We start from the raw sequence: 56,146 nt of genomic DNA on the forward strand, positions 1-56,146 counted from the left end.
TGCTGGAACGCCCCTAGTCAAGGGTGGCCCGGAGGGCCATCGCCGAAGGCGACGCGGAGCGGAACGCAGTGGAGCGGAGCGCCCTTTACTCGGGGTGTGGAAGCACGACACTGGCAAAGAAGCGGGCGGCCCCCACGGTCACTTCGCGGCGTACGTGAGGAAGCCGGCCCAGGCGGTGCCGGAGAAGGTCACGTGAGGGCCGACGGGGTTCTTGGAGTCGCGGACGGCTATGTGGGGGGTGAGGTCGGCGACCTCGACGCAATCACCGCCGCTGCTTCCGCTGTACGACGACTTACGCCACTGCGCGCGCTTCAGGTCCAGCTTGCTCCCCATAGCATTCCTCCATCACGCGGGCGATCAGGGCCGCCGACTCCCTCGGTGAGAGGGCTTCGGCCTGCAGGCGAGCGTAACCGACCGAACGTTCCCTGATCACCTGCGGATTGGCCGTCATGTGGCCCGAGTCGTAGTTCTCGTTGTAGTACAGGTCGGGGTGGTCGTCGAAGCGCAGGAGGTTGAACGAGCCCATCAACCCAGTGTGCTGTCCAGCTGAGAACGGCAGCACCTGGAGTTCCATCCACGGCTTGCCGAACAGCCCCAACAGGTAGGTGAGTTGCTCCCGCATGGCTTCCCGGCTGCTGATCTCCCGGTGCAGAACCGCCTCGTCCAGCACCACCCACAACACGGGTGGCTGCTCCCGCGCGAGGATGCGTTGTCGTTCGAGCCGTGCCGCCACCATCTCGTCGAGCCGCTCCGTCTGTTCGACGCCGAGCACTGCCCGCGCGTAGACCTCCGTCTGGAGAAGGCCGTAGATCAGTTGGCACTGGTACGTAGAGATGTACGCCGCCTTCGCCTCCACCTCCGCATACGGCTGAAACCAACTGGGCAACTGGCTCCGCAAAACCAGCCCCACCAACCGCGAGAACAACCCACCCGTCCCCAGAGCCGCATCCAACCGCTCGGAAAAGTCCCGTTGCGGGACCTTCGCCGCTGTCTCGATCTGCCCGATAAGTGACCCCGTGCAGAAGACGATCGAACCCAGCTGCGCCAACGTCAGCCCCGCCGCCTCCCGAGCCCGCCGAAGCTCGTACCCGTAGTAGTCCAGCGGCGACGCACTCGGGTCGAGTTCGCGGCTTCGCATGGCAACCACCTCCAGTCACCGAGAGTAGCTAGGCATGCGCAATCGAGTGACGAGTTGTGGAAAAACAAATTCATGCAAGCACGCTTGATTGTTTCTGCTGGCGCTGCCATGCTCCCCCCATGTCCGATCCGACGCCCGTGTTCGACGATCTGCGTGACGAAAGCGAAGAACTCGACCGGCTCGTGGCCGAGTTGAGCCCGGAACAGTGGGCGCTACCGACCCCCGCGCCCAAGTGGACCGTCGCCCACCAGATCGCCCACCTCGCCTGGACCGACCGCTCCGCCCTCCTCGCCGTCACGGACGCCGACGCCTTCCACGGCCTGGTCGAGAAGGCCCTCGCGGCACCCGAGACGTTCGTGGACGAGGGTGCCGAGGCCGGTGCCCAACTCGCGCCCCCGATGCTGCTGTCGACCTGGCGCGAGGGGCGTGCCGCGCTCGACCGGGCCCTGCGTGAGTCCCGGGCCGGCGCCCGCTTCCCGTGGTACGGGCCACCCATGTCCGCCGCCTCCATGGCCACCGGCCGACTCATGGAGACCTGGGCCCACGGCCAGGACGTCGCCGACGCCCTGGGTGTGGTCCGCGCACCCACCGACCGGCTGAAGCATGTGGTCCGCATCGGTGTGCGCGCACGGGACTTCGCCTTCGGGACTCATGGGTTGCCCGCACCCGCCGAGGAATTTCGCGTGGAGATCCTCGGTCCCTCCGGGGATGCATGGGCCTACGGTCCCGAAGACGCCTCCCAGCGTGTCACCGCGCCCGCCCTCGACTTCTGTCTCCTGGTCACCCAGCGTGCCCACCGCGCCGACCTCGCCGTACGTGCCGAAGGGCCGGACGCCGACCGCTGGCTCGACATCGCCCAGGCCTTCGCGGGCCCGCCCGGCAGCGGACGTCCCCCGAAGGGGGACGCGGAGTGACGCTGCGCATAGGCAACGCCTCCGGCTTCTACGGCGACCGGTTCGACGCCATGCGCGAGATGCTCACCGGCGGTGAACTGGACGTCCTCACCGGGGACTACCTCGCCGAGCTGACCATGCTGATTCTGGGCCGGGACCGGCTGAAGGATCGCGCCGCCGGTTACGCCCGTACCTTCCTGCGGCAGCTGGAGGAGTGTCTGGGGCTGGCGCACGAGCGGGGCGTCAAGATCGTGACGAACGCCGGGGGCCTCAACCCGGCCGGGCTCGCCGACGCCGTACGGCAGCTGGCCGATCGGCTCCAGATCCCTGTGCGCGTCGCCCACGTCGAGGGCGACGATCTCACCGCCGCCCACCCGGGCAGCCTCGCCGCCCATGCCTACCTCGGCGGCTTCGGTATCGCCGGCTGTCTGCGCGAGGGCGCCGACATCGTGGTCACCGGGCGGGTGACCGACGCGGCCCTCGTCACCGGGCCCGCCGCCGCCCACTTCGGCTGGCAGCCGGGGGAGTACGACCGGCTGGCGGGCGCCGTCGTCGCGGGGCACGTCCTGGAGTGCGGGACGCAGGCCACCGGCGGTAACTACGCGTTCTTCGGGGACGGCGACGTACGGCGGCCCGGCTTTCCGCTCGCCGAGATCCACGAGGACGGCAGCTGCGTCATCACCAAGCATCCCGGCACCGGCGGGTTCGTGGACGTCGGTACCGTCACCGCGCAGCTGCTGTACGAGACCGGCGGCGCCCGGTACGCCGGGCCCGACGTCACCGCCCGCCTCGACACGATCCGTCTCACCCAGGACGGGGCCGACCGCGTCCGTATCGAGGGGGTGCGCGGGGAGGCCCCGCCGCCCACGCTCAAGGTCGGGCTCAACCGGCTCGGCGGCTTCCGCAACGAGGTCGTCTTCGTCCTCACCGGGCTTGGTGTCGAGGGCAAGGCCGCGCTCGTGCGGGAGCAGATGTCCGACGCCCTTGCCAAGTCGCCGCCCAGTGACGTCCGGTGGGAGCTCGTGCGGACCGACCGGGGGGACGCGGACACCGAGGAGACTGCGAGCGCGCTGTTGCGGCTCGTCGTACGGGATCCCGAACAGGGGGTCGTGGGGCGTGCGCTGAGTGGTGCCGCGATTGAGCTGGCGCTGGCCAGTTACCCCGGGTTCCATGTGGTCGCGCCACCGGGGAAGGGCGCGCCTTATGGGGTCTTTGAGAGTGTGTACGTTCCCCATGGTGACGTCGACCAGGTGGCCGTCCTTGATGATGGGCGGCGCCTCCATGTGGCTGCGCCCCATGACACGGTCGTAATCAGTGACGTACCGTCGCCGTCCCTTCCGGACCCCCTGCCGGCAGGGCCCACACGCCGTGCCCCCCTCGGCTTGATCGCCGGCGCCCGCAGCGGTGACAAGGGTGGGAACGCCAATGTCGGGGTCTGGGTGCGCTCCGACGAGGCCTGGCGATGGCTTGCCCACGAGCTGACCGTTGAGCGGTTCCGGGAGTTGATCCCCGAGAGCCGTGAGCTGACCGTCGTTCGCCATCTCCTGCCCAACCTCCGCGCCCTGAACTTCGGCGTCGAGGGAATCCTCGGCGAGGGCGTCGCCGCCCAGCACCGTTTCGATCCACAGGCCAAGGCCCTCGGCGAATGGCTGCGCTCCCGTCATCTGGACATCCCGGAGGTTCTCCTGTGACCGTCCTCTCCTCCGCCCTGGACAGCAACGGCCAGGACTACCGGGCGAACCGCGAGGCCATGCTCGCCAAGCTCGCCGACCTCGACGCCGAGCACGCCAAGGCGCTCGCGGGCGGCGGCGAGAAGTACGTACAGCGGCACCGGGGGCGCGGCAAGCTGCTCGCGCGCGAGCGGATCGAGCTGCTCCTGGACCCGGACACACCGTTCCTGGAGCTGTCGCCGCTGGCCGCCTGGGGCAGTGACTACGCCGTGGGCGCCTCCCTCGTCACCGGTATCGGGGTGGTCGAGGGTGTCGAGTGTCTGATCACCGCCAACGACCCGACCGTGCGCGGCGGCGCCAGCAACCCCTGGAGCCTGAAGAAGGCCCTGCGTGCCAACGACATCGCGCTCGCCAACCGGCTGCCCTGTATCAGCCTGGTCGAGTCCGGGGGCGCCGACCTGCCCTCCCAGAAGGAGATCTTCATCCCCGGAGGCGCCATCTTCCGGGACCTGACCCGGCTGTCCGCCGCCGGAATCCCCACCGTCGCCGTCGTCTTCGGGAACTCGACCGCCGGTGGCGCCTACGTCCCCGGCATGTCCGACCACGTGATCATGGTCAAGGAGCGCGCGAAGGTGTTCCTGGGCGGGCCGCCGCTGGTGAAGATGGCGACCGGCGAGGAGAGCGACGACGAGTCCCTGGGCGGCGCCGAGATGCACGCGCGCGTGTCCGGGCTCGCGGACTACTTCGCCGTGGACGAGCAGGACGCGCTGCGGCAGGCGCGGCGCGTGGTCGCCCGCCTCAACCACCGCAAGGCGTACGACGATCCGGGCCCGGCGGCCCCGCCGAAGTGCGACCCGGAGGAGCTGCTCGGCATCGTCCCCGGCGATCTGAAGATCCCCTTCGACCCGCGCGAGGTCATCGCCCGTGTCGTCGACGCCTCCGACTTCGACGAGTTCAAGCCGCTGTACGGGACGAGCCTCGCCACCGGCTGGGCGTCCCTGCACGGCTATCCGGTGGGCATCCTCGCCAACGCGCAGGGCGTCCTGTTCAGCGAGGAGTCGCAGAAGGCCGCCCAGTTCATCCAGCTCGCCAACCAGCGCGACATCCCGCTGCTCTTCCTGCACAACACCACCGGCTACATGGTCGGCCGGGAGTATGAGCAGGGCGGCATCATCAAGCACGGCGCGATGATGATCAACGCGGTCTCGAACTCGCGCGTGCCGCACCTGTCCGTGCTCATGGGCGCCTCCTACGGGGCCGGGCACTACGGCATGTGCGGCCGGGCCTACGACCCGCGCTTCCTGTTCGCCTGGCCCAGCGCCAAGTCCGCCGTCATGGGCCCGCAGCAGCTCGCCGGCGTGCTGTCGATCGTGGCCCGGCAATCGGCGGTCGCCAAGGGGCAGCCGTACGACGAGGACGCCGACGCGGCCCTGCGCGCCATGGTGGAGCAGCAGATCGAGTCCGAGTCGCTGCCGATGTTCCTGTCCGGGCGGCTGTACGACGACGGCGTCATCGACCCGCGCGACACCCGCACCGTCCTCGGCCTGTGCCTGTCCGCCATCCACACCGCTCCCTACGAGGGCGCGCGCGGTGGCTTCGGCGTCTTCCGGATGTGAGGCTCATGATTTCGACTCTGCTGGTCGCCAACCGGGGCGAGATCGCCTGCCGGATCTTCCGCACCTGCGGTGAGTTGGGAATCCGGACGGTCGCCGTGCACTCGGACGCCGACGAGAACGCCCTCCACGCGCGCGTGGCCGACACGGCGGTACGGCTGCCGGGTGCGACGCCCGCCGAGACGTATCTGCGCGGCGACCTGATCGTGAAGGCGGCCGTCGCGGCCGGCGCGGACGCCGTGCACCCCGGCTACGGCTTCCTCTCCGAGAACCCCGACTTCGCACGCGCCGTCCTCGACGCGGGCCTGGTCTGGATCGGCCCGTCCCCGGAGGCGATCGAGGCGATGGCGTCCAAGACGCGCGCCAAGGAGCTGATGGGGATCGAGCCGCTGCGCGAGGTCACCGCGGCCGATCTGCCCGTGCTGGTGAAGGCGGCCGCGGGCGGCGGCGGGCGCGGGATGCGGATCGTCCGCGCCCTGGAGGAGCTCGACGGCGCGCTGGAGAGCGCACGTGCCGAGGCCGCGAGCGCCTTCGGGGACGGCGAGGTCTTCGTCGAGCCCTATGTGGAGCGCGGCCGCCACGTCGAGGTGCAGGTCCTCGCCGACACCCACGGCACCGTCTGGACGCTCGGCACCCGCGACTGCTCCCTCCAGCGCCGCCACCAGAAGGTGATCGAGGAGGCCCCGGCACCGGGTTTGAATCCCGAACTCACCACCGAGCTGTACGAGATGGCCGCCCGCGCCGCCCGGGCGGTCGACTACGTGGGCGCCGGCACCGTCGAGTTCCTCGTCGCCGACGGCAGGCCCCACTTCCTGGAGATGAACACCCGCCTCCAGGTCGAACACCCCGTCACGGAAGCCGTGTTCGGCCTCGACCTGGTCGCCGAGCAGATCCGGATCGCCGAAGGCCACGCCCTCGCAGCCGACCCCCCGAGCGCGCGCGGCCACGCCATCGAGGCCCGCCTCTACGCCGAGGACCCGTCGCGCGACTGGGCCCCGCAGACCGGCACCCTGCACCACCTCGCCGTACCGGACGGCGTCCGCCTCGACACCGGCTACACCGACGGCGACGACATCGGCGTCCACTACGACCCGATGCTCGCCAAGACCGTCGCCCACGCCCCCACGCGCGCGGAGGCCCTGCGCAGGCTCTCCGGCGCCCTGGAGCGGGCGCGGATCCACGGCCCCGTCACCAACCGCGAGCTGCTGGTCCGCTCCCTGCGCCACCGGGAGTTCACGGCGGCCCGCATGGACACCGGCTTCTACGACCGCCACCTCGCCGACCTGACCGAGCCGGCCCCCGACCCGTACGCGCCCCTGGCCGCGGCCCTCGCCGACGCCCACGGCCGCTCGCGATTCGGCGGCTGGCGCAACCTGTCCTCCCAGCCGCAGACCAAGCGCTACCTCATGGCGGGCGAGGAGCACGAGGCCCGCTACCGGCACACCAGGGACGGCCTCGCCGCGGACGGCGTCCGGGTCGTGCACGCCGACGCGCGTCTCGTCGTACTCGAAGTGGACGGCGTACGGCGGAAGTTCGACGTGGCCCGGCACGGCGACCGGGTGTACGTCAACGCCACCGCCCTCACCGCCCTGCCCCGCTTCCCCGACCCGACCGAACACCACGCCCCCGGCTCGCTGCTCGCCCCCATGCCCGGCACGGTCGTCCGCATCGCCGACGGCCTGGCCGAGGGAGCCGCCGTACGGGCGGGGGACCCCCTGATCTGGCTGGAGGCGATGAAGATGCAACACCAGATCACCGCACCGGCCTCCGGCACGCTCAGCGCCCTGCACGCCACCCCGGGGCAGCAGGTCGAGGTCGGTGCCCTGCTCGCCGTCGTAGAGGAAGTACAGAAGGAGGTTCAGGACCAGTGAGCGCCACTGTGGAAACCGAGGAACACAAGGCCCTACGATCCGCCGTCGCCGCCCTCGGCAAGCGCTACGGCCGCGAATACCTCGCCCGCGTCGTCGCCGAAGGCGCCCAGCCCACCGAGCTCTGGGCGGAAGCCGCCAAGCTCGGCTATCTCGGCGTGAACCTCCCCGAGGAGTACGGGGGCGGAGGCGGCGGCATCGCCGAGCTCTCCATCGTCCTCGAAGAGCTGGGCGCCGCCGGCTGTCCTCTCCTCATGCTCGTCGTCTCGCCCGCCATCTGCGGCACCGTCATCTCCCGCTTCGGCACCGAGGAGCAGAAGCGCGCCTGGCTCCCCGGACTCGCCGACGGCACCCGGCTCATGGCCTTCGGCATCACCGAGCCCGACGCCGGCTCCAACTCCCACCGCATCACCACGACGGCACGCAGGGACGGCGCCGACTGGCTGCTGACCGGCCGCAAGGTGTTCATCTCCGGCGTCGACCACGCCGACGCCGTCCTGATCGTCGGCCGCACCGAGGACGCCCGCACCGGCAGCCTCAAACCCTGCCTGTTCATCGTCCCGCGCGACGCCGAGGGCTTCCAGCGGCGGCAGATCGACATGGAACTGCACGGCGCGGAGAAGCAGTTCGAGCTGGTCCTCGACGACGTACGGCTGCCCGCCGACGCGCTCGTCGGCGACGAGGACGCGGGGCTGCTCCAGCTCTTCGCCGGGCTCAACCCCGAGCGGATCATGACGGCCGCGTTCGCGATCGGCATGGGGCGCTACGCCCTGTCCAAGGCGATCGAGTACGCCCGCGACCGCACTGTCTGGAAGACCCCGATCGGCGCCCACCAGGCCATCGCCCACCCCCTCGCGCAGGCGCACATCGACCTCGAACTGGCCCGCCTCATGATGCAGAAGGGCGCCCACCTCTACGACGCCGGGGACGACATCGGCGCCGGTGAGGCCGCCAACATGGCCAAGTACGCGGCCGGAGAGGCCTGCGTGAAGGCCGTCGACCAGGCCGTGCACACCCTCGGCGGCAACGGGCTCACGCGCGAATTCGGGCTCGCCTCGTTGATAACGGCGGCGCGCGTGGCTCGTATAGCACCGGTGAGCCGGGAGATGATTCTCAACTACGTTTCCCACCAGTCCCTCGGCCTGCCCAAGTCGTACTAGGCCGTACCGGCGCACCCCGTCGCCCGAGGAGGAACCGTGTTCCGCAGCGAGTACGCAGACGTCCCGGCCGTCGAACTCCCCATCCACGAGGCCGTTCTGGGCCGGGCCGCCGAGTTCGGCGACCATCCCGCCCTGATCGACGGCGCCGACGGCACCACCCTCACGTACGGACAACTGGACCGGTTCCACCGGCGCATCGCCGCCGCGCTCGCCGACGCGGGTGTCCGCAAGGGCGACGTCCTCGCCCTGCACAGCCCGAACACCGTCGCCTTCCCGACCGCCTTCTACGCCGCCACGCGCGCGGGTGCCACCGTCACCACCGTGCACCCGCTCGCCACGCCCGAGGAGTTCGCCAAGCAGCTGCGGGACTCGGCCGCCCGCTGGATCGTCACCGTTTCGCCGCTGCTGGAGTCGGCCCGCCGTGCCGCCGAACTCGCGGGTGGGATAGGGGAAATATTCGTCTGCGACAACGCGCCCGGACACCGTTCCCTGCTCGACCTGATCGCCTCCGACGCGCCCGAACCGGACGTCTTCACCGACCCGGCCGAGGACATCGCCGTACTGCCCTACTCCTCGGGCACCACCGGCGTCCCCAAGGGCGTGATGCTCACCCACCGGCAGATCGCCACCAACCTCGCCCAGCTCGAACCCGCCATCACGGCCGGACCCGGCGAACGCATCCTCGCCGTCCTGCCCTTCTTCCACATCTACGGCCTCACCGCGCTCATGAACGCGCCCCTGCGCAACGGCGCCACCGTCGTCGTGCTGCCCCGCTTCGACCTGGAGACGTTCCTCGCGGCCATCGAGAACCACCGCATCACCGGCCTGTACGTCGCCCCGCCGATCGTCCTCGCCCTCGCCAAGCACCCGGCCGTCGCCCGCTACGACCTGTCCTCCCTGCGGTACATCATCAGCGCCGCCGCACCCCTGGACGCCCAGCTCGCCGCCGCCTGCTCCGAGCGCCTGGGCCTGCCGCCGGTCGGCCAGGCCTACGGCATGACGGAACTCTCGCCGGGCACGCACGTCGTTCCGCTCGACGCCATGCACCAGGCACCTCCCGGCACGGTCGGCAAGCTCATCGCGGGCACCGAGATGCGCGTCGTCTCCCTCGACGACCCCGGCAAGGACGTGGGCAACGGCGAGCCGGGCGAGATCCTCATCCGCGGCCCCCAGGTCATGAAGGGCTACCTGGGCCGCCCCGAGGCCACCGCCGCCATGATCGACGCCGACGGCTGGCTGCACACCGGTGACGTCGGCCATGTGGACGCCGACGGCTGGCTGTTCGTCGTCGACCGGGTGAAGGAGCTCATCAAGTACAAGGGCTTCCAGGTGGCACCCGCCGAGCTGGAGGCGCTGCTCCTCACGCATCCCGGCATCGCCGACGCCGCCGTCATCGGCGTCTACAACGAGGACCACAACGAAGTCCCGCACGCCCACGTCGTGCGCCAGCCCACCGCCGGCGACCTCACCGAGGACGAGGTCATGGCGTACGTCGCCGAACGCGTCGCCCCCTACAAGCGCGTCCGGCAGGTCACCTTCATCGACGGCGTGCCCAGGGCCGCCTCCGGCAAGATCCTCCGCCGGGAACTGCGGGCACTGCGGGATCTGCGGGAACCGCGCGAACTCAGGGAGCCGAAGTGACACTGATCGGACGCACGCGCGCGCGTGGCATCGAAACCCTCAGCCTGGACTCGGCCGACACCCGCAACGCCCTGTCGGCCGCGCTCGTCGGCGAGCTCGCGGACGCGCTGACCGAGTGCGCCAAGGACGGTGACGTACGGGCCGTGGTCCTCACCCACTCCGGCAACACGTTCTGCGCCGGAGCGGACCTGCGCAATCCGCCGCACCCCGACGCCCTGGTCGGCGTGCTGCGGCAGATCGTCGAGCTGCGCAAGCCCGTCGTGGCCCGGGTGACCGGACATGTCCGCGCGGGCGGGCTCGGGCTGCTCGCCGCGTGCGACATCGCGGCCGCGTCCGCCGCGTCCAGCTTCGCGTTCACCGAGGTGCGGATCGGGGTCGCGCCGGCCGTCATCTCCCTCCCGGTGATCCCGCGCGCCGACCCGCGTGCCCTCGCCCGCTACTACCTGACCGGGGAACGGTTCGACGCGGCCGAGGCGGCCCGGATCGGCCTCGTCACGGCGGCCGGGGACGACGTCGACGCCGTGCTGGAACCCATCCTCGACGGGCTGCGCCGATCGTCCCCGCAGGGCCTGGCCGAGACGAAACAGCTGCTCACGGCTAGGGTGCTGGAAGCCTTCGACCGGGACGCGGCGGATCTCACCGCGCTCTCGGCCCGGCTGTTCTCCTCCGCGCAGGCGCGTGAGGGGATGACGGCCTTCCTGGAACGACGGGACCCCTCGTGGGTGATGTGAGCGCAAGATGAGTGTGAGCGCGAGATGAGTGTGAGTACGGCCGAACGCGACCGCCTGCCCAAGCAGGACCGCAGCCGGGCCACCCGGCAGCGGCTCCTGGAGGCCGCTGTGGCCTGCCTGGCCGAACACGGCTGGGCGGGCTCCACGGTCTCCGTCGTCGCGGAACGCGCCGGAGTCTCCCGCGGCGCCGCCCAGCACCACTTCCGTACCCGTGAGGACCTGTTCACCGCGGCCGTCGAGTACGTCGCCGAGGAACGCTCCACGGCCCTGCGCGCCCTGTTCCCCGAAGGCGCCGCCGACCGCCGCGCCGTCGTCTCCGCGCTCGTCGGCCTCTACACCGGCCCCCTCTTCCGCGCCGCCCTCCACCTGTGGGTCGCCGCCTCCAACGAGGACCAGCTGCGCCCCCGCGTCACGGAGCTGGAGGCCCGCGTCGGCCGGGAGACCCACCGCATAGCGGTCGAGCTTCTGGGCGCCGACGAGTCCCGCCCCGGCGTCCGCGAAACCGTCCAGGGCCTCCTGGACATGGCCCGCGGCCTGGGCCTCGCCAACCTCCTCACGGACGACACGGGCCGCCGCGAGCGGGTGGTGGCCCAGTGGACGGCGCTGCTGGAGAGCGCGCTGGGCTGAGGGGTGGGTCCCAGGAGGCGCCGATGGAGGTCGGGGCTGACGGCGGGTCTCGGGGGCGACGGCGCGCCCGAGTAGCTGATGGCGGGGTCTGGGGGCTGGCTGCGGGGCCCGAGGGATTTCGCCGTGCCCAAGGGGTACGGCCGGAGCGGGCGCCGCCGAGGTTCGAGAGGGATTGCGACGGCGTCCGAGGGGCTTGGGACGCGGGCCGAGGCGTTTGACGCCGGGTCAGGGGCAGGGGCCGGAGGAGTGCCGACGGGCTGAGGGCTGGGCCCAGGGGTTCGCTGACGGGTGTCGGGCTGACTGCGGGCCCGGGGTTTCCACCGGGCCAAAGGGGTACGGCCGACGCGTGCCGACGGGGCTGACGCCGGGATGCGGGCGCCGGCGGGGGGCGGGGGGTGTCCGCGGGCCCCACCGGGATTGTTGGTGGGGCGCGTTACCCTTGGCGCATGCCTCCGATGCTTGTTCGACGCCGTCACGTGGACTACGTGCGCGTCACGAGCATGGGCTGTCGGCTTTCGGCCTGAATCAGCCCCTTTATTCTCCCCTTTCTTACGGCATCCTGGGCGCCGCCCTACCCTCGGCGGCCTGCCCGTGGCCCACACACCCTGTGGACGCATTCATGACGACGCACACCGCGACGAACCCGTCGTACGATCAACTTCCGATCATCGACCTGTCTGCCGCCGACCGCGGCCCCCAGGCCCGCGCCCTCCTCCACGCCCAGCTGCACAGTGCCGCGCACGACGTCGGCTTCTTCCAGCTCGTCGGGCACGGAGTCACCCGCGCCGAGACCGACGCGCTGGTCAGCGCCATGCGTGCCTTCTTCGCGCTTCCCGCGGCCGACCGGCTCGCCCTCGACAACGTGAACTCGCCCCACTTCCGCGGCTACACCCGCACCGGCGACGAACGCACCCAGGGCGCCCGCGACTGGCGCGACCAGCTCGACATAGGCGCCGAACGCCCCGCCCACGTCCCCGCACCTGGCGAACCCGCCTACTGGTGGCTGCAGGGCCCCAACCAGTGGCCCGCCGCCCTCCCCGAACTGCGCACCGCCGCACTCGCCTGGATCGACCGGCTCAGCGGCGTCGCCGGCCGACTCCTGCACGAGCTGCTCGCCGCCATCGGCGCCCCCGCCGACTTCTACGACCCGGTCTTCGGCGAGAGCGCCCACCCGCACCTCAAGCTCGTGCGCTACCCCGGCAGCGCGGGCGACGGCACCGACCAGGGCGTCGGCGCCCACAAGGATTACGGCTTCCTGACGCTGCTGCTCCAGGACACGGTCGGCGGACTGCAGGTCCAGCGCGAGGACGGGCTCTTCCACGACGTGCCGCCGCTGGAGGGCGCCTTCGTGGTCAACCTGGGCGAGCTGCTGGAGGTGGCGACGAACGGCTATCTGATCGCCACCAACCACCGCGTCGTCAGCCCGCCCGGCGCCACCGAGCGCTTCTCCGTCCCGTTCTTCTACAACCCGCGGCTCGATGCCCGGGTGGAGCCGCTGCCCTTCCCGCACGCGAGCACCGCCCCGGGCATCACCGACGACCCCGCCAACCCGCTCTTCGCCGAGTACGGCTACAACGAGCTCAAGGGCAAGCTCAGAGCCCACCCGCTGGTGGCGGAACGGCACCATGCGGACCTGCTCAGCCCGGTGTGAAAAGCGACTCTGAAACGCGACTACTGAAACGCGACTAGTGGGCGATGTCCGCGTAGCCCTCGACCTCCTGTGGGCTGCGCGGCCCCGGCCCCACATACCGCGCGGACGGGCGGACCAGCCGTCCCGTCCGCTTCTGCTCAAGGATGTGCGCCGACCAGCCCGCCGTACGGGCGCATGTGAACATCGACGTGAACATGTGCGCCGGAACCTCCGCGAAGTCCAGCATGATCGCCGCCCAGAACTCCACGTTCGTCGCCAGAACCCGGTCCGGACGGCGGTTGTGCAGTTCCTCCAGCGCCGCCTTCTCCAGCGCCTCGGCGATCTCGAAGCGCGGGGCGCCCAGCTCACGGGCCGTACGGCGCAGCACACGCGCGCGCGGGTCCTCGGCCCGGTACACCCGGTGCCCGAAGCCCATCAGCCGCTCGCCCTGGTCCAGGGCCCGCTTGACGTACGCCTCCGCGTCACCCGTCCGCTCGATCTCCTCGATCATCCCGAGGACCCGGGACGGGGCACCGCCGTGCAGCGGCCCGGACATGGCGCCCACGGCGCCGGACAGCGCGGCCGCCACATCGGCGCCGGTCGAGGCGATGACCCGGGCGGTGAAGGTGGAGGCGTTCATGCCGTGCTCGGCGGCCGACGTCCAGTAGGCGTCGACGGCCGCGACGTGCTTGGGGTCGGGCTCGCCCCGCCAGCGGATCATGAACCGCTCGACGACCGAGTGGGCCTTGTCGATCTCCCGCTGCGGCACCATCGGCAGGCCCTGCCCACGGGCGGACTGGGCGACGTACGAGAGCGCCATCACCGCGGCGCGGGCGAGGTCGTCGCGGGCCTGCTCCTCGTCGATGTCGAGCAGCGGTTTCAGGCCCCACACCGGGGCGAGCATGGCGAGCGCCGACTGTACGTCCACCCGGATGTCACCCGAGTGGACGGGAATGGGGAACGGCTCGGCGGGCGGCAGGCCCGGATTGAAGGCTCCGTCCACCAGCAGCCCCCATACGTTGCCGAACGAGACATGACCGACGAGGTCCTCGATGTCGACCCCCCGGTAGCGCAGGGCGCCACCCTCCTTGTCCGGTTCGGCGATCTCCGTCTCGAACGCGACGACTCCTTCGAGCCCGGGTACGAAGTCGGACATCAGGCGGCTCCTAGATGGTGTGTGCGGCGCGGCGGAAGAATGCCTGGAAGCGGGTGCCGCAGCGGCTCCACGGTCACTCTCGGGACTCGCGGTCCGAAACGGTCACCCCGGTGATGCCCCGAACGGTTGGTGGTCACCCAACCGGAACGGCATCTGAACGATATCTCCGAGTGCCACCTTTGGGGAGCCCAAGCGGCACTCAGTGCCACGCGAAGTCGTACGTGCATACGGCAAGATGACCGCGTGACCGACCATGAACCCATCCTCGACCCGGCCGCCATGCGCAAGCACTACCGGGTCGAAGGCTTCGAGGAGAGCGATCTCGCCGCTCACCCCATGGACCAGTTCACCCTCTGGTTCGAACAGGCCGCACGGGCTGCCGCGGGCGGCACGATCTACGAGCCCAACGCCATGGTCGTCTCCACGGCGGACGCCGAGGGCCGCCCCAGCTCACGCACGGTGCTGATGAAGCAGTACGACACGCAGGGCTTCGTCTTCTACACGAACTACGACTCCCGCAAGGCGCGGGACCTCGCCGCGAACCCGCACGTCTGCCTGCTCTTCCCCTGGCATCCCATCGCCCGCCAGGTCATCGTCACCGGCACCGCCCGCCGCACCGGGCGGGACGAGACGGCCGCGTACTTCCGCACCCGCCCCCACGGCTCCCAGCTGGGCGCCTGGGCCAGCGCCCAGTCCTCGGTGATCTCCTCCCGGGCCGAACTCGACGCCTCCTACGCCGAACTCTCCGCCCGCTACCCCGAGGGCGAACAGGTCCCGGTGCCCCCGCACTGGGGCGGCTTCCGCGTCGCGCCCCGGACGATGGAGTTCTGGCAGGGCCGGAACAACCGCCTCCACGACCGCCTGCGTTACGTCGCCGAGCCGGACGGCACCTGGAGGTTCGAACGCCTGAGTCCCTGAAGCGCAAGCAGTCCCGAAACGCAGACGACCCGCGAGCTCGGGTCCTTCGCCTCTCGGGCGAAGAAGCCGGCCGGACGTACCGGCGAGCTCGCGGGTCGGGTGACTGCTGGGATTGGGCCGGCTGCACGCGTCTTTCACGTGCTGGTCCGGCACCGCACTGAGTGTGGTGGCGAGCCGCTAGCCCGCAGTCACCTCACGCGTCCGGTTTTCATACATCTGCCGAACCACCTCCCTTCTCGTGTGCATCACACACTAGGAACCGTTCGGCCACCGATCAACCATTTTTTCGCTGCCACGACCGCCCTCGCGGGCGGCGCCCGCCTCGTAGTCTGCTCGGGTGACTGATCTTCGGATAGAGGCCGTGGCCGGCGAGGCCATGCTGGAGCAGTGGCGGCACGTCCACAACGTGATCGTGCCGCCCGCCGCGATGGACCTGGACGAGGTCCGTGAGCGGGCGGGGCGTTACCGGCTGGAGAACGCGTACGTGGGGGACGCGCTCGTCGGCTGTTCCACCCTGCGGCCGCCGCAGGGGGAGGACGCGGTGGCGACGGTCATCGCCCGCGTGCTGCCCGAGTACCGACGGCGCGGATACGGGGCCGCGCTGTACGAGAACGGTCTCGCCCACGCGCGCGTGCTCGGTGCCCGGGCCGTCGAGACCTGTGTCCTCGCGGTCAACGAGGACGGGCTGCAGTTCGCCGCGAAGCACGGGTTCACCGAGGTCGAGCGGTATGTGCTGGACGGCGAGAGCGACCTGTGGGTGGATCTCAGGCTCGCGGCCGACGGGGTCTAGAACTGGTCTAGAACTCGGTTCGGGGCAGGTTCGGGACGCGGCGGTCTGTTACAACGATTCCTTCAATCTTGCGGGAACCAAGTGTGTGCTGCGTCACGTTCGAGTTGAATGAAAGGGAGTGAGCGAAACTTTCGCGCCGTACGTGCGGACGCAGCCTGCAGGGGGTCCAGGTGAGTGCTTCCCGGCGTAGTGGGACCACCGATGAGCTGGGGCCCGACGAGCCCGAGCCCACCGGCGGCGGACCCGTGGCCGACGACGGCCCGGACGGCTCGGGCGGCTCCGATCTGCTGGCCGCCCTGCTGGACGGGATGGACGCGGCCCTGTGCGCCTTCGACGCGGACGGGGTGGTGACGCACTGGAACCGTGAGGCGGAGCGCATCCTCGGCTGGACCGCGGCCGAGGCGGTGGGCAGGCACGGGTTCGCCGGCTGGGCGGTGCGCGAGGCGGACGCCGAGGAGGTCGAGGAGCGGCTGCTGTCCGTGATGCACGCCCCCGGTCGGCAGGTGCATGAGTTCGCGCTGGTCACGAAGGACGGGGGCCGGGTCCTCGTACGGACGCAGTCCGCCGCCGTACGCGGTCCGGACGGGAAGCCCGCCGGTGTGTACTGCGCCTTCAGCGAGGTGCACGCGCAGATCGACCTGGAGCGGTCCATCGCGCTCAGCGAGGCGCTGTTCGAGGACGCGTCGTGGGGTGTCGTACTGGTCGACGCGGATCTGCGGCCCGCCGTGGTGAACGCGCACGCGGCCCGCGCGCTGGGCATCGGGCGCACGTCCGTGCTGGGGCGGCCGCTCGGCGAGCTGCTCGCCCAGGGGGTCGAGGAACTGGAGAGCGCGCTCACGCATGTGCTGGCCGAGGGCGCGCCGCCCGCGCCCGCCGAGATGTGGGTGAGCGTGCGGACGCCGGAGGGCGAGAAGCGGCGCTGCTGGCGGAGCGGGTTCCTGCGGCTGGCCTCGCCGCTCGCGGAGGAGCCGGTGCCGCTCGGGGTCGGCTGGCTGTTCCAGGACGTGACCGAGGCCAAGCAGGGCGAGCAGGAGGCGGCGACGCTGCGCTTCCGCGCCAACCAGCTGCACCGGGCGGCCCGGGCTGCCGCCGAGTGCGAGGACCCGGCGGAAGCGGTCACCGTGCACCTCGACTTCGCGCTCGCCGGTTTCGCCGACCACGCGCTGATCGACCGGGTGGCGGGCGATGCGCGGGCCGACGGGGAGACGGGGCCGGTACGGCTGGTGCGGGTGGCCACGACGCCCGCCGGGGCGCCGGGGCCGAGCGTGCTCACCGGTCACGCCGGGCTGCCCGTGCGCTACGAACAGGGGCATCCCGCGCTGCAGTGCGTGGAGCGGGCCGGGTCGGTGCGGGCCGATGCCGGGTCCGTCCCGGCGGAGCGGGCCCGGGAGTGGGCCCTGGCCCGGCAGTGGCCGGGTGACGCCGTGCACGCGTTGTGCGCGGTGCTGCGCAGCCGGGGGCGGACGCTGGGCGTCGTGACCTTTCTGCGCGGGGCCGGGCGGAGCCGCTTCGAGCGGACCGACGCGACGTATGCGGAGGACGTGGCGGTGCGGATCGGGGCGGCGCTGGATCTGGCCGGGGTTCTGGCGGAGAAGTAGGTACCGGTACGCGGGTCGTCAGTGCCGGTAGAAGATCCGGTCGCGGTACTGCTCCATGATCCGGCTGTTCCACTCGTGGCCGCCGTCGACGTTGCCGGAGCGCAGGAGCGGGGGCTCGATGCCGCGGTCGGCCAGCGTGGTGGCCGTCGTGGCCATGACCGCCTGGAGGAGGGCGGCGGTGACGACCGTGGACGCGGGGGCGAAGGGGGCCGGGATGGCCTCGTGGGTGAGTTCCGCGTCGCCGACCGGGATCTTCGAGTCGAGGACGATGTCGCAGTGGTCCTTCAGATACGTCCCCGAGGCGTGCCGGGACTTCGTCTCCGAGGCGTACGCCACCGAGGTCACGCCGATGACGCGGATGCCCAGGGCGCGGGCGTTCATGGCCATCTCCACGGGCAGGGAGTTGCGGCCGGAGAGGGAGATGATCACGAGGACGTCGCCGGAGCGGATCGGTGCGGTGTCCAGGACGGCGGTGGCGAGTCCGTCCACGCGTTCGAGGGCGGAGCCGAGGGTGGCGGGGGTGACGTCGACACCGACGACGCCCGGGACGGCGAGCAGGTTCATCAGGGCGAGGCCGCCGGCGCGGTAGACGACGTCCTGGGCGGCCAGGGAGGAGTGGCCGGCGCCGAAGGCGAACAGGCGGCCGCCGGCCTGGACGGTGTCGGCGAGCAGGGTGCCGGCGGCCGTGATGGCTCCGGACTCCTCGTCGCGGGCCCGTTGCAGCAGGCCGATGGCGGCGTCGAAGAACTGGTCGGCCGGCGTGCCGTCGCTCATGCGGTGCCCCTTCGCAGCGTCTGTGTCGCGGATCACCGTGCGGTCTGGACCAGTGCGGTGTCAATACGGCCGGGGGGCTGGGGTGCCGGTGTTCGGTGGGTGCCCTCTGGTGCGGCCGGCCGGGGGTGGGTCGCTTGCCCGCGCGTGCGGGGTGCCTCCCCCAAGCTCTCAACTACGTTCGAGCAGGGGGACCCCCACCGCCCACCCGTGCCGCCTGGGGGTCCCCTGCTCGAAGAGCTTGGGGGAGGCACGACTGCCCGCAGCTGGGTCGCTTTTCGCGGTGCGGCACGGTTGTCAGTGGGATCCGGCAGAATTGGTGACAGGGCCAGCGCACGCGCCGGACTTCCGGCAGAGGTAATCGAGGGGCACGTATGTCCGGACTGATCGACACCACGGAGATGTATCTCCGCACCATCCTCGAACTCGAAGAGGAAGGCGTTGTCCCCATGCGCGCCCGCATCGCGGAGCGGCTCGACCAGAGCGGGCCGACGGTCAGCCAGACGGTCGCGCGGATGGAGCGCGACGGCCTCGTGTCCGTCGCCAGCGACCGCCATCTGGAGCTCACCGATGAGGGCCGCCGCCTGGCCACGCGGGTCATGCGCAAGCACCGGCTCGCGGAGTGTCTGCTGGTCGACGTGATCGGCCTGGAGTGGGAGCAGGTGCACGCCGAGGCGTGTCGCTGGGAGCACGTGATGAGCGAGGCCGTCGAGCGGCGCGTGCTGGAGCTGCTGCGCCACCCGACCGAGTCGCCGTACGGCAATCCGATCCCCGGTCTGGAGGAGCTCGGCGAGAAGGACGGTGCCGACCCGTTCCTGGACGAGGGCATGGTGTCGCTGGCCGACCTCGACCCGGGCTCCGACGGCAAGACGGTCGTCGTCCGCCGGATCGGCGAGCCCATCCAGACCGACGCCCAGCTGATGTACACGTTGCGCCGGGCGGGTGTGCAGCCCGGTTCGGTGGTGAGCGTCACCGAGTCGGCGGGCGGTGTGCTCGTGGGCAGTGGCGGCGAGGCGGCCGAGCTGGAGGCGGACGTCGCCTCGCACGTCTTCGTCGCCAAGCGCTGACCGGCCCCGACTTTCGTATACATCAACTCCCGTGCTGTAAGGGGTAGTTGTGGCGCCCCGCCGAACGTGCCGAATCCAAGATTCAGTGCGCCGAATCGCAGCGCTCGGGCGCTTCGCGTGCAAGGCTGTCGCGAGAGGCATATGACCTGAGGGGGCGGGGAGGATGTGCCGCAGGCATGTGGATGGCCCCGGCGCCTGGTGGCGCCGGGGCCTGTCCTCCCCTGTGCTGACCCGGAGCCCCGAGCTCTCAGGGTCATCCCCCTCGGACCGTTTTCCCCGAGCGGTCCGCCTCCCGCTGAAGAAATCCCCTCGACGGCGGCGATCATGCCTCGAAAGGTGTCACTCGATTGAGGGGTGTTGTCCGCAGAGACAGAATTTTCGAATAGGCATTCGATAATCTGGGGTCGGAACACAGGCAACGCAGCGGTACGACGGCACGACAGCAGCGGTCCGAGCGGAGCTAGGGGGGTGCCAGCCCATGGCACGGCGCATCGACGTGACGGGAGCCGGCGGCGTACGCCTCGCGGCCTGGGAGTTCGCCGACCCGCCCAAGTCGGACCCGGACCAGGCGCATCCCGGCGTGCTGTTACTGCACGGCCTGATGGGTCGCGCCTCGCACTGGGCCTCCACCGCCCGCTGGCTCTCGGAGCGGCATCGCGCCGTCGCCCTCGACCAGCGCGGCCACGGCCAGAGCGACAAGCCCCCGCAGGCCGCGTACACCCGTGAGGCCTATGTCGAGGACGCCGAGGCCGCCCTCGAACAGCTCGGCCTCGCCCCGGCCGTCCTCATCGGCCACGCCATGGGCGCGCTGACCGCCTGGCAACTCGCCGCCAAACGCCCCGACCTGGTGCGGGGCCTGATCATCTGCGACATGCGGGCCTCCGCGCTCGGCGCGGCCTCGCAGCGCGAATGGGCCGACTGGTTCAAGTCCTGGCCCGTCCCCTTCGCCACACTCGCCGACGTACGCAAGTGGTTCGGCGAGGGCGACCCCTGGGTCGAGCGGCCGAACGCCGCGCGCGGGGAGTTCTATGCCGAGGTCATGCACGAGTCCCCCGACGGATGGCGCCCCGTCTTCGAGCCCGAGCAGATGCTCAAGTCCCGGGAGACCTGGGTGTACGACGCGCACTGGGAGGAGCTCGCGCAGGTCCGGTGCCCCGCGCTCGTCGTGCGCGGCCTCGACGGGGAGCTGGGCCGGGCGGAGGCGCAGGAGATGGTGCGGGTGCTGCCGCTCGGCGAGTATGCCGAGGTCGCCGATGCGGGGCACCTTGTTCACTACGACCAGCCGGTGGCCTGGCGGGCGGCCGTCGAGCCGTTCCTGGACGCGATGAGCGTCGACTGAGGGCGCCCAGGAGCTCGGGAGGTTCTGGTTTGTGGCGGGTGCGGGTCGAGTGTGACTTGTCGCGCCCACGGGGCGGAGCCGCAAGTCGATACAGCCCCGCGCCCCTGAGGGGTTGCAGGCGCCGTCAGCCCTTGCTCACCGCCGTCAGAATTTCCGGCAGGTGCGCCGCCGTCCGCGGGGCCGCCAGGCGCAGGCCGATCGCGGTGATCCCGGCCCCGTACGCCGCGCCTACCGGGAGCAGCAGCCACGTCCACGCATCCCCGTCGGCGCTCACGTTCAGCCAGATGGTCAGGGTGATGACGGGGGCGCACAGCAGGGCCGCCGCGACCATGCCGCCGAAGATGGAGATCCAGGCGAGGCTCCCCTGGCCGGGTGCCACGTTCTTGTGGCCCTCCTGCGGGATCGAGTAGGGAAAGCGGGCCGAGGTCCACGCGCCGGTCGCCAGCATCGCCCCGAGCAGCGCGAAGGACAGCCCGAGCACCTCGGGCAGCCGCGCCCAGTCGCCGAGCATCGCCGTCGTCAGGACGGTCACCAGCGTCGCGTACGGCAGGGTGATCACCAGCAGGGCAAGCGCCCGGCCGCGCAGCTCGACGTACGCGTCCCGGGGTGACGCGATGGCCATCGCCACCATCCAGAAGGCGGAGGTGTCCTGGCCGAACTGGTTGTACATCTGGATGCCGAGCATCCCGGCGGCGAAGCACGCGAAGTAGATCGAGCCGGTGCCCTGCAGCGCGTTGAACACGGGCACGATCAGGCCGATGGCGAGCGAGGTCACCCAGGCGGCCTTGGTCTTGGGGTCGCGCCAGATGTAGCGCAGGCTGCGCTCCATGACCGTACCGGTGCGGCCGGCAGGGAGCGGTCGCCCCAGGCCGCCGGCCGGGCGTTCCCGGGCGCCGGGGTCGGCGGCCTGGAGGGTGGAGCCGTCGGGGGAGGTCATCAGCCGGGTCAGACCGCGCGCCCACACCGCCACCAGGAGGCCCAGCGCGGCCGCGCAGAGCAGCAGTTGGGCGGCCGCCGTCCCGTACGACCCCTCGCTCACCGAGTGCACCGCGCCCACCGCCGACGCGGGCGGCAGCCAGCGAAGCACGTCGGCCACCGGGGCCAGCTGTCCGAGCCCGGCGGAACCGAGGCGCTGGGCGCCGAAGTTGACCAGCTGCGCCCCGATCGCGATGACCAGGCCGCTGAGTACGGCCAGATCGCGGCCCTTGCGGCTGGTCAGCAGCCGTACGTTGGCGGTGGCGACGGTGCGCGCGAGCGCCACGCAGACCAGCAGCGCCAAGGCGACGCCGGCGACGGCCGTGACGTAGGCCGCCGTCCCGTGCGCCACCGAGAGCACACAGCCCGCCAGCAGGAGCAGGGTGAACAGCGGCCCGATGCCGACCAGCGAGGCCGCCAGCAGGGCCCGTACCAGCGGGCGCGGCCGCAGCGGCAGCATCACCAGGCGGGTCGGGTCCAGGGTCTCGTCCCCGCCCGGGAAGAACAGCGGCATCACCGCCCAGCCCAGCGCGAGCACCGACGTCCCCAGCAGGGCGACGGCGTCGGCGTGCGCGTGTCCGCGCAGGGCGAGCAGGCCGAGCAGTTGCAGGGCCGCGAACAGCAGCGCGACGACGGCCGACGCGACGAACGCGGCCCGCCGCCCGCCCGACTGCCGCAGCCCGTTGCGCAGCAGGGACAGCTTCAGCCGTACGACGGTGGAGGTCACGGCGCTCATCGGGCCCCGCCGCCCAGCCAGTCGAGGTCGGAGGCGGCGTCGCGCCCCCGGGCGCCCACGAGCTCCAGGAACGCCCCCTGAAGGGTCGGGTGTGCACCGCGCACCTCGGCCAGCGGGCCGGTCGCGCGGATGCTTCCCGCCGCCAGCACCGCGACCCAGTCGCACAGCGACTCGACGAGCTCCATGACGTGGGAGGAGAAGACGACGGTGGCGCCGGAGGCCGTGTACCGCTCCAGGACGCCCCGGATGGTCTGCGCGGACACCGGGTCGACCCCCTCGAACGGCTCGTCGAGAAAGAGGACCTCGGGGTTGTGGAGGAGAGCGGCCGCGAGCCCGATCTTCTTGCGCATGCCGGTCGAGTAGTCGACGACGAGCTTGTGCTGGGCCCCGGCCAGATCGAGGACGTCGAGGAGCTGCGTGGCCCGCTTGTCGACCTCGCCGCCCGGCAGCCCGCGCAACCGCCCGGAGTATCCGAGCAGTTCCCGGCCCGACAGCCGCTCGAAGAGCCGCAGTCCCTCGGGCAGGACGCCGATCCGCGCCTTGACCGCCACCGGGTCCCGCCACACGTCGTGGCCCACGACCTCGACGGACCCCTGATCGGGCCTGAGCAGCCCGGTCACCATGGAGAGGGTGGTGGTCTTCCCGGCTCCGTTGGGTCCCACGAGTCCGATGAACTTCCCCGCGGGCAGCTCCAGATCGATCCCGGCGACCGCGACCTGCTGCCCGAACCGCTTCCAGAGCCCGCGCACACGTACGGCTGCCGCTGCTGACACCACTGCTGCGTCCGTCATGCTGAAACCCTACGGGGGAGCAGTCGGCCCGAAAGGGCGCAGGGGCTGTACGAGGCTCGGGGGACTGTGCGGACGGCGAACCGCTACCGATCCCGCCCGCACGCGTAGGCGAGCGTCGAGATCAACTCCTCCGCGTCCGGCAGCCACCGGTTCGCGGACGTGGGCCGGCGGGCCCACTGCACGGCGCCGCCCGACCCGAACCGCGTGGGCGGCGCGGCCACATACGCCCCCTCGCCGAGCGCCACCAGGTCGAGCGAGCCCGGGGACCAGCCGAGCCTGCGCACCGAGTCCGGCACCTTCGAGGACACGCCCGGCAGTACGAAGAAGTGCATCCGCCGGTCCGGGGTGCGCGTCACCGGCCCCAGCGTCAGCTGCATCCGCTCCATCCGGGCCAGCGCGAGGAACCCGGCGGTCTCCGGGACGGACAGCGCGTCGAAGGTCCGGCCGGTCGGCAGCAGGATCGACGCCGCCGGCTGCTTCTGCCACATCCGGCGGGCGACGGTCGCGCTGCCGGTCGCCTGGGTCTGCCAGTCCGCGCGCTCGGGATGCGCCCCCGGTGCCGCGCACGCCACGTGGTCGCAGGAGCAGCGCTGCACCCCGTCGACGGCTTCCAGCCAGGTGCCCGGGAACACGTCCCAGTGGCGTTCCTCGGCGTAGCGTACGGCGGTCTCCAGCAGCGATTCCCCGCGCTGCTTCGGAATCTGGGCGGCTTCGGTGCCTGCGATGGTCTCGTCCACGTTCCACTCAACTCCCGCGCTCACCTGGAGTTACGGGCGTAGCGCGCGCGGGGGAGGAGCATCGATTCGGCGGCCGGGGCGCATGGGTGCATGAGCGGGGGCGCGCGGGAGGAACCGTGGCGTGGGCTGGGTAGCCACGTGTGGGGGTCGGCAGCAGCCTTTACCCCGGCAATCCTCGCATGTCCCGCATTTTCGGTATGTCCGCGGGGCATCGATCTTCACGGCCGGATCTTTCCGCTTCAGGGGTTCGCAGGGGGTTATGCCATGGCCGCGAGGCCTCTCGTCGCGCGACAGCCGAACGAACGGCTGCAGGCGCTCATCCAGGAGGCGGGGTGCTCGAACGCCGGGCTCGCCCGCCGGGTCAACATGTGCGGTGCCGAGCACGGTCTCGATCTGCGCTACGACAAGACGTCCGTGGCCCGCTGGCTGCGCGGACAGCAGCCGCGGGGCCGGGCGCCCGCGATCATCGCCGAGGCGCTCGGCCGCAAGCTGGGCCGTACGGTCACGATCGACGAGATCGGCATGGCCAACGGCAAGAACCTCGCCTCGGGCGTGGGTCTCCAGTTCTCGCCGACGGTACTGGGGGCCATCGAGCAGGTCTGCGAGCTGTGGCGCAGTGACGTGGGCCGGCGGGACTTCCTGTCGGGCTCCTCCGTCGCCGCGTCCGCGCTCGTCGAGCCGAGCCGCGACTGGCTGATCTCGGCGCCGGACTCGCAGGTGGCGCGCCAGGCGGGACCGCGCGTGGGGCACTCCGACGTGGCGGCCGTCCGCGCGATGACGCAGGCGCTGACCGAACTCGACCACCAGTACGGCAGCGGGCATGTGCGCCCGGTCGTCGTGCACTACCTCAACAGCGTCGTCTCCGGGCTGCTCGCCGGCTCCTACCGGGAGGCGGTCGGCCGCGACCTGTTCGCCGCGGTGGCCCGGCTGACCGAGCTGGCCGGGTACATGGCCGTCGACACCGGCCAGCCAGGACTCGCCCAGCGCTACTACATCCAGTCCCTGCGCCTGGCGCAGGCAGCGGGCGACCGCGGGTACGGCGGCTATGTGCTGGCCGCCTCCATGAGCCACCTCGCAGCCCAGCTCGGAAACCCGCGGGAGATCGCACAGCTCGCGCGGGCGGCGCAGGAGGGGGCGCGGGGGCGCGTGACCCCGCGCGCGGAGGCGATGTTCTTCGCGGCCGAGGCCCGCGGTCATGCCCTGCTGGGCGATGCGCGGGCCGCCCAGGTGGCGTCCGGGCGGGCGATCACCGCCATGGACTCGGCCGACGCCGACTCCGGGGACGACCCGGCCTGGATCGCGCACTTCGACGAGGCCTACCTGGCCGACGAACTGGCGCACTGCCACCGCGACCTCGGGCAGGCCGAGGCGGCGGCGCGGTGCGCGGAGCAGTCGCTGGCCGGGCATCCCGAGAAGCGGGCGCGCAGGCGGGCGATCGGTTATGTGTTGCTCGCCACGGCGCAGGTGCAGCAGCGCGAGATCGAACAGGCGTGCAGTACGGGCATGAAGGCGGTCGAACTCCTGGAGACGCTCCGCTCCAACCGGGGCGCGGAGTATCTGGAGGACTTCCAGCAGCGGCTGGAGCCGTACCGCGACGAGCCCGTGGTGCGGGAGTTCGGAGCGCGGCTGGACGTGCAGCAGGCCGCGTGAACAAGCGCCCTGTGGCTGCGTGAACGTGCGGGAAACGACCCGTTTATACGCAGGGGACACACAGGAGGTGCCATGAACAGCGCACCACGGGGCACTTTTGTTACTGCTGTCACAGGGAGCAAGATCGCGCATTGAGCTGCGTGGCACCCGGCTCGGGGGACCCGGTAGCGTGACCCGACGATTCCGAAAGTCCCCCATTCGTAGGAGTCCCGGTGACGCAGAGTGGACAGGGCGAGCCCGCGCGCGAAGGCATCGTGCTGCCCTCCGACGGCGGCGATCCCGTGCTGCCGGGAATGGCGGCCGGACCCGCCCCGCGTCCGGCAGCCCCGGCCGGCCGGCCCCCGGCCGCGGCCCCGACCGGCGGCCAGGCCTGGGGTCAGCCCTGGGGCCCCGACCCGCAGCAGGCCCCCCAGCCCGGCGAGGGCTGGCCCCCCGCGGCGGCCCAGGAGTGGGGCACCCCGGAGCGGCCCGCCCCGTGGAACCCGCAGGGCGCCCCGGCCACGCCCGGCGCCGGTCCGCTGCCCCCGGAGAGCGCGCACACGACGTACGGCGGCGGCCAGGACGCGGGCTACGGCTCGCCGCAGCCCTACGGCTCCGAGCAGCACCAGCAGCCGTACGCGCAGAACGGCCAGGCCGCGCAGCCCCTGCCGCCGGCCGTGCCCGACCCGTACGCCGGGCAGGGCGCCTACCTGCCGGCCGCCGCTCCCGTGGACGAGGGGGCCACCCAGTACATACCGCCGGTCCCGGCGGCCGGTCCCGCTCCCGTGGACGAGGGAGCGACCCAGTACATACCCCCGGTGGCAGCGGGTGCGATGCCGCCCGAGGCCACCTCCGAGGAGACGCGGTTCCTGGGGCGCGCGACACAGCCCGCCGCCCACTCCGATGCCCAGGCCACGCAGTACATCGCGCCGGTGACCGATCCGTACGGCGGCGGGGACCGGCAGCCGCCGTCCGACTTCGACAACCTCTTCCGCAGCGGGCCCGGGGGCGGCGCCCCGGCCGGAGCCACGCAGCAGCTGCCGCGCGTCCAGGACGCCCCGGGCGGCTACCCCGGGCAGCCCTCGTACGCCTCGCCGGGACTCGGTGGCGGGCGGCGCGGGGACTACGCGGACCATGACGACGACGGCGGCCGCGGCGGCCGTAGCGGCTCGAAGGTGCCGCTCATCGCGGCCATCGGTGTCGGCCTCGCCGTCCTCGGCGTCGGCGCGGGCGCGATGCTCAGCGGCGGTGGCGGCGGCGACCAGAGCAACGCCAACAAGAACGTGGCCGCCTCGGCCCCCGTGACCGGCGAGTCCTCCCCAGCGGCCGCCGACCCGGCCCAGCAGCAGGCCGTCGCGCTGGACAAGCTGCTCGCCGACAGCGGCAGCAGCCGGGCGTCGGTGATCAGGGCCGTGGCCAATGTGAAGGCCTGCAACAACCTGGACACGGCCGCCTCGGACCTGCGGGACGCGGCCAAGCAGCGCAACGAGCTGGTCACCCGGCTGTCGAAGCTGTCCGTCGACAAGCTGCCGAACAACGCCGCGCTGACCGCCGCCCTCAACAAGGCCTGGCAGGCGTCCGCGGCGGCCGACAACCACTACGCGGCCTGGGCCGACCAGATCTCCGGCAGGCACGGCTGCAAGCACGGCCAGGCCCGCAGCACCGGCCAGACCCAGGCGGGCAACCGCGAGAGCGGCACCGCCAGCAGCCAGAAGGTCACGGCGGCGCAGCTGTGGAACGCGATCGCCAGGAAGTACGGCCTCACCCAGCGCCAGCCGACCCAGCTCTGAGCGTGCAGGGTCCCGGGGCCGTACGGCCCCGGGACCCCCGTCGGCAGGCCCTGGCCGTGCCCTAGCCGAGGTCCGCGTTCTCCAGCGTCGTCGTCACGTCGACGACCCCGCCGTTCTTGGCCGACACCAGCCGGCCCTCCCGTACGACCTGGAGGGTCACATGGGCGTTGACCAGGCGGGCGAAGCCGACGCCGGCGAGCTTGCCCGTGTAGCGCTGCCACTGGAGCGTCGGGGTGAGGCCGCCCGTGGTGACCTTGAGGCCGTCGTCGAGGGTCCGGCGCACGGTGTCCGCGCTCACCTCACCGGTGCCGATCCGCTCCAGGACGGCCTTCAGGACGGTGTACGCGATCCACGTGGTCTGCACTCCGGCGTCCGCGGGGTCGATGCGGTTGTCGCCGAAGGCCTCCTCGTTGATCACCTTCTTCATCCTGTTCCAGCGGGCGTCGGAGGTCACCGGGTACCAGCCGGTGATGTAGGACCCCTCGTACGGGCTGTTCGCCCCGCCCGTCGAGTTGATCACCGTCTGGTCGACGCTGCCGAGGACGGTCGCGGTCTTCACCGACGGGAAGTCCTCGCGGGCACGCCGGAAGGAGTCCATGAAGGTGTCCGTGCGCTCCCCGAGCGCGGGGACCACGCACCCCTTCTTCACCGGGTCCTTGGTCGAGGCCTGCAGGGCCCGCTCCGACGGTATGCCGTACTCGGTGGAGTCCTCGGGCGCGAGCAGGTCGTCCGCCGGCGTGTGCCCGCCCGACTTCAGGCCCGAGTCGAGCAGCGGGGGCAGCTCGTCGCCCGCGATGCTGTCGGGCCGGACCAGCGTCACGGGGCCGCAGTTCGCGGCGAGCGCCTTGCCGAGGCCGGCCAGGAGCGTCGGCTGGCCGCCGTTGACGGGGTAGGACGTGACGCTGGTGAACTCGTCGTTCGTCACGCCGTACCCGCCGATGTACGGGATGCCCGCGCTCTCCAGCGGGGCCAGGTAGGTGTCGCCGAACTGGCTGTAGGAGCCGACGACCGCCACCACGTTCTCGTCGACCGCGCGCTGGGCGCACTTCGCGGCTTCGACGCTGTCGTTGTGGTCGTTGCAGTACAGGACCTTGAGCTTGCGGCCGTTGATGCCGCCGTGGGCGTTGATCCAGCGGGCGTACGCCGCGGCCATGGCGGGCATGCCCGGCTTGTTGGTGGCGTTGGTGTTCTCGGGTGCCCAGGTCATGACCTTGATCGGGTCGTCCCCGGAGCTCCCCGTGGCACCGGGGATGACCCCGCATCCGGCGGTCAGCGCGGCACACGCCGCCAGAGCGCCCGCGGAGAGTGCGGTGGCTCTTTTGACGGGGCGGGTGAAGATGGGGAAGAAGGTGCTGCGCGAGTATCGCCTGCCGGTCATGGACACGCACGATTCCGTCACATCGCTAACCCGGGAGTGACCCTTGGTCAACGAAGGGTGACATCCAGGTGAATTACGGGGGCCGATGGGACGCCTGGGACGAAGAACGTACGATCGGTGACCGTGCAAGGTTCGGAGAACTCTTCCCGTCGCGGCCGTCGCTCATCCACCATGGGCGGCATGCCACTCAACGACATGCCGTGGTGGCGCTGGCGCAGCAATGTGCGCTCCGCGCTGCACATGCTCTCCGATCCGGTCTTCCAGCGCGAGGTCTGGCTGGCCGGCGTGGACGGATACGGCGACGTGACCGACGCCGTGTACCGGCTGGTGGAGGACACCTGGCTGGACAGCTGGTCCGCCGAGAAGTACGTCGGCACGATCTTCCGGGACTCGCAGGAGGCGGCGCTCGTCGACACCGCCGTGCTGCGGGTGCTGCGGATCATGCACCAGGTCGGGCCCGACGCGCCGGTCCAGGCCTACGTCGAGCACCACGCGTGGCCGGAGGCGGTGCGGGCGGCACGGGACGCGCACGTCCGGATGTCGGCGAGCGACGGGGAGGACCCGGACGCGCCGCCGCGGAGCCTTGAGGTACTGCGGATAATGACGCGGTCCGCGTAGCGGACTGCGATCCGCGGGGCGGGGCCGGTATGGGACCCTGTGCTGCATGAGTGAGCAGTCCGGCCGAGCCGCGGCCACCGCCGACCAGTACGTCCTCACCCTCTCCTGCCCGGACAAGCAGGGCATCGTGCACGCCGTGTCGAGCTATCTGTTCATGACCGGCTGCAACATCGAGGACAGCCAGCAGTTCGGCGACCACGACACGGGACTGTTCTTCATGCGTGTCCACTTCTCGGCGGAGCCGCCGGTGACGGTGGACAAGCTGCGGGCGAGCTTCGCGGCGATCGGTGACTCCTTCCAGATGGACTGGCAGATCAACCGGGCCGACGAGAAGATGCGCATCGTCCTGATGGTCAGCAAGTTCGGCCACTGCCTGAACGACCTGCTGTTCCGCGCCCGTATCGGCGCGCTTCCGGTGGAGATCGCGGCCGTGGTCTCCAACCACACGGACTTTGCCGAGCTGGTGGGGTCTTACAACATTCCCTTCCATCACATTCCGGTCACCAAGGACACCAAGGCGCAGGCCGAGGCACAGCTGCTGGAGCTCGTCCGCGAGCGGAACGTCGAGCTGGTCGTCCTCGCCCGCTATATGCAGGTCCTCTCGGACGACCTGTGCAAGCAGCTCAGCGGCCGGATCATCAACATCCACCACTCCTTCCTGCCGAGCTTCAAGGGCGCCAAGCCGTACCACCAGGCGCATGCGCGGGGCGTGAAGCTGATCGGCGCCACGGCGCACTACGTCACCGCCGACCTCGACGAGGGCCCGATCATCGAGCAGGAGGTCGAGCGCGTCGGCCACGACGTCACTCCGGACCAGCTGGTCGCCATCGGCCGCGACGTGGAGTGCCAGGCGCTGGCGCGGGCCGTCAAGTGGCATGCGGAGCGACGGATTCTGCTGAACGGGCGCCGGACGGTGGTGTTCGCCTAGGAGCTCGGGGGTCTGCTTCGCGGGCGGCCGCGGGTCGTCTGTGGCCGTTCGCGCCCACGCGGCGGAGCCGCATATCGACGGAGCCCCGCGCCCCTTTGAAGCGGCCGCATGTCGAGCAGCGACCGCCCCCTACATCCGGCTCAACGAAGCCGCCGCGAACAGGACGTCCCTGATCGCATCCCGGTCGCCGACCTGACCCGCCGCCGCTTCCGCCGGAGGCACATGGCCCGCGGCCAGGCGGCAGAACTCGGCGCCGTCCAGGGCGACATGGGCCACCTCGTGATCGGCGGAGCCCACCGCTCCCGGGGCGTCGAGCGGGATCAGCCACTCGCCGCCGCCGCAGCCCTCGATCTCCAGGCGCAGGCTGCGGCCGGGCGCGCCCGCGGTGACCAGATGGCGGGCCGCGCCGGGCGAGGCCAGGCCCGCGCGGCGCCTGGCCGCGAGCACGGCCGGCAGCATACGGGCCGCCAGGTCGACCATCTGGTTCAGATGGCGTGGCGAGGGCGTTTCGTACGGGTAGTCCACCGCCTCCGCGATGTCGTCCGCGTGCACCCAGCACTCGAAGGCCCGGTCGAGCATCGCGTCGCGCAGCGGCAGCTCGAAGTCGCCGTACGGGACGGTCAGTTGACCGCCGCCGGTGAAGGACACGGTCCGTACGATGCTGTGGCTCTGCTCCCGCCAAGGCGCCCGCACGGAGCGGGTCGGCGGGAAGCGCGAGGCCGTCCAGAACGCCTCGGTACGCGCGGCCGGGGTCAGCGGGGTCTCTCCCTCCGCCTCGCCCAGCGGGTCCTCAAGGCCCAGCGCGACCGCGACCAGGCCGTCGACCGACATCAGGTGCGCGATCACCCCGGCGACCGTCGTACGGCGGCTCGTCGCCACGTCGCGCTCGAACCACCGCAGCCGCACCGGCGCATGCCACTCGGCGTCGCCGATGTCCTGGAGCAGCGCGTCCAGACGGGCGGTCTCGGCGTCGTACGGTGTCGTCCACTCGGGCACCGGGATGGCCGGTTGCCGGCGCTCCAGGCAGCTTTCCAGGACCCGGGTGCGCAGCGTCGGATCCAGGTCCAGGCTCTCCGGCTGGTGCAGCAGGCCGACCGCGGCGCGCAGCCGCAGCGCCTCGTCCGCGCACGTGCCGCACTCGCCGAGGTGCTCCTCGACCGCCGCCGCCTCCGCGGCCGAGCAGGCGGCCAGCGCCCACGCTCCGAGCAGCGACTTCAGGACGTCGTGCGGCAGCACCAGTGGGGCCGGTGCGATGCCGGAGGGCTCGGGCAGCGGCAGCCCGCTGTCCTCGACGGAGATCCGGGGCATCGGTATGCGGGGCGGCCGGGCGGGGTTCCTGCCGTCGCCGTTCCCGCCGTTGCCGCTGTTGCCGCCGCCGTTCCCGCCGGGGCCGCCCGGCTCCGAAGGCCGTGCGTCGCCGCTTGCGGCGCCCTGACCGTCGTCCTGCGTGCCGTGCCCGTTCTCGTCCTGGGAGTCGTCCTCGAAGTCGTCGTCGAAGGGGCCGTCGTAGCCCTCGTCCTCGTCGTACGCCTCGAAGCGTCCCGCTCCGCTCACAGCGCACCCCCGTATCCCCGCGGCCGGCCGGCGTCGTGGGCGGTGGACAGCAACTGCAGGCCCAGGCGGAGCCGGCGGCGGGCCTCGTCCTCGGTGACGCCGAGGTCGACGGCGGTCTGGCGGTAGTCGCGGCGCTGGAAGTAGGCCAGTTCCAGGGCGGCGCGCAGCGGGGTGGGCATGGAGTGGACGATGTAGTCGGCGCGGGCGGCGACCGAGGCGTGGTGCACCTTGCGCTCCAGTTCCTCCGTGGAGCCGGTGTCGCCGCGGGTGAGCGCGGCGGTCTCGGTGGCGCGCAGCCGCTGTACGGCGAGCCGGTGGGTCAGCGCGGCGACCCAGGAGCGCAGGGGGCCCTGCCTGGGGTCGTAGGTGTCCGGGTGCTCCCAGACATGCGCGAAGACGTCACGGGTGATGCCGTCGGCGGCGCGTTCGTCGCCGAGGACGCGGTGGGCGAGTCCGTGCACGAGCGAGGCGAAGCGGTCGTAGAGCTCGCCGAGGGCGGCCGCCTCGCCGCGGGCGAGCCGCTGCTGCATCTTGCGGTCCCAGCGGGGCGGTGCGTCCTTCTTCGCCATCCGGCCTCCTCCCCAAGTCCGCGTCCAGCGTGTGTCCACCGTCTCCTCGAATGTAGTCGGCACCTTCGGGAGCGCACGCCCCTTTGTGCCAATGTGCGCCCCCTGAGAGGCCGCGGGTGGTAAGGGGTCGCTGTGCTGCTGCCCAATCCTCTTCCGATCGAACAGGATCGATAGTGACCGAAACAAGACCCTTGCCGATCGCCATCGGTTTGTTACCCCGGGTTTCAGGGAACGGCCGCTGGGCAGCCGCGCGGAAAGAAACGTAGGAACTGCTTCCATTTCCGGGCGGTTCCATGAGATCCGGCGAGCGGAGGGCTGGGCCGTGGCATTGAAGGTGACCGGCATCGAGCGGGGCGACTGGGCCGTGCTCCGGGTGTCGGGCGAACTGGACCTGGTGACATCACCGGTGCTGCGGCAGCGGGTGCACGACGTGGTGGCCGAGGGCCATCACGCCCTGGTCCTCGACCTCTCGGAGGTCTTCTTCTGCGACTCCAGCGGCGTCGGCGTACTGATCGCCGCCCGCCGCCTGATCCGCTCCTGCCGCGGCAGACTACGGCTGATACTCCCGGCCCTGGGCACGGCGGACGGCTCCCACGTCAACCGGGTCTTCGCCGCACTGGGCGTCCGCCGCCTGTTCGACGTCTACCCGGACCTGGAATCGGCAACGACGGAAGACACGGAACCACTGTCGGCCTGAGCCCGCAGGATCAAGCCACTGCCACACTGTTGTCCCAGAATTCCCCCGGTCTTGGCACAACCGTAGGTTTTCCGTCCCCAGGTGGGGCGCAGCGTCGTACGCTCCCGGTCAGACGTACCCCGACGTGACGTAAGGCGGCCCGAAGAGACATGGTCAGCAGCGAGTACGAGCGAAGGATCGCCGCCCGGTTCGCCACCTTCGACCAGGACGGCAACGGCTGGATCGACCGGGAGGACTTCAGCGGAGCGGCCAAGGCGCTGCTCGCCGAGTTCGGGACCGCGGCCAGATCCGACAAGGGGCAGGCCCTGTACGCGGGCGCCGAGGCGTTCTGGCAGGGCATGGCGGGCATCGCGGACCGCGACGGCGACCAGCGCATCACCCGCGAGGAGTTCGTGAACGGCGCGGTCAAGCGGCTGCACGACAACCCCGACCGGTTCGCCGAGATCGCCCGCCCCTTCCTGCACGCGGCCCTGGACCTCGCGGCCGCCCCGGACGGCACGGCCACCGTGGAGAACACCGCGCGGGTGCTCAGGGCCCTCGGGGTGCAGGACGACATCGCCCGGTCGACCGCCGGCACGCTCGACACGGACGGCGACGGCAGGGTGGGCGAGGCGGAGATCGTGCCCGCGGTCGCCCGCTACTTCACCTTGTCCGAATAGCGCTCCCGCAGCTTGTACTTGAGCACCTTCCGCAGGGTCTCGTTGCGCGGAAGGGCGTCCACCACCTCCAGCTGCTCCGGCAGCTTGTGCACCGACAGCCCTTCCGCGCGCAGGTACGAGGTCACCGCGTCCAGGGTCAGTCCGGCGGCCTCCGCCGGCTGTGCCGCCGCCTCTATCACCGCGCACACCCGCTCCCCGCGCTCGGCGTCCGGCAGGCCGATCACCGCCACGTCCCCGACGGCCGGGTGCCGGTGCAGCAGGTCCTCGATCTCCTTCGCGGAGATGTTCTCGCCCTTGCGGATGATCACGTCCTTGGACCGGCCCGTCAGCACCAGATGACCGCTGCCGGTCAGCTGCCCGAGGTCGCCGGTGCGCAGGAAGCCCTCCTCGTCGAAGGCCTCCGCCGTCTGCGCCGGGTCCAGATACCCCTGGCAGACGGCCTCCCCGCGCAACCGCACCTCCCCGTCCACGATCCGGATCTCCATCCCCTGCGGCGGCCGCCCCTCCGTCGTCGCGAGGTTCTCGGCCGTGTCGTCCGGCGACCCCATGGTGATCATCGGGACTTCCGTCATGCCGTACCCGTGCGTGAGCTGCACCCCCATCTCGCGGACCACCGAGTGATAGACCTCCGGCGGCTTCGGTGCCCCGCCGCCCGCGAGCAGCCGCAGTGTCGGGATCACCTTCTCGCCCGGCTGTTTGCGCTGCTCGGCGAGGAACATCGAGTAGAACGCCGTCGACCCGCCCGCCACCGTCACCCCGTGCCTGCGGTACCCCTCCAGCGCCCGGGGCAGCGCGAACTGCTCGAACATCACCGCGGGGAAGCCGTAGAGCAGGAGCATCACCGTGTAGTCGGGCCCGGCGATGTGCGCGTACGGGAACGCCATCGAGCCCACGTCCGCCGCCGACAGATGCAGGGCGTGGGCGAGGCAGGAGCCGCCCGCGATCAGTGAGCGGTCGGTGTGCAGGACTCCCTTGGGGTCGGAGGTGGTCCCCGAGGTCCAGTAGATCCAGCGGACCGAGGTGCCCTCGGCGGGCGGGGCGGGGAGCACCCCGGGATCGCCGTCGGGCAGTTCGTCGTACGCCTCGAAGACCCCCTTCGCGCCGAGCCGTCGCGCCATCTCCGTGTGGTCGAAGCCCCGCCAGGTGCCCGGTACGGCGAAGAACTCCGCCCTGGACTCCCGCAGCGCGAAGCCGACCTCCCGGTCCCGGTAGAACGGGATGACCGGGGACTGCACGGCGCCCAGCCGGGCCAGCGCGAACGACAGCACGGCCGTCTCGATCCTGGTGGGCAGCTGCCAGGCGACGACCGTGCCGGGCCGCACCCCCATGCCGTACAGGCCCGCCGCCACGCGTTCGGCGCGCCCGCGCAGCTCCCCGAAGGCCAGCGCCCGGTCGTCCTGGAGGAACACCGGCCGGTCGGGGGTGAGTTCGGCGCGGCGCACGACCAGGTCCCAGAGCGTGCGGGACGTGCTCAGTTCGTGTGCGGTGACGTTCATCCCGGCACCCTCCGTCAAGCTGACGCTACGTCAGATCGTGCGGCAGAGCGTAGGGCCGGGCGCCTTGTCGGTCCAGAGGCGCGGGGCTAGCCTGCCCGGAGTATCTGACGAAGTATCAGATAAGTGGGGGCCGGAATGGACCTGTCGTACACGCCCGAGGAGGAGGACTTCCGGGCCCGGCTGCGCCAGTGGCTGGCCGAGGTGCTGCCCGGCCTGCCGCCGAAGCCGTCCCCCGACGACTGGCCGGCCCGGCGCGCGTACGACCTCGGGTGGCAGCGGACGCTGTACGACGCCGGGTACGCGGAGGTGCACTGGGATGCGTCCCTCACCGTACGGCTGATCTTCCTGGAGGAGACGGAACAGGCGGGCGCGCCCTACGTCGGGGCGAACTTCGTCGGGCTGCTGCACGCCGGGCCGACGATCGCCGCCGAGGGGACGCCCGAGCAGCGGGCCCGCTGGCTGCCACCCGTGCTGCGCGGCGACGAGGTGTGGTGCCAGGGGTTCAGCGAGCCGGACGCCGGCTCCGATCTCGCCGCACTGCGCACGCGCGCGTGGCGGGACGGCGACCACTACGTGGTGAGCGGGTCCAAGATCTGGACCTCGCACGCGGAAGTCGCCGACTGGTGCGAGCTGTTGGTGCGCACCGACCCCGCGGCGCCCAAGCACCGGGGCATCACCTGGCTGGCCATGCCCATGGACGCGCCGGGCATCACGGTACGTCCGCTGCGCACCCTCGCCGGGTCGGCGGAGTTCGCGGAGGTGTTCCTGGACGAGGTGCGGGTGCCGGTGGCCAACCGGGTGGGCGCCGAGAACGACGGCTGGCGCGTGACCATGGTGACGCTGTCCTTCGAGCGCGGCACGGCCTTCGTCGGCGAGGTGGTCGCCTGCCGCCGGGTCCTGGGCGAACTGGCCCGTGAGGCCCGCAAGAACGGCCGCTGGGACGATCCGGTGCTCCGGCGCCGGCTGGGCCGGCTGAACGCCGAGTTCCGGGCGCTGTGGCGGCTGACGCAGTGGAACGTGAGCGCGGCGGAGACGGGTAGCGGAGTGCCGGGCATCGGCGGCTCCGTCTTCAAGCTCAGGTACTCGCACGCTCGCCAGGAGCTGTACGACGCGGCGGCGGACGTACTCGGCGCGGAGTCCCTCGACCTCGGCCGGCCCTGGGTCCTCGACCGCCTCTCCTCCCTCTCGTACACCATCGCCGCCGGCACCTCGCAGATCCAGCGGAACATCGTGGCCGAACGCATCCTCGGACTGCCGAAGGGGCGGTGACGCACCATGCGCTTCCAACTCACCGAGGACCAGCGCGCGTTGCGCGACGGTGTACGGCAGCTGCTGGCCCGGCGCTTCGACGCGGACGCGCTGCGGGCGGCCGTGGCCGAACCGGGCCTGGACCGTGCGCTGTGGCGCGAGCTGGGCGAGGCGGGCTTCTTCGCGCTGCGGCTGCCGGAGGCCCGGGGCGGGGTCGGACTCGGTCTGCCCGAGACCGTGTTGGCCTTCGAGGAGGCCGGGCGGGCGCTGCTGCCCGGGCCGCTGGTGGCCACGCATCTCGCGGCCGGGACCGTGGCCGGCGCGGCGACCGGGGAGAGGGTCGTGACCGCCGTCGACGGCGGCCCGGTGGAGTGGCTGACGGAGGCCGACGTGGTGCTCGGGGACGCCTCAGGGGCCGTGCCGCTGCGGTCGGTCGACCCCCTGACGCCGCTGCACCGGGTGCCGGATACCCTCGCGGCCGCCACCGACCCCGTCGCCGTGCTCCTCACCGCCGCCGAACAACTCGGCACGGCCACGCGCGTGTGCGAGCTGGCCGTGCGCCACGCCCGGACGCGAGAGCAGTTCGGGCAGCCGATCGGGGCCTTCCAGGCGGTCAAACACCTGTGCGCGGAGATGCTTGTACGCGCCGAGACGGCCCGGGCGGCCGTCTACGCGGCCGCCGTCACCGCCGACCCGGTGGACATCGCGGCGGCCCGGCTGCTCGCCGACGAGGCCGCCGAACGTGGCGCCCGTGACTGCCTCCAGGTGCACGGCGGCATGGGCTTCACCTGGGAGGCCGAGGTGCATCTGCATCTGAAGCGGGCCTGGGTGCGGTCACAGCGTGGTGGCCGAACTACGGAGAGTGAGGAGCTGCTCGCCCTGGATCTGCTGCGCTGAGATGCCCGAACCACCTCTGGGCTGCGGCAATCGTGTGGCGGGTGTGGCGGATGTCGCGGATCGTGGCATACCGGAACTACGGAGCGTTGATACCGGGTTGTGTCCAACGCGTGACTCGTCACGGCCTGGAGTCGGCCGTCTGCTCCGGTACCTTCTGTGGGATGCGAGTGGTTCCGAGCACGCGCCATGCCGGTGTCGCCCCTGGGGCGGCCCCGCATTCGGCGATGCGCGCCGCCGCCAGCAGGGCGGTAAGGGCTTGCGCCCCCGCCTGTTCGACTCCCCTGAACGAGCGTCGCACAGTATGCCGCACGCGTACTCCTTCGCGCTGGAATATGCCCGAAGCGCTTGTTGGGGTGACTGTACGTCAACCATGCTGTCTCGTAAGGGAATCACGTTCCGTGACCCTTGCTCTGGCCGTTGTCCTGGCCATGCAGAAAATGGCTACGATCGTGGCCCTCGTCGTGGTGCTCGTCGCGACCCTCGTCGTGGCGTTCGCGTGGCGTGGGGTCATGTGTCCGCCGGTTCGGATGGTGTGAGCGGTGCAGGTGCTTCAAGTGCAGCTGGAGATCCGGCCCGACCCCGCGGAGGTGGGACGGGCCAGGAGGTGGGCCCGCTCGCGGCTCGCCGGGTCCGGGATAGCGGCGGACGAGCCGCTGGCCGAGATCCTGATCCTGCTCGTCTCCGAGCTCGTCACCAACGCCGTGGTGCACACCGGCTGTCCGGCCGTGCTGCGGCTGTCGCTGCCCCCGGTGGAGGTCGAGTCGGCGACGGTGCGCCTGGAGGTGGCCGACACCAGCAACCGCGCCCCGGTGCCGCGGTGTGTGGACGGGAACGCGACCGGGGGGCGCGGACTGGCGCTCGTCGACGGCCTCGCCGACCGCTGGGGCTGGAGCCCCGACGGCGCCGGCAAGCGCATCTGGTGCGAACTGGACCGCTGTGCCGAGCGCGGGGAGAGCACGGCGGCGTACGGGGGCGGGGCCGCCGAGTTCGAGGGGCTGGCCTTCGAAGCCGTGTAGTTCCGGTGCACGGTGATGCGCCGGGTGTGCATCCGTGCGCGTCGGTTCCAAACAGGATGTTAAGTAATAAATCGCCGTACCGGTGTTGACGCCTCGTGACCGTTTGATCACGCTTGTGCTCAGCGATTCGCCGCGAGGGGACGGCGAGGGCCTTGGTGACGGAAGCCCTCGTCGAGTGTGGGTCGAACCGGATGGCGGCGCGTGAGACGGCGCCCGCGCCGCCAGCCGGAGCAGCCGCGGGCCGCACGGAACGGCACGGAGGGCGGCTCAGAGAACCGCCACCGGCGCCACCGGAGTTCCCGTCGCCCCTACGAACGGCTCGGGCATCGCCGACAGCAGGAACGCGTACCGCCCTGCTTCTCCACAGGCTGTGGACAACTCTTCGAGATTCCAGTTCTGGCCCTGGAGCATCCCCATCTCCACCAGATCCAGGGCGTGCACGGGCAGCCACAGATTCTCGATCTCGGGCGGAAATATCTCGAAGGTGAGCGTGTCGTTCGCGACGGCCGCGACATCGCGCGCGTGGAACCACTCCGGGGTACGCACCGAAAGACCCGGCGACGGATAGCCGTACCCGTGCTTGTCCCCGGCGAGATACACCTGGACCTGTCCGGTCCGCACCAGCACGATGTCGCCGGCCCGCACTCGCGTACCGGCGAACTCCTCGGCCGCCTCCAGATCCTCCGGGGTGACCGCGTGCCCGCCGTCGAGCCGGTCCACGCCACGCGCGCGTGCCACGTCGAGCAGCACTCCGCGCGAGACGATGTGCCGCGCCTTGTCGATCCCGCCGAACTCGGCGCCGCCGTGCGCGGTGACGGTGTGCGCGGGACGGCCGTTGTAGAGCTTCCCGGAGTGCGAGACATGGGTCAGCGCGTCCCAGTGGGTCGCCGCCTGCAGCCCCATCGTCACCGCGTCGTCGCTGCACGCCACCGTCCCCGGCCCGAAGATCTCCTGGTTGATCTGCACCATCGCGTGCAGCGGATTGACCCGCCCCGGGATCATCCCGGTCTGCACACCGTCCTCACGCAGCGCCAGCGCGAGCGGCACACGGCGGCCGGTGCGGACCGTCGCCGCCGCCTCGCGCACCACCTCGTCGGTGATCAGGTTCAGGGTGCCGATCTCGTCGTCCGCCCCCCAACGTCCCCAGTTGTTCACACGCTTGGCGATGTCGTGGAACTCGTCCGGCAGTGACATCGGGGCCTCCCCGGGGCTTGTCCTTCACGGTCCGACGCGCCATAAAATCTAACGGTCCGTCAGAAACCGCGGGAAGGGGCCGGGCGTGGGGAACTTCTTGGCAGGCAAGGTCGTCGCCGTGACGGGCGCCGGACGGGGCATCGGCCGGGCGGTCGCCCTCGCCGCGGCGGCCGAGGGCGCCCGGGTCGTCGTCAACGACTACGGCGTGTCCACCGACGGCACCGCACCGACCAGCGAGGTCGCCGAGGCGGTGGTCAAGGAGATCGAGGCGGCGGGCGGCAGCGCGGTCGCGGTGGCCGACGACATCTCCACGATGGCGGGCGGCCGGCGCGTCGTCGACACGGCTCTGGAGGCGTACGGCCGCCTCGACGGAGCCGTCTGCGTGGCTGGGATCCTGCGCGAGCGGATGCTGTTCAACATGACCGAGGAGGAGTGGGACCCGGTCGTCGCCACCCACCTCAAGGGCACCTTCACGGTGTTCCGCGCGGCCTCGGCGGTCATGCGCAAGCAGCGGTCCGGCACGCTCATCGGCTTCACCAGCGGCAACCACCAGGGCTCGGTGTCGCAGGCCAACTACAGCGCGGCGAAGGGCGGGATCATCTCGCTGGTGCGGAGCGCTGCGCTGGGCCTGAACAAGTACGGGGTGAGCGCGAACGCGGTGGCTCCGGTGGCTCGTACGCGGATGTCGGCGGGGGTTCCCATGGAGCTGAAGGAGATCGGCGAGCCCGAGGACGTGGCCGCGCTGGTGGTCTATCTGCTGTCCGACCGGGCCCGTGAGGCGGGGGTGACCGGGCAGGTGTACACCGTTGCCGGGCCCAAGATCGCGGTGTGGGCTCAGCCGAGGGAGCTGCGTTCGGCTTACTGCGAGGGTGCGTGGACGCCGGAGCGGATTGCCGACTTTCTGCCTGGGTCGGTCGGGGTGGATCCCATGCCGATGCTGGCCCAGCTGGAGGCGATGGAGAGGGCTGCGCGGGATGGGTCTCGACCCAACGCCCAATAGCTCGGGAGCTTTTGTGGGTTGGCGGCTGCGGGTTGTTTGCGGCTTGTCGCGCAGTTCCCCGCGCCCCTGAGGGGCGCGGTTGTTGGCCGGTGATGACAAGGGGAGGCCCCATGGACTTCGGATTCACCGAAGAGGACGATGCGTTCCGCACAGAGGCCCGTGCCTGGCTGGCCGCCCATGCCGACCGCGCCCCGGACCGCCGCGCCTGGGAACGCACCCTCGGCGGAGCCGGCTGGATCGGGCTCGGCTGGCCCGAGGACGGCTACGGCAATCGGACCGTCGGCCTCACCCAGCAGGTCGTCTGGGCCGAGGAGTATGCGCGGTCCGCCGCGCCGCCGCGGTCCGGGCACATCGGGGAGAACCTGCTCGCGCCCACGCTCATCGCCCACGGCAGCGACGCCCAGAAGTCCCGGTTCCTGCCGCCGATCGCCGCCGGTGCGGAACTGTGGTGCCAGGGCTACAGCGAACCCGGTGCCGGTTCGGACCTGGCCGGGGTGCGCACCACCGCCGTACGCGAACCGCAGGAGCCGTACTACCGGATCAGCGGTCAGAAGATCTGGACCTCGCTCGCCCATGAGGCCGACTGGTGCTTCGTGCTCGCGCGCACCGACCCGGACTCGCGCCGGCACCACGGGCTGAGCTTCCTGCTGGTGCCGATGGACCAGCCGGGCCGTATCGAGGTGCGGCCCATCCGCCAGATGACCGGCACCAGCGACTTCAACGAGGTCTTCTTCGACGGCGCACGCGCGCACGTGGAGCACGTCGTGGGTGGCGAGGGCGAGGGCTGGCAGGTCGCCATGAGCCTGCTCGGTTTCGAGCGGGGCGTGTCCACCCTCGCCCAGCAGATCGGGTTCGCCCAGGAACTGGAGCGTGTCCTGCGCACGGCCGTCGAGACCGGTGCCGCCGCCGACCCGGTCGTCCGCGACCGGCTCGTGCGCCAGTGGGCCGAGCTGCGCGCCATGCGCTGGAACGCCCTGCGCACCCTGGGCGGTTCGGGCGACCCCGGCGCGCCCAGCGTGGCCAAGCTGCTGTGGGCGGGCTGGCACCAGCGGCTCGGGGAGCTGGCGGTGCGGGTGCGCGGCGCGGCGGCGGGCGTGGGGCCCGTGGACTGGTCGCCCTCGGCGCCGTACGAACTCGACGCGGCGCAGCACCTGTTCCTGTTCTCCCGGGCCGACACCATCTACGGCGGCTCGGACCAGGTACAGCGCACGATCATCGCCGAGCGCGTGCTCGGTCTGCCGAGAGAACCCAAGGGGGTCGTGTGATGCGCGGTGTGATGTTCGACGGCGGGCAGGTCCAGGTCGTCGACGACCTGGAGGTACGGGATCCCGGGCCCGGTGAGGTGCTGGTCTCCATCTCGGCGGCCGGGCTCTGTCACAGCGACCTGTCCGTGGTGGACGGGACCATACCCTTCCCCGTTCCCGTGGTGCTGGGGCACGAGGGCGCCGGGGTGGTGGAGGCGGTCGGTGAGGGCGTCCGTCATGTGTCGCCGGGGGACCACGTGGCGCTTTCCACCCTCGCGAACTGCGGTACGTGCGCGGACTGCGACCGGGGGCGCCCGACCATGTGCCGGAAGGCGATCGGCCGCCCGGGCAAGCCCTTCCGCAGGGGCGGGCAGCCGGTCCATCAGTTCGCCTCCAACTCCGCCTTCGCGGAACGTACGGTCGTGAAGGCCGTGCAGGCGGTGCGGATACCCGAGGACATCCCGATGCCGTCCGCCGCGCTGATGGGCTGCGGTGTGCTGACCGGCGTGGGGGCCGTGCTCAACCGGGCCCGGGTGGGCCTCGGGGACACCGTCCTGGTCATCGGGACCGGCGGGATCGGCCTGAACGTCATCCAGGGCGCGCGGATCGCGGGCGCGCCGCGGATCGTGGCGGTGGACGCCAACCCGGCGAAGGAACCGGTGGCCCGGCAGTTCGGTGCCACGGACTTCCTGACCTCGACGGAGGGCGTGCGGGACATCCTGCCCACCGGCGCCGACCACGCCTTCGAGTGCGTGGGCCGGACCGAGCTGATCCGCCAGGCCGTCGACCTCCTCGACCGGCACGGCCAGGCGGTCCTGCTGGGCGTCCCGCCGGCGTCCGCGGAGGCGTCCTTCCTGGTCTCCTCCATGTACCTGGACAAGTCCATCCTGGGCTGCCGCTACGGCTCCTCCCGCCCCCAGCGCGACATCGCCCTGTACGCCGAGCTGTACCGGCAGGGGCGGCTGCTGCTGGACGAGCTGGTGACGGAGACGTACCCGGTCGAGGACTTCGAGAAGGCGCGGGCGGACGCGGAGGCGGGGAGGGTGGCGCGGGGGGTGCTCACCTTCTGACAGATGATTTCCGACCCGCGTGGCCCGATCCTAATGAATGCTGTCCCTCGGGCCACTCGATCGCGGGGCGCCCAGAACGGACCCTTTATGGCGTGACCCAGACAACCGAGGCCATCGCAGCCGCACAGGAACCGAAGTCCAGCCGATCGCCCCGCATCCACCGGGCGTGGTTCGTCGCCGCCGTCACCTTCGTCACGATCACCGGCGCGGCCGCCTTCCGCTCCCTGCCCGGTCTGCTCATCGACCCGCTGCACCAGGAGTTCGGCTGGTCGCGCGGCACGATCGGCGCCGCGGTCTCCGTCAATCTCGCGCTGTACGGGCTCACCGCGCCCTTCGCCGCCGCGCTGATGGACCGATTCGGCATCCGCCGGGTGGTCGCCGTCGCGCTGACCGTGATCGCGGTCGGCTCGGGCCTGACGGTGTGGATGACGGCGGCCTGGCAGCTGATGCTGTGCTGGGGTCTGCTGGTCGGTCTGGGCTCCGGCTCGATGGCGCTCGCGTTCGCCGCGACGGTCACCAACCGCTGGTTCACCGTGCGCCGCGGCCTGGTGAGCGGCATCCTCACCGCGGCCTCGGCCTCCGGTCAGCTGATCTTCCTGCCGCTGCTGTCCTGGATGGTCGAGACGTACGACTGGCGCCCGGCCGCCGTCACGGTCTCCCTGACCGCCCTCGCGGTCGTCCCGTTCGTCTGGCTGCTGCTGCGCGACCACCCGGCCGACGTGGGCCAGAAGCCGTACGGCGCCGAGGAGTTCGTACCGAAGCCGGAGCCCGTCACCGGCGCCGCCCGCCGGACCGTCACGGTCCTTCTCTCCGCGGTCCGCACCGGCCCCTTCTGGCTGCTGGCCGGCACCTTCGCGATCTGCGGGGCCTCCACCAACGGCCTGATCCAGACGCACTTCGTGCCCGCGGCCCACGACCACGGCATGCCGGTCACGGCGGCGGCCTCGCTGCTCGCGGTCATCGGGGTGTTCGACGTGGCCGGCACGATCGCCTCCGGCTGGTTCACCGACCGCTTCGAACCGCGCCGCCTGCTCGCCGTGTACTACGCGCTGCGCGGGATCTCCCTGCTCTTCCTGCCCATGCTCCTCGCCCCGTCGGTCCACCCGCCGATGATCTTCTTCATCGTCTTCTACGGCCTCGACTGGGTCGCCACCGTCCCGCCCACCCTGGCCCTGTGCCGGGAGCAGTACGGCGAGGACAGCGCGATCGTCTTCGGCTGGGTGCTCGCCTCCCACCAGGTCGGCGCGGCCCTCGTCGCCTTCCTCGGCGGTGTGGCGCGGGACGTCTTCGGGTCGTACGACATGGTCTGGTACGCCTCGGGCGCGCTGTGCGCGGCGGCGGCCCTGATGGCGCTGGTGATCCGGCGGCGGGCGGCGGTTCCCGTGGCGGTCGCGGCTTAGCGGAAACGCCCCTTGTGGAACAGCAGGGGAGCCGCGTCCTCGTCGGCCGTGCCCAGTGCGTCCACCCGGCCCACGACGATCAGATGGTCGCCGCCGGTGTGCACGGCGTGGACGGTGCAGTCGATCCAGGCGAGCGTGCCGGCCAGGCGCGGGGAGCCGGAGACCGGTGCCGCGCCGTATTCGACGCCCGCGAACTTGTCCGCGCCCCGCACCGCGAAGCCCCGGCACAACTCGCCCTGGTGGGCGCCCAGGACGTTCACGCAGAAGACGCCCGCGCGGGCGATCCGCGGCCAGGTCGTCGACGTACGGCCCACCATGAAGGCGACGAGCGGCGGGTCGAGGGAGAGGGAGGAGAAGGACTGGCAGGCGAAGCCTGCGGGGCCGTCCTCGCCGTCGGCGGCAGGGGCCGTGACCACGGTCACTCCGGTCGCGAAGTGCCCCAGCACGCGCCGGAACTCGCCCTGGTCGACGGGCGCCCGCTCGTCCTCCCCGACACACCGCAGCTCCGGGCGCGGCAGCGCCTCGACGGGCCCCGGGGGCGGGGCGTCGACCGACCTGAGGTAGCGGACGGCGGCGGCCGCCATCCCTGCGTGTCCCATCACACCGCCCATTGAAGCTGACGGTGCGTCAGATGGGAAGGGGTGCGGCGGCCTGCGGGGAGGGCGTACATAGGCTGCCGACATGGGGTGGGGAGACATACGCCGGGACTTCGGCCTGGCCGTGCCGCTGTGCGCGGCGCAGATTCCGTCCGCCGCGCTGTTGGCGTGGATCATCGGCGCGAGCGGTGACGACTACGGCGCCGGATACGGCGGTGCCTTCGGGATCCTGTGCCTGCTGGTCTTCTCGCCCTTTCTGCTGCCCTTCGTGGGCGTGGTCCAGGCGGTCCTCCTCACCGTGCCCTCGCTGGTGATCGCCCGGCTCGCAGCCCGGCGGTTCGGCGGGCCCGGCCGGCTCTGGCATCTGGCGGCTCCCGTGGCGCCGGCGGCCGTGTGGGGTGCGCTGATGCCGTTGCTCCGGGACTGGCCGCCGGTCACCACGGTCACGTGCCTGACGGCCCTGGGCGTCCTGCCCGCGCTCGGCGTCGCCCGGGCGCGCGGGCGCACCTGGCGCCCGTGGGGCCTTTGGTGGCGCTCGGCGCTCGCCTCCGTCCCGCTGCTCGTGCTGACCTTCGGCGGCGGCGTCCTGGCCTCCGTCACGGGACTGATCCCCCAGTACGTGCCTCCGAAGCTCACCACCGCCCAGCTCACCGGGGTCTGGCGCGGTCCGAAGGGCTCGGAGCTGCGGCTCGGACCCGGCGGGCCGGCCGAGGCAATCCGGCTGGCCACCCAGCCCACGGGCGACGACTACCGCTTCAAGGACTACGTCACGTGCGGCAGCTTCGGCACCTGGGAGGCGGACCGCGCCGGGCGCGACGGCGTGCTCGTACGGCTCGACGGCGACTGCGGCGAGGACACCCGCTGGACCATCGGCGGCACCGAGGACGACCCCGAACTGTTCGTGCGCTTCGGCGATCCGGACGCGGGTGACCTGGTGATCCTCGAGCGAGCGTCGGCCGGCTGACCCTCACCGGCCTCGGAACTCCGGGCTTCTGCGCTCCACAAAGGCCCTGAGCCCCTCCCGGGCGTCCTCCGTCGTCATGTTGATCTCCTGCGCGGCCGCCTCCGCGGCGAAGGCCGAGGCGCGGTCGGCGTCGAGGGAGGCGTTCACCAGCTGCTTGGTCAGGGCGAGCGCCCGGGTGGGCCCGGCGGCCAGGCGGGCCGCCCACTCCCGGGCCGTCTTGTCCAACTCCCCGTCCGGCACCACCCGGTTGACGAGGCCCAGTCGCTCCGCGTCCGGTGCGGTCAGCGCGTCGCCGAAGAACATCAGCTCCTTGGCACGCTGCGGGCCGATCAGCCGGGGCAGGAGGTAGGCGCCACCGGCGTCCGGTACGAGTCCGCGCCGTACGAACACCTCGATGAACCGGGCGGACTCCGCGGCGAGCACGAGGTCACAGGCGAACGCGAGATGGGCGCCGAGGCCCGCCGCCGTACCGTTGACGGCGGCGATCACCGGCTTCTCGCAGTCCAGTACGGCCGCGATCAGCCGCTGGGCCCCGAGGCGCAGCGTGCGCGCGACGTCACCGGGGATCCGTCCACCGCCCCCGGTCCCGCCCCGCAGATCCGCACCCGCGCAGAACCCGCGCCCCGTCCCCGTCAGGACGACGGCCCGTACGTCCGGGTCGGCGGACGCCTCCGACAGCAGCTGGATGACGCGCTCCCGCAGGTCCGGGGTGAGGGCGTTGAGCGCCTCGGGGCGGTTGAGCGCGATGCGTGAGACCCCCTCGTCGGTCGCCCGCTCCACCGCGGCCGTCACCGGCACACCGCCAGCGCGTCCAGCGCCACCGCGCCCTGCCCCCGGGGCAGCACCATCAGCGGATTGATGTCGAGCTCGGCGAGTTCGTCCCCGAGCTCAAGGGCCATGCGCTGCACCCGCAGCACGACCTCGACGAGCCCCTCGACATCGGCGGGCGGCCGCCCCCGCACCCCGTCCAGCAGCGCCCGCCCGCGCAGTTCCGCGATCATGTCCCGGGCCTGCTCCTCGCCGAAAGGCGGCACGCGTACGGCCGCGTCCCGCAGCACCTCCACCAGCACCCCGCCGAGACCGACCGTCACGGTCGGCCCGAACAGCTCGTCGTGCGTGACGCCGACGACCATCTCCACACCCCGCTCGACCATCTGGCACACCAGGACGCCGTCCAGCGAGACGCCCTCGTAGCGGGCGATGTCGGTCAGCTCGCGATAGGCGTCCCGGACCTGGCTGGCGGAGGTCAGGCCGATCTTCACCAGCCCCAGCTCGGTCTTGTGGGCGATCTGCGCGCCGGACGCCTTCATGACCACGGGGTAGCCGACCTGCCCGGCCGCGCGTACGGCCGCCGCCGCGCTGGTCACCAGCTGCTCGCGCGGCACCCGTATGCCGTATGCGCGCAGCAGCTGCTTCGCCGCGTGCTCGCTCAGCTGCCGGCCCGGCTGCATCAGCGCCCGTGCCTTCTTGAAGGAGGGGGAGGGGGTGCGGGGTGCCTCGTCGAAGGGGGAGCGGTAGGAGCGGACGAAGCGGTGGTGGTCGAGGTAGGCGCGGACGGCGGTGAGGCAGTTGCCGACGGTGCGGAAGGTGGCCACGCGCAAGGAGCCGAGCAGGACCTCGCGGTAGGCCGGTTCGGTGCCGACCGGCGATCCCCACACCACGCACACCAGCTTGTCGCTCGCCTCGGCCGCGTCGACCAGATCCCGTACGAGCCGGTCGCTGAGGGGCGGGAAGGGCCCGGTGATCGGGCAGATGAGGACGCCCACCTCCGGGTCGTCGAGGATCGAGTCGATGATCTTCCGGCCGCGCCGGTCCCCGACCGGATGCCCGCCGTTGTCCACCGGGTTGGCCACGCTCAGGTACTCGGGTATCCACTGGTGCAGCTCGGCCTGCCGCGCCTCGGACAGCACCGGCAGCCTGAGCCCGGCCCCGGCGGCGAGGTCGGCGACGTGGGCGCCGGTGCCGCCCGAGATGGAGTAGACGACGACCCCGTCGGCGAGCGGCGCCCGCGCGCGGGCCAGCAGGGCGGCGGTGTCCTGGAGTTCATCGAGTCCGTCGACCCGGACGACCCCGAACTGCCGCATGGCCGCGTCCACGACGTCGTCGGCCCCGGTGAGCTTGCCGGTGTGCGAGGCGGCGGTACGGGCCCCGGCCTCCGTGCGCCCCACCTTGACGGCGACGACGGGCACCTTGCGGCGGGCGGCGCGGTCGGCGGCGAGCAGGAAGGCGCGGCCGTCCTTGAGACCTTCGACATAGCAGGCGATGGCCCCGACCTCGGGCCGCTCGGCGAAGTAGGAGATGAAGTCGGCGGTCTCCAGGTCGGCCTCGTTGCCGGTCGGGGCCCAGTGGGAGAGCCGGATGCCGAGCTCCTGGAGGGCGAAGACGGGCCGGCCCTGGTGCCCGGACTGGGTGATCAGGGCGATCGCCGGTCCCTCCAGGTCCTCCCGGAACCGCTCGAAGGCGTTGAGGTTGGTGTTCGGTCCGAGCAGCCGGAGCCCCGAGCGCCGGACGGCGGCCGCGAGCCGCTCCTGGGCCCTGGCCCCCTCCTCGCCCGTCTCCGCGAACCCGGAGGCGAAGGCGACGGCGAACTTCACCTTGGCCTCGGCGAGTTCCTCGACCACCGGCAGCGGATCGGCGACCAGCAGCACGCCGAGGTCGACCTGCTCGGGCAGGTCGGCGACGGAGGCGACGCAGGGGATGCCGAAGACCGACGGCCGGGTGGGATGCACCGGGTGCACCCGCGCCCCGACCCGCTCGGCCCAGGCCAGCAGTTGCCGGGTGATCCCGGTGTTCGGCCGTCCCTCGGTGTCGGAGGCACCGATCACGGCGACGGACTCGGGCCGGAAGAACCGGTCCAGATCCGGTACGTCCGCATACAGCGGCCGCCCGCTCACATCGAGGTCGTCCACGTCGGCGGCCCGGCCGTGGACTGCGGGCCCGGGACGCAGCTCACCGCAGGCGATGACCCGGGCCCGGCGGGAGTCGGTGGTGAGGGTGCCGTGGGTTGATCCAAGCATCGTTCCGCCCGCTCCTGTGTGACAGCACAATTAACTGACGCAGTGTCAGATTACTGAACTGACGCGACGTCAGGAACTGTTCTGCATGCAAAGGTTGACGAACGGTACGACGGATCGGTTCCGGCGTACGCGCTGTCGCCGGGCACCGTGGGCGTCCTGGCATCGGTGGCGAAACTTTGGACAACTGCTGGGCTTTTGCTCTCCGTCTGCTGGGCCGGCTCTCGACAGCGTCTTCCTAGGGTCGTTGTCGTCCCCCGGTGGTCCGGCTCCTGGATCACCGCATCCCCGAAATCTGGAGACAGTCCATGCGTGCCCTGCCCCGCCGTGCCCTTCTTGCCGCTCCTGCCGCCGTGCTGATGTTCGCCCTCGCCGCCTGCGGTGGCGGTTCCGACTCCGGCTCCGGTTCCGGCAGTTCGAAGTCCGACACCCAGCAGGCCGCCCAGGGCACGGGCGGTGCCGACGCGGCGGGCGAGGCCGCCGGTGACACCGACGACAAGAAGGAACCGCCGCTGACCGGCGACATCAAGCAGAAGGCCGAGGCGGCGGCCGTCGCCGCCTTCCCGGGCACCGTGATCAAGTCCGAGGAGGACGCGGAGAAGCCCGGCATGTACGCGGTGGAGGTGAAGAAGGCGGACGGCACCTCGGTCGAGGTGTACCTGGACAAGTCCTTCAAGGTGACCGGCACCAAGGAGGAAGGCACCGAGGAGACGGAGAACAACGGCTGAGACGCACGGGTCGACCGGCCGGAGGGGAGAAACAGGTGCCGAGCGAGCACGAGAACGCCACCACGCCACTGCCGGACTCCGCACGGGGCGGCTACGGGAACCGCTTCGAGGAGGATGCCTTCGACTATCCCTCGTCCTCGCCCTTGCCCTCCCAATCCTGGTCCTCCGAGGACGGCCCGACCGGGTCCGCCGAAACCACGGTTGCCGACGCGCAGTCCGAAGCCGAGGCGAGCGGGAGCCGGCGGAGCCGGGCGCGGGACGAGAGCGGGTGGCGGCAGACGGCGGTACGGCACCGGTCGGCCCTGACGGCCGTCGCCACGCTCGTCCTCCTCGGCGGCTTCGGCCTCGCGCTGTCCACGGTCAGCGACACGGTCACCTCCAACCCGGCCCCCGGCGGCACCGCCCAGGTCTCCGCGCCCAAGTCACCCGGCTCACCGTCCCTCCCGTCGGACGCGACGCTCCCCGCCGAACCGCCCGGCGGCACCGCGAACACGGCCACCCCGCCGACGCAGACCGCTCTGCCGCCCGTCACCGGTGACCGCGGTGACGACCACCACGGGGAGGAGGAGCGGGGACGCGAGGACGGTGACCACGCCGACGACTGACCCCCCACGGTCGGCGTCGTCACCGCCCCGCTCCCACCGCCCGGCTGCCCGGCCGCTCGCCCCCCGTGTCGACCGGCCGGGCGGGCACCCGCCCCGGCACACCGTCCCTACGACTCCCAGGTCCCAGGCGGCTTCCCATGAACAGCCCGACTCTCATGGCACAGCTGTGCGAGCCTTGCGCCATGCGGCTCCTGCTCATCGAAGACGACGACCGAATCGCCGGCCCGCTCACCGAAGGGCTCGGGCGGTACGGCTTCACCGTGGACCACGTCCGTACCGGCGCCGCCGGACTCGCCGGTAGCGACGGAGCCCCGGACCTGGTCCTGCTCGACCTCGGCCTGCCCGACATGGACGGCCTCGACGTCTGCCGCAGCCTGCGCGCCCGCTCCGCCGTCCCGATCATCATGATCACCGCTAGGGGAGAGGAGGCCGACCGCATCGTCGGCCTGGAACTGGGTGCCGACGACTACCTCGCCAAGCCCTTCGGCGTACGGGAGCTGGTGGCCCGTATCCGCGCGGTCACCCGGCGCACCACCGGCGCGCTGCCCTTCCCCGCGCCGGCGCATCCGGCGGCGCCCGAGACCCCCGGACCGCAGCTGCTCGGCTCGCTGGAGATCAACCGCCGCACCCGCCAGGTCCGCCTCGACGGAGCCGAAGTGCTCCTCACACCCCGTGAGTTCGACCTGCTCGCCTACCTCGCCGAGGACCCCGGCACGGTCCACTCGCGACAGCAGATCATGGACTCGGTGTGGGACCCGCACTTCTTCGGCCCCACCAAGACCCTCGACGCCCACGTCGCCGCGCTGCGCCGCAAGCTCGGCGACCCGGCCTGGATCACCACGGCCCGCGGTGTCGGCTTCCGCCTCACCGTCCCCGGCCACGACGCGGAACCCGGGGCGGCCGGATGACCCGGCGTCTGCTGCTCAGCTATCTCGGCCTGGCGATCCTGGTGCTGGCCGGCCTTGAGATACCACTCGGCTGGATCTACGCCCGAGGAGAGATCTCCCGCGCCTCCCAGAGCGTCGAACGCGACGCCTCGATGCTCGCCGAGGTCACCGAGGAGAACATCGAGAAGGGCAACCTCGACGCCCTGCCCGATGTCGTCGGCGACTACGCCACCCGCACCGGCGGACACGTCGTCGTCACCGACAAGCAGGGCAGCGTCCTGGCCGACTCCGACCCCTCGGGCCGTACGGGCATCAGCATCGCCGCCCAGCCGGACATCGCCCGTGCCCTGCGCGGCCGGCCGACCGTGGCCACCGGAGGCGACCTGTTGTCGGCCACCATGCCGGGCACCTCCGGCACCACCATCCGCGGCACCCTGCGCCTGACCTACCCCATGGCCGAGGTCAACGCCCGCGTGCACCGCATCTGGGGCGCCCTCGCCCTGGCCGGAGCCTGCGTCCTGGCCGTCGTGGCCATCGTCGCCTTCACCCTCGCCCGCTGGATCACCCGCCCCCTGCGCACGCTGGAGGCCGCCACCGCCCAGCTGGCCGACGGCCGGCTCACCAACCCGCCGGACGCCACCACCGGCCCGCCCGAACTGCGCAGCCTCGCCGCCTCCTTCACCCACACGGCGACCCGGCTGCAACAACTCCTCAAGGCCCAGCAGGCGTTCGCCTCCGAAGCCTCCCACCAGCTGAAGACCCCGCTGACCGCACTGCGCCTGCGCCTGGAGAACTTCGAGCCCTACCTCGATCCACGCGCCCACGGCAGCCTGGACGAATCCGTCGGCGAAGTCGAACGCCTCAGCCGCATGGTGCAGGGCCTGCTCGCCCTGGCCCGCCTGGAGAACTCCGCCACCACCCCGGAACCGGTCGACCTGGACACCGTCATCGCCGACCGCGTCGCCATGTGGGAGTCGCTGGCCGCCGAACAGTACGTGGTCCTCGCCGTCACCGGCCGCCCCGCCGGCCGGGTGTGGGCGATCCCGGGGGCGCTGGAGCAGGTCATCGACAACCTGGTCGCCAACGCCCTGCGGGTCTCCCCGCCCGGCACGACCATCACCCTCCACCGGTCGCCGGGCACTGCGGCCGGGGTCGAACTCCACGTCGTCGACCAGGGCCCCGGCATGTCCGAGGCCGACCGAGCCCGCGCCTTCGACCGCTTCTGGCGCGCCTCCGACTCCCACCACGACGGCACCGGCCTCGGTCTGCCCATCGTCCGCCATCTGGTGAACGCCTCCGGCGGCGAGATCACCCTCGGCCCGGCGTCGGGCACCGGCCTGGACGCCGCCGTGCGCCTGCGCCCGGTGGCCGGCGGCCGCTCCCGCGGCGCAAGCGGCTCGCCCCGATCGACACCGGCAGCCGCGACGGCGCCTTGACCGGCCCCGGGCCTGCGCGCCTGCCCTACAGCGCCTCCAGCACCTCCTTGGCCGCCCGCTCGCCCGAGCGCACCGCTCCGTCCATGTACCCGTTCCAGTACGTGGAGGTCTCGGTCCCGGCCCAGTGGATGCCGCCCACCGGCTTGCGCAGCGCGGCGCCGTACTCGGTCAGCACCCCGGGCGGGGCGTAGGCGACCGGCCCGCCCCGCGAGAACCCCTCGTTGTCCCACCGCTGCAGGACGAAGGACGTCGGGGACTTGGCCTTGTCCCCGAAGTAGTTCGCGTAGTCCTTCAGCACGGCCGCCCTGACGTCGTCCACGCTCGCCGCGTCGTACGCCCGCATCTCGTCGGCCTCGATGAAGCCCATCAGTGCGCCGTAAGAAGCGTCGGGCGGTGAGTTGTCGAACGTCGACCGCACGACCCCGGAGTCGCTCACCGCCTGCCCGTTCAGCCCGTCGGCACGCCAGAACGGGGTGTCGTAGACGGCGATCGCCTTCCCGATGGACCCCATCGGCATCCGCTGGCACAGCTGGTCGCGCTCGGCGGGCAGCAGCGGGTCGTACGAGATGCGCGCGGCCAGCGGCGGCGGCACCGCGACGACCACCCGGCTCGCCGTGACGGTGATCCCGTCCGCGGTGACCAGGTACGAGCCGCCCGACCGCGCGATGGAGCGCACCGGCGCGCCCAGCACCACCCGGTCCCCGAGCGTCGCCGCCAGCTTGAGCGGCACCTGCTGGGAGCCGCCCACGAAGCGGGAGTCCTGGGCGCCGTTCGCGGTGTCGGTCAGCCGCTCCAGGGTGCCGGCGGTGGAGGCGTTGCCGGCGGCGGCGATGTAGTACAGCACGTACAGCAGGGAGAGCTCGCGCGGCTGCGCCGAGAACACCGACGTACAGGCCACGTCGAGCAGGAACTTGGCCGAGGGGATGACGGCGTGGGCGTTCAGCCAGCTCTCGAAGGTCTGTTTGTCCCACTCGGCGGCCTTGGCCGCGGTCCACGGCGCGTCGACCGGTATCTGCTTGGCCATGCTGTCGAGTTCGGACTGCACGATCGCGGCGTTGGCGAGCCCGGCCGCGTCCACCGGCGGGACGGAACCGAGCAGCCCGCTGGTGTCGTACGGGGTTCGCTTGCCGTCCTTGTAGAGGAGGTTGTTCCCGGTGTTGTAGGTGGCGAAGGTCGCCACGCCGAGGGAGTCGGCGAGGGCCTTGATGCGGTCCTGGGTGGGGCCGATGAACTCGCCGCCGCCCTCGGTGAAGCCGCCGTTCGCCAGCTTCAGGTTCACCAGGCGCCCGCCGACCCGGTCGCGGGCCTCCAGGACGACCACGGACCGGCCGCCCGCCACCAGGTCACGGGCCGCGGTGAGCCCCGCGAGCCCGCCGCCGACGACGGCCACGTCGACGGTACGGGTGGTCGCCGCGGACGCCGTACCGGCGGCGGTGGCGGTCAGACCGACGGCCCCGGCGGCCGCACCGCCGAGCAGGGAGCGCCGGGAGAGCTGTCTTTCGCGTGCCACGTGCATCCTCCGTCATGAGCGAGAGGGAGTGGAGCTGGAAAGTTGAGCAGTGCTCACATTCTGGCCCCGTGCGGCGGCGGCGTACAGCTCTCCCGTCACATCTGACTCTCAAGTAACGAGGCGCGTACGTAAGTAAGTTGATACGTCCTGCATCAGCCCGGGATCCGGGACAGCTGCCCCGCGGCGGTCCTGGCAACGGCCTTCGCGATTCTTTCGGCGTCGATCGCCATCTCACGGAACATGCCGCTGATGGGGTTGGTGAAGCCGGTGAAGTAGAGACCAGGGGCGTTCTTCGGGGTGGCGCCGCCGTGGACGACCGGCCGTCCCCGCCCGTCGAGCACGTCGAGGTGACCGACGAGCCCCTCCAGGCCACGTGCGTACCCGGTGGCCGCGACGACCGCGTCCGGGGAGACCCGGCTGCCGTCGGCCAGGACGACCTTGCCGTCCTCGAACGCCTCGACGGCGGCCACGACCTCGACCCGGCCGTTGCGCACGGCGTCGATGAGGCCGACGTCCAGGACCGGGACCGCCCCCTCCTTCGCCCGGGAGTACAGCCCCGTGTCCGGTCGCGGCAGCCCCTGCGCCGACAGATCCGGCACACTGAGCCGGGCCAACGGCCTGGCCAGCCGGTCGACGAGCCCCACGGGCAGGCGCCGGATCAGCACGGACGAGTACTGGGCGGCCCACCCGGCGGTCGACCGGCGCACGATGTGCGGAGCGGTACGGATGCTCAGCCGCACCCGCGACGCGCCCCCCTCGACCAGGTCCACGGCGATCTCGGCACCCGTGTTGCCCACCCCGACGACCAGCACGTCCCGCCCGGCGTAGGGCTTGGCGTTGCGGTACTCGCCGGCATGCAGGAACTCCCCGGCGTACGCGTCCCGCCCCGGCCAGTCGGGCACGCGCGGAGAGTGATTGAAGCCGGTGGCGACGACCACCGCACCCCCGGTCAGCTCACGCCCGCCGGAGGCGTGCAGCAGCCAGCCCGTGCCGTCGGCCGAGCGCTCCACGCGCGAGACCTCGACACCGGTGACTATCTCCAGCTCATGGTGCTCGGCGTACTTCTCCAGGTACCGCACCACGTCGTCCCGCGACACCCAGCGCCCGAACCGCCGCGGCATCGGCAGCCCAGGCAGGCCCGACAGCCGCCGGGTGGTGTGCAGATGGAGCCGGTCGTAGTGGCGCCGCCACGAGGCACCCACCCGGTCGGACTTCTCCAGGACGACGGCCCGTATGCCCCGGGCCCGCAGCGAGTGAGCGACCGCCAGGCCACCGGGGCCGCCGCCTATGACGTAGACGGGGCGGTCGGCGGGGTGTGCGGTGGGCTGGGCGAGGGATCTCGCGGGCTTGCTGGAGTCGCTGGAGTCGCTGGAGTCGGTCATGAGCGCGAGCGTAACCACATCCCACGTTGATGGGTCTCGGTCAAGACCGGAATTGGTTGCGGATAGATCACGCCTGTAGGAGGAGTGGGGGGAACCGGTGACGTAGGCGAGCTGGTTGTGGGCGGGGGCGGTGCGGTTGTGGGTGCGCGGCCAATTTCCAACGGGGTCTCGGCTTTCCTTCCGATCTGACGTACCGTCAGATTCATGGATGCGATCTGGCTCAGTGGCGCGCAGTGGCTGGCGGTGCTGCGTATCGGACTCGGCCTGTGGTGGCTGGAGAGCTGGCGGCACAAGGACAAGAAGACCTGGTTCACGGGGAGCGGGATCGCCTGGGCGGCGGACATGGCCGACAAGCACCGCTGGAACGCGGTGCGCTCCGGCTTCGAGGCCGTGGTCAAGCCGCGCCCGAAGGCGATGGCGTACGTCGTCGCGTACGCGGAGCTGGCCCTGGGACTGGGCCTGATCACGGGCTTCCTGACCCCGGTGGCCCTGGTCGGCGGCCTGCTCCTGAACCTCCTCTACTTCGTCCTCATGATCCACGACTGGGCGGAGCAGGGGCAGAACTCGATGATGGCGCTCATCTCGGTGGTGGGGTTGTTCGGGATGGCGTGGCAGACGTGGTCGGTGGATGCGGCGCTGGGGTGGTTCTGATGAGGGAGGCGGGGTGCTTCTGATGGGGGAGGTGGGATGGCTCTGATGGGATCGGCGAGATTCGACGTGCCGGAGGTGGACGCCTTCACCAGGACGTACTGGGAGGCGGCGAAGGAGGGCCGGCTGCTGATACGCCG

The 56,146-nt window shown here is 71.8% G+C and carries 52 protein-coding genes (1 of these 52 cut by a window edge); 35 read left to right on the forward strand and 17 right to left on the reverse strand.

Annotation, left to right across the window (positions count from 1 at the left end; genetic code table 11):
- Nucleotides 1-138: 138 nt before the first annotated feature.
- Together ACFY1J_RS24105 and ACFY1J_RS24110 are read right to left on the reverse strand one after the other, a co-directional pair.
- A complete protein-coding gene (locus ACFY1J_RS24105) occupies nucleotides 139-333 on the reverse strand; it encodes a DUF397 domain-containing protein (protein ID WP_390709698.1) in 195 nt (64 codons plus the stop codon).
- The gene (locus ACFY1J_RS24110) at nucleotides 293-1,138 is read right to left on the reverse strand and encodes a helix-turn-helix domain-containing protein (protein WP_390731874.1); all 846 of its coding nucleotides are present in this window, start codon (nucleotides 1,136-1,138) and stop codon (nucleotides 293-295) included. Before ACFY1J_RS24110 ends, ACFY1J_RS24105 begins: the two co-directional genes overlap by 41 nt.
- A gap of 119 nt (nucleotides 1,139-1,257) precedes the next feature.
- Here ACFY1J_RS24110 and ACFY1J_RS24115 point away from each other — a divergent pair, with 119 nt between their 5' ends.
- The 9 genes from ACFY1J_RS24115 (at nucleotide 1,258) to ACFY1J_RS24155 (ending at nucleotide 12,992) form a co-directional block, all read left to right on the forward strand.
- Nucleotides 1,258-2,052, forward strand: coding sequence for a TIGR03084 family metal-binding protein (locus ACFY1J_RS24115; protein WP_390709700.1), 795 nt, complete (start codon nucleotides 1,258-1,260; stop codon nucleotides 2,050-2,052).
- Complete coding sequence (locus ACFY1J_RS24120; protein ID WP_390731875.1) at nucleotides 2,049-3,722, forward strand: acyclic terpene utilization AtuA family protein; 1,674 nt, start codon at nucleotides 2,049-2,051, stop codon at nucleotides 3,720-3,722. The genes ACFY1J_RS24115 and ACFY1J_RS24120 overlap by 4 nt, the downstream gene beginning before the upstream one ends.
- Nucleotides 3,719-5,317 carry an acyl-CoA carboxylase subunit beta gene (locus ACFY1J_RS24125; RefSeq protein WP_390709702.1) on the forward strand — a complete coding sequence of 533 codons (1,599 nt, stop codon included), beginning with the start codon at nucleotides 3,719-3,721 and terminating at the stop codon, nucleotides 5,315-5,317. The genes ACFY1J_RS24120 and ACFY1J_RS24125 overlap by 4 nt, the downstream gene beginning before the upstream one ends.
- Before the next feature lie 5 nt (nucleotides 5,318-5,322).
- Entirely contained in the window at nucleotides 5,323-7,185 is a 1,863-nt protein-coding gene (locus ACFY1J_RS24130) for an acetyl/propionyl/methylcrotonyl-CoA carboxylase subunit alpha (RefSeq protein ID WP_390731876.1), read from the forward strand.
- The gene (locus tag ACFY1J_RS24135) at nucleotides 7,182-8,342 is read left to right on the forward strand and encodes an acyl-CoA dehydrogenase family protein (RefSeq protein WP_390731877.1); all 1,161 of its coding nucleotides are present in this window, start codon (nucleotides 7,182-7,184) and stop codon (nucleotides 8,340-8,342) included. Before ACFY1J_RS24130 ends, ACFY1J_RS24135 begins: the two co-directional genes overlap by 4 nt.
- A 36-nt stretch (nucleotides 8,343-8,378) precedes the next feature.
- The gene (locus ACFY1J_RS24140; protein WP_390709705.1) at nucleotides 8,379-9,983 is read left to right on the forward strand and encodes a 4-coumarate--CoA ligase family protein; all 1,605 of its coding nucleotides are present in this window, start codon (nucleotides 8,379-8,381) and stop codon (nucleotides 9,981-9,983) included.
- Entirely contained in the window at nucleotides 9,980-10,714 is a 735-nt protein-coding gene (locus tag ACFY1J_RS24145) for an enoyl-CoA hydratase family protein (RefSeq protein WP_390731878.1), read from the forward strand. Before ACFY1J_RS24140 ends, ACFY1J_RS24145 begins: the two co-directional genes overlap by 4 nt.
- A gap of 24 nt (nucleotides 10,715-10,738) precedes the next feature.
- The gene (locus ACFY1J_RS24150) at nucleotides 10,739-11,341 is read left to right on the forward strand and encodes a TetR/AcrR family transcriptional regulator (RefSeq protein ID WP_390731879.1); all 603 of its coding nucleotides are present in this window, start codon (nucleotides 10,739-10,741) and stop codon (nucleotides 11,339-11,341) included.
- 619 nt (nucleotides 11,342-11,960) lie between these two features.
- Nucleotides 11,961-12,992 (forward strand): isopenicillin N synthase family dioxygenase, encoded by a 1,032-nt coding sequence (locus tag ACFY1J_RS24155; protein WP_390731880.1) that lies wholly within the window; start codon nucleotides 11,961-11,963, stop codon nucleotides 12,990-12,992.
- A 34-nt stretch (nucleotides 12,993-13,026) separates the two neighbouring features.
- Here the strand turns inward: ACFY1J_RS24155 and ACFY1J_RS24160 are convergent, their stop codons facing one another.
- On the reverse strand, nucleotides 13,027-14,127 hold the full coding sequence (locus tag ACFY1J_RS24160; protein ID WP_263210040.1) for a citrate synthase 2: 1,101 nt from the start codon (nucleotides 14,125-14,127) through the stop codon (nucleotides 13,027-13,029).
- 279 nt (nucleotides 14,128-14,406) lie between these two features.
- On the opposite strand from ACFY1J_RS24160, the gene pdxH reads away from it, so the two are divergent.
- The 3 genes from pdxH (at nucleotide 14,407) to ACFY1J_RS24175 (ending at nucleotide 17,433) form a co-directional block, all read left to right on the forward strand.
- Entirely contained in the window at nucleotides 14,407-15,045 is a 639-nt protein-coding gene (gene pdxH, locus ACFY1J_RS24165) for a pyridoxamine 5'-phosphate oxidase (RefSeq protein WP_390709992.1), read from the forward strand.
- 337 nt (nucleotides 15,046-15,382) lie between these two features.
- A complete protein-coding gene (locus ACFY1J_RS24170; protein WP_390731881.1) occupies nucleotides 15,383-15,835 on the forward strand; it encodes a GNAT family N-acetyltransferase in 453 nt (150 codons plus the stop codon).
- 170 nt (nucleotides 15,836-16,005) lie between these two features.
- On the forward strand, nucleotides 16,006-17,433 hold the full coding sequence (locus ACFY1J_RS24175) for a PAS domain-containing protein (RefSeq protein ID WP_390731882.1): 1,428 nt from the start codon (nucleotides 16,006-16,008) through the stop codon (nucleotides 17,431-17,433).
- 18 nt (nucleotides 17,434-17,451) lie between these two features.
- Here the strand turns inward: ACFY1J_RS24175 and ACFY1J_RS24180 are convergent, their stop codons facing one another.
- Entirely contained in the window at nucleotides 17,452-18,207 is a 756-nt protein-coding gene (locus tag ACFY1J_RS24180) for an SIS domain-containing protein (RefSeq protein ID WP_390709711.1), read from the reverse strand.
- A gap of 371 nt (nucleotides 18,208-18,578) precedes the next feature.
- Here ACFY1J_RS24180 and ACFY1J_RS24185 point away from each other — a divergent pair, with 371 nt between their 5' ends.
- Nucleotides 18,579-19,271: a metal-dependent transcriptional regulator gene (locus ACFY1J_RS24185; protein WP_067120881.1), complete on the forward strand. Its 693-nt coding sequence runs from the start codon at nucleotides 18,579-18,581 to the stop codon at nucleotides 19,269-19,271.
- Nucleotides 19,272-19,749: 478 nt separating this feature from the next.
- A complete protein-coding gene (locus tag ACFY1J_RS24190; protein ID WP_390709712.1) occupies nucleotides 19,750-20,610 on the forward strand; it encodes an alpha/beta fold hydrolase in 861 nt (286 codons plus the stop codon).
- Between the two features lie 124 nt (nucleotides 20,611-20,734).
- Here the strand turns inward: ACFY1J_RS24190 and ACFY1J_RS24195 are convergent, their stop codons facing one another.
- From ACFY1J_RS24195 to ACFY1J_RS24205, 3 genes are all read right to left on the reverse strand, one after another.
- Complete coding sequence (locus ACFY1J_RS24195) at nucleotides 20,735-22,321, reverse strand: transporter (RefSeq protein WP_390709713.1); 1,587 nt, start codon at nucleotides 22,319-22,321, stop codon at nucleotides 20,735-20,737.
- Nucleotides 22,318-23,112 (reverse strand): ABC transporter ATP-binding protein, encoded by a 795-nt coding sequence (locus ACFY1J_RS24200; RefSeq protein WP_390709714.1) that lies wholly within the window; start codon nucleotides 23,110-23,112, stop codon nucleotides 22,318-22,320. Before ACFY1J_RS24200 ends, ACFY1J_RS24195 begins: the two co-directional genes overlap by 4 nt.
- A gap of 83 nt (nucleotides 23,113-23,195) precedes the next feature.
- Nucleotides 23,196-23,849: a bifunctional DNA primase/polymerase gene (locus ACFY1J_RS24205; protein WP_390709715.1), complete on the reverse strand. Its 654-nt coding sequence runs from the start codon at nucleotides 23,847-23,849 to the stop codon at nucleotides 23,196-23,198.
- A gap of 264 nt (nucleotides 23,850-24,113) precedes the next feature.
- Between ACFY1J_RS24205 and ACFY1J_RS24210 the strand changes: the two genes are divergently transcribed.
- Nucleotides 24,114-25,499, forward strand: coding sequence for a transcriptional regulator (locus ACFY1J_RS24210; RefSeq protein WP_390709716.1), 1,386 nt, complete (start codon nucleotides 24,114-24,116; stop codon nucleotides 25,497-25,499).
- Nucleotides 25,500-25,711: 212 nt separating this feature from the next.
- A complete protein-coding gene (locus ACFY1J_RS24215) occupies nucleotides 25,712-27,268 on the forward strand; it encodes a hypothetical protein (RefSeq protein ID WP_390731883.1) in 1,557 nt (518 codons plus the stop codon).
- 61 nt (nucleotides 27,269-27,329) lie between these two features.
- On the opposite strand, the gene ACFY1J_RS24220 is transcribed toward ACFY1J_RS24215, so the two are convergent.
- Entirely contained in the window at nucleotides 27,330-28,646 is a 1,317-nt protein-coding gene (locus ACFY1J_RS24220) for an ABC transporter substrate-binding protein (protein WP_390731884.1), read from the reverse strand.
- A 117-nt stretch (nucleotides 28,647-28,763) separates the two neighbouring features.
- Here ACFY1J_RS24220 and ACFY1J_RS24225 point away from each other — a divergent pair, with 117 nt between their 5' ends.
- Entirely contained in the window at nucleotides 28,764-29,264 is a 501-nt protein-coding gene (locus tag ACFY1J_RS24225; protein ID WP_390709719.1) for a hypothetical protein, read from the forward strand.
- Nucleotides 29,265-29,310: 46 nt separating this feature from the next.
- Entirely contained in the window at nucleotides 29,311-30,192 is an 882-nt protein-coding gene (purU, locus tag ACFY1J_RS24230) for a formyltetrahydrofolate deformylase (protein WP_390709720.1), read from the forward strand.
- A 129-nt stretch (nucleotides 30,193-30,321) separates the two neighbouring features.
- On the opposite strand, the gene ACFY1J_RS24235 is transcribed toward purU, so the two are convergent.
- Both ACFY1J_RS24235 and ACFY1J_RS24240 read right to left on the reverse strand, forming a co-directional pair.
- Nucleotides 30,322-31,746, reverse strand: a complete 1,425-nt coding sequence (locus tag ACFY1J_RS24235) for a maleylpyruvate isomerase N-terminal domain-containing protein (RefSeq protein WP_390731885.1) — start codon at nucleotides 31,744-31,746, stop codon at nucleotides 30,322-30,324.
- Nucleotides 31,743-32,315, reverse strand: coding sequence for a sigma-70 family RNA polymerase sigma factor (locus ACFY1J_RS24240; protein ID WP_363298311.1), 573 nt, complete (start codon nucleotides 32,313-32,315; stop codon nucleotides 31,743-31,745). Before ACFY1J_RS24240 ends, ACFY1J_RS24235 begins: the two co-directional genes overlap by 4 nt.
- Nucleotides 32,316-32,637: 322 nt before the next feature.
- Between ACFY1J_RS24240 and ACFY1J_RS24245 the strand changes: the two genes are divergently transcribed.
- Nucleotides 32,638-33,012: an STAS domain-containing protein gene (locus tag ACFY1J_RS24245; protein ID WP_390709722.1), complete on the forward strand. Its 375-nt coding sequence runs from the start codon at nucleotides 32,638-32,640 to the stop codon at nucleotides 33,010-33,012.
- A 149-nt stretch (nucleotides 33,013-33,161) separates the two neighbouring features.
- On the forward strand, nucleotides 33,162-33,671 hold the full coding sequence (locus ACFY1J_RS24250; RefSeq protein WP_390709723.1) for an EF-hand domain-containing protein: 510 nt from the start codon (nucleotides 33,162-33,164) through the stop codon (nucleotides 33,669-33,671).
- Here the strand turns inward: ACFY1J_RS24250 and ACFY1J_RS24255 are convergent.
- Nucleotides 33,650-35,167, reverse strand: coding sequence for an AMP-binding protein (locus ACFY1J_RS24255; protein WP_390709724.1), 1,518 nt, complete (start codon nucleotides 35,165-35,167; stop codon nucleotides 33,650-33,652). The two genes, ACFY1J_RS24250 and ACFY1J_RS24255, sit on opposite strands and share 22 nt — an antisense overlap.
- Before the next feature lie 135 nt (nucleotides 35,168-35,302).
- On the opposite strand from ACFY1J_RS24255, the gene ACFY1J_RS24260 reads away from it, so the two are divergent.
- The 4 genes from ACFY1J_RS24260 to ACFY1J_RS24275 all read left to right on the forward strand — a co-directional run bounded on the left by ACFY1J_RS24260 (nucleotide 35,303) and on the right by ACFY1J_RS24275 (nucleotide 38,328).
- On the forward strand, nucleotides 35,303-36,436 hold the full coding sequence (locus ACFY1J_RS24260; protein ID WP_390732023.1) for an acyl-CoA dehydrogenase: 1,134 nt from the start codon (nucleotides 35,303-35,305) through the stop codon (nucleotides 36,434-36,436).
- 6 nt (nucleotides 36,437-36,442) lie between these two features.
- Nucleotides 36,443-37,312, forward strand: a complete 870-nt coding sequence (locus tag ACFY1J_RS24265) for an acyl-CoA dehydrogenase family protein (protein WP_390709726.1) — start codon at nucleotides 36,443-36,445, stop codon at nucleotides 37,310-37,312.
- Nucleotides 37,313-37,710: 398 nt separating this feature from the next.
- A complete protein-coding gene (locus ACFY1J_RS24270) occupies nucleotides 37,711-37,848 on the forward strand; it encodes a hypothetical protein (protein ID WP_363298307.1) in 138 nt (45 codons plus the stop codon).
- A gap of 18 nt (nucleotides 37,849-37,866) precedes the next feature.
- Nucleotides 37,867-38,328 (forward strand): ATP-binding protein, encoded by a 462-nt coding sequence (locus tag ACFY1J_RS24275; RefSeq protein ID WP_390709993.1) that lies wholly within the window; start codon nucleotides 37,867-37,869, stop codon nucleotides 38,326-38,328.
- A 267-nt stretch (nucleotides 38,329-38,595) separates the two neighbouring features.
- Here ACFY1J_RS24275 and ACFY1J_RS24280 read toward each other — a convergent pair whose 3' ends face one another.
- The gene (locus ACFY1J_RS24280) at nucleotides 38,596-39,522 is read right to left on the reverse strand and encodes a cyclase family protein (protein WP_390709727.1); all 927 of its coding nucleotides are present in this window, start codon (nucleotides 39,520-39,522) and stop codon (nucleotides 38,596-38,598) included.
- 85 nt (nucleotides 39,523-39,607) lie between these two features.
- Between ACFY1J_RS24280 and ACFY1J_RS24285 the strand changes: the two genes are divergently transcribed.
- The 4 genes from ACFY1J_RS24285 to ACFY1J_RS24300 all read left to right on the forward strand — a co-directional run bounded on the left by ACFY1J_RS24285 (nucleotide 39,608) and on the right by ACFY1J_RS24300 (nucleotide 44,236).
- Nucleotides 39,608-40,522, forward strand: coding sequence for an SDR family oxidoreductase (locus ACFY1J_RS24285; protein ID WP_390709728.1), 915 nt, complete (start codon nucleotides 39,608-39,610; stop codon nucleotides 40,520-40,522).
- Between the two features lie 110 nt (nucleotides 40,523-40,632).
- On the forward strand, nucleotides 40,633-41,787 hold the full coding sequence (locus tag ACFY1J_RS24290; protein ID WP_390731886.1) for an acyl-CoA dehydrogenase family protein: 1,155 nt from the start codon (nucleotides 40,633-40,635) through the stop codon (nucleotides 41,785-41,787).
- Entirely contained in the window at nucleotides 41,787-42,836 is a 1,050-nt protein-coding gene (locus ACFY1J_RS24295) for a Zn-dependent alcohol dehydrogenase (RefSeq protein ID WP_390731887.1), read from the forward strand. Before ACFY1J_RS24290 ends, ACFY1J_RS24295 begins: the two co-directional genes overlap by 1 nt.
- A gap of 92 nt (nucleotides 42,837-42,928) precedes the next feature.
- Nucleotides 42,929-44,236, forward strand: coding sequence for an MFS transporter (locus tag ACFY1J_RS24300; RefSeq protein ID WP_390709731.1), 1,308 nt, complete (start codon nucleotides 42,929-42,931; stop codon nucleotides 44,234-44,236).
- Here ACFY1J_RS24300 and ACFY1J_RS24305 read toward each other — a convergent pair.
- A complete protein-coding gene (locus ACFY1J_RS24305) occupies nucleotides 44,233-44,835 on the reverse strand; it encodes a flavin reductase family protein (RefSeq protein ID WP_390709994.1) in 603 nt (200 codons plus the stop codon). The genes ACFY1J_RS24300 and ACFY1J_RS24305 overlap by 4 nt on opposite strands.
- An 82-nt stretch (nucleotides 44,836-44,917) precedes the next feature.
- Between ACFY1J_RS24305 and ACFY1J_RS24310 the strand changes: the two genes are divergently transcribed.
- A complete protein-coding gene (locus tag ACFY1J_RS24310) occupies nucleotides 44,918-45,796 on the forward strand; it encodes a hypothetical protein (RefSeq protein WP_390709732.1) in 879 nt (292 codons plus the stop codon).
- Between the two features lie 3 nt (nucleotides 45,797-45,799).
- Here ACFY1J_RS24310 and ACFY1J_RS24315 read toward each other — a convergent pair whose 3' ends face one another.
- The gene (locus ACFY1J_RS24315; RefSeq protein WP_390709733.1) at nucleotides 45,800-46,588 is read right to left on the reverse strand and encodes an enoyl-CoA hydratase/isomerase family protein; all 789 of its coding nucleotides are present in this window, start codon (nucleotides 46,586-46,588) and stop codon (nucleotides 45,800-45,802) included.
- Complete coding sequence (locus tag ACFY1J_RS24320; protein ID WP_390731888.1) at nucleotides 46,585-48,813, reverse strand: acetate--CoA ligase family protein; 2,229 nt, start codon at nucleotides 48,811-48,813, stop codon at nucleotides 46,585-46,587. The genes ACFY1J_RS24315 and ACFY1J_RS24320 overlap by 4 nt, the downstream gene beginning before the upstream one ends.
- Before the next feature lie 305 nt (nucleotides 48,814-49,118).
- On the opposite strand from ACFY1J_RS24320, the gene ACFY1J_RS24325 reads away from it, so the two are divergent.
- The 4 genes from ACFY1J_RS24325 (at nucleotide 49,119) to ACFY1J_RS24340 (ending at nucleotide 52,466) form a co-directional block, all read left to right on the forward strand.
- The gene (locus ACFY1J_RS24325; RefSeq protein WP_390709735.1) at nucleotides 49,119-49,538 is read left to right on the forward strand and encodes a peptidase; all 420 of its coding nucleotides are present in this window, start codon (nucleotides 49,119-49,121) and stop codon (nucleotides 49,536-49,538) included.
- Nucleotides 49,539-49,573: 35 nt separating this feature from the next.
- Nucleotides 49,574-50,143: a hypothetical protein gene (locus ACFY1J_RS24330; RefSeq protein ID WP_390731889.1), complete on the forward strand. Its 570-nt coding sequence runs from the start codon at nucleotides 49,574-49,576 to the stop codon at nucleotides 50,141-50,143.
- 182 nt (nucleotides 50,144-50,325) lie between these two features.
- Entirely contained in the window at nucleotides 50,326-51,051 is a 726-nt protein-coding gene (locus ACFY1J_RS24335) for a response regulator transcription factor (protein ID WP_390732024.1), read from the forward strand.
- Complete coding sequence (locus ACFY1J_RS24340) at nucleotides 51,048-52,466, forward strand: sensor histidine kinase (RefSeq protein WP_390731890.1); 1,419 nt, start codon at nucleotides 51,048-51,050, stop codon at nucleotides 52,464-52,466. Before ACFY1J_RS24335 ends, ACFY1J_RS24340 begins: the two co-directional genes overlap by 4 nt.
- Nucleotides 52,467-52,491: 25 nt before the next feature.
- Here the strand turns inward: ACFY1J_RS24340 and ACFY1J_RS24345 are convergent, their stop codons facing one another.
- Together ACFY1J_RS24345 and ACFY1J_RS24350 are read right to left on the reverse strand one after the other, a co-directional pair.
- Nucleotides 52,492-53,976, reverse strand: coding sequence for a flavin monoamine oxidase family protein (locus ACFY1J_RS24345; RefSeq protein ID WP_390731891.1), 1,485 nt, complete (start codon nucleotides 53,974-53,976; stop codon nucleotides 52,492-52,494).
- 152 nt (nucleotides 53,977-54,128) lie between these two features.
- Nucleotides 54,129-55,358 (reverse strand): flavin-containing monooxygenase, encoded by a 1,230-nt coding sequence (locus ACFY1J_RS24350; RefSeq protein WP_390731892.1) that lies wholly within the window; start codon nucleotides 55,356-55,358, stop codon nucleotides 54,129-54,131.
- A gap of 204 nt (nucleotides 55,359-55,562) precedes the next feature.
- Here ACFY1J_RS24350 and ACFY1J_RS24355 point away from each other — a divergent pair, with 204 nt between their 5' ends.
- Entirely contained in the window at nucleotides 55,563-56,009 is a 447-nt protein-coding gene (locus ACFY1J_RS24355; protein WP_390731893.1) for a DoxX family membrane protein, read from the forward strand.
- Between the two features lie 45 nt (nucleotides 56,010-56,054).
- On the forward strand, nucleotides 56,055-56,146 hold the beginning of the coding sequence (locus ACFY1J_RS24360; protein ID WP_390709996.1) for a Zn-ribbon domain-containing OB-fold protein. It continues 313 nt past the right edge of the window; the window shows 92 of its 405 coding nt (coding positions 1-92); its start codon is at nucleotides 56,055-56,057; the stop codon falls past the right edge of the window.

Source organism: Streptomyces sp. NPDC001406 (genome assembly GCF_042895285.1).
Classification (GTDB): Bacteria; Actinomycetota; Actinomycetes; order Streptomycetales; family Streptomycetaceae; genus Streptomyces.

Coding starts and splice junctions, on each gene's coding strand:
- ACFY1J_RS24130 (WP_390731876.1), top strand. CDS start 5,323: ATGATTTCGACTCTGCTGGTCGCCAACCGGGGCGAGATCGCCTGCCGG.
- ACFY1J_RS24105 (WP_390709698.1), bottom strand. CDS start 333: ATGGGGAGCAAGCTGGACCTGAAGCGCGCGCAGTGGCGTAAGTCGTCG.
- ACFY1J_RS24255 (WP_390709724.1), bottom strand. CDS start 35,167: ATGAACGTCACCGCACACGAACTGAGCACGTCCCGCACGCTCTGGGAC.
- ACFY1J_RS24110 (WP_390731874.1), bottom strand. CDS start 1,138: ATGCGAAGCCGCGAACTCGACCCGAGTGCGTCGCCGCTGGACTACTAC.
- ACFY1J_RS24115 (WP_390709700.1), top strand. CDS start 1,258: ATGTCCGATCCGACGCCCGTGTTCGACGATCTGCGTGACGAAAGCGAA.
- ACFY1J_RS24335 (WP_390732024.1), top strand. CDS start 50,326: ATGCGGCTCCTGCTCATCGAAGACGACGACCGAATCGCCGGCCCGCTC.
- ACFY1J_RS24320 (WP_390731888.1), bottom strand. CDS start 48,813: ATGCTTGGATCAACCCACGGCACCCTCACCACCGACTCCCGCCGGGCC.
- ACFY1J_RS24240 (WP_363298311.1), bottom strand. CDS start 32,315: ATGGCGAAGAAGGACGCACCGCCCCGCTGGGACCGCAAGATGCAGCAG.
- ACFY1J_RS24155 (WP_390731880.1), top strand. CDS start 11,961: ATGACGACGCACACCGCGACGAACCCGTCGTACGATCAACTTCCGATC.
- ACFY1J_RS24200 (WP_390709714.1), bottom strand. CDS start 23,112: ATGACGGACGCAGCAGTGGTGTCAGCAGCGGCAGCCGTACGTGTGCGC.
- ACFY1J_RS24260 (WP_390732023.1), top strand. CDS start 35,303: ATGGACCTGTCGTACACGCCCGAGGAGGAGGACTTCCGGGCCCGGCTG.
- ACFY1J_RS24190 (WP_390709712.1), top strand. CDS start 19,750: ATGGCACGGCGCATCGACGTGACGGGAGCCGGCGGCGTACGCCTCGCG.
- ACFY1J_RS24355 (WP_390731893.1), top strand. CDS start 55,563: ATGGATGCGATCTGGCTCAGTGGCGCGCAGTGGCTGGCGGTGCTGCGT.
- ACFY1J_RS24195 (WP_390709713.1), bottom strand. CDS start 22,321: ATGAGCGCCGTGACCTCCACCGTCGTACGGCTGAAGCTGTCCCTGCTG.
- pdxH (WP_390709992.1), top strand. CDS start 14,407: ATGCGCAAGCACTACCGGGTCGAAGGCTTCGAGGAGAGCGATCTCGCC.
- ACFY1J_RS24280 (WP_390709727.1), bottom strand. CDS start 39,522: ATGTCACTGCCGGACGAGTTCCACGACATCGCCAAGCGTGTGAACAAC.
- ACFY1J_RS24265 (WP_390709726.1), top strand. CDS start 36,443: ATGCGCTTCCAACTCACCGAGGACCAGCGCGCGTTGCGCGACGGTGTA.
- ACFY1J_RS24220 (WP_390731884.1), bottom strand. CDS start 28,646: ATGACCGGCAGGCGATACTCGCGCAGCACCTTCTTCCCCATCTTCACC.
- ACFY1J_RS24150 (WP_390731879.1), top strand. CDS start 10,739: ATGAGTGTGAGTACGGCCGAACGCGACCGCCTGCCCAAGCAGGACCGC.
- ACFY1J_RS24350 (WP_390731892.1), bottom strand. CDS start 55,358: ATGACCGACTCCAGCGACTCCAGCGACTCCAGCAAGCCCGCGAGATCC.
- ACFY1J_RS24295 (WP_390731887.1), top strand. CDS start 41,787: ATGCGCGGTGTGATGTTCGACGGCGGGCAGGTCCAGGTCGTCGACGAC.
- ACFY1J_RS24180 (WP_390709711.1), bottom strand. CDS start 18,207: ATGAGCGACGGCACGCCGGCCGACCAGTTCTTCGACGCCGCCATCGGC.
- ACFY1J_RS24305 (WP_390709994.1), bottom strand. CDS start 44,835: ATGGGACACGCAGGGATGGCGGCCGCCGCCGTCCGCTACCTCAGGTCG.
- ACFY1J_RS24160 (WP_263210040.1), bottom strand. CDS start 14,127: ATGTCCGACTTCGTACCCGGGCTCGAAGGAGTCGTCGCGTTCGAGACG.
- ACFY1J_RS24325 (WP_390709735.1), top strand. CDS start 49,119: ATGCGTGCCCTGCCCCGCCGTGCCCTTCTTGCCGCTCCTGCCGCCGTG.
- ACFY1J_RS24310 (WP_390709732.1), top strand. CDS start 44,918: ATGGGGTGGGGAGACATACGCCGGGACTTCGGCCTGGCCGTGCCGCTG.
- ACFY1J_RS24210 (WP_390709716.1), top strand. CDS start 24,114: ATGGCCGCGAGGCCTCTCGTCGCGCGACAGCCGAACGAACGGCTGCAG.
- ACFY1J_RS24185 (WP_067120881.1), top strand. CDS start 18,579: ATGTCCGGACTGATCGACACCACGGAGATGTATCTCCGCACCATCCTC.
- ACFY1J_RS24290 (WP_390731886.1), top strand. CDS start 40,633: ATGGACTTCGGATTCACCGAAGAGGACGATGCGTTCCGCACAGAGGCC.
- purU (WP_390709720.1), top strand. CDS start 29,311: ATGAGTGAGCAGTCCGGCCGAGCCGCGGCCACCGCCGACCAGTACGTC.
- ACFY1J_RS24340 (WP_390731890.1), top strand. CDS start 51,048: ATGACCCGGCGTCTGCTGCTCAGCTATCTCGGCCTGGCGATCCTGGTG.
- ACFY1J_RS24250 (WP_390709723.1), top strand. CDS start 33,162: ATGGTCAGCAGCGAGTACGAGCGAAGGATCGCCGCCCGGTTCGCCACC.